Annotated in this window: 63 protein-coding genes and 1 pseudogene (1 of these 64 only partly in view); 39 read left to right on the plus strand and 25 right to left on the minus strand. The window is 51.7% G+C overall.

Annotated features, from left to right (window positions below; translation table 11 throughout):
* The first annotated feature begins 317 nt into the window (after window positions 1-317).
* The 6 genes from ACO0LK_RS24165 to ACO0LK_RS24190 all read left to right on the plus strand — a co-directional run bounded on the left by ACO0LK_RS24165 (window position 318) and on the right by ACO0LK_RS24190 (window position 7,560).
* Window positions 318-1,151 (plus strand): AraC family transcriptional regulator, encoded by an 834-nt coding sequence (locus ACO0LK_RS24165; RefSeq protein WP_422979642.1) that lies wholly within the window; start codon window positions 318-320, stop codon window positions 1,149-1,151.
* Window positions 1,152-1,258: 107 nt separating this feature from the next.
* A complete protein-coding gene (locus tag ACO0LK_RS24170; protein ID WP_422979644.1) occupies window positions 1,259-1,651 on the plus strand; it encodes a cupin domain-containing protein in 393 nt (130 codons plus the stop codon).
* A 325-nt stretch (window positions 1,652-1,976) separates the two neighbouring features.
* Window positions 1,977-3,083: a type IV toxin-antitoxin system AbiEi family antitoxin gene (locus ACO0LK_RS24175; RefSeq protein WP_422979646.1), complete on the plus strand. Its 1,107-nt coding sequence runs from the start codon at window positions 1,977-1,979 to the stop codon at window positions 3,081-3,083.
* On the plus strand, window positions 3,076-3,954 hold the full coding sequence (locus tag ACO0LK_RS24180; RefSeq protein ID WP_422979648.1) for a nucleotidyl transferase AbiEii/AbiGii toxin family protein: 879 nt from the start codon (window positions 3,076-3,078) through the stop codon (window positions 3,952-3,954). Before ACO0LK_RS24175 ends, ACO0LK_RS24180 begins: the two co-directional genes overlap by 8 nt.
* A gap of 422 nt (window positions 3,955-4,376) precedes the next feature.
* Entirely contained in the window at window positions 4,377-7,076 is a 2,700-nt protein-coding gene (locus ACO0LK_RS24185) for a TonB-dependent receptor domain-containing protein (protein WP_422979650.1), read from the plus strand.
* Between the two features lie 259 nt (window positions 7,077-7,335).
* The gene (locus ACO0LK_RS24190; protein ID WP_422979652.1) at window positions 7,336-7,560 is read left to right on the plus strand and encodes a hypothetical protein; all 225 of its coding nucleotides are present in this window, start codon (window positions 7,336-7,338) and stop codon (window positions 7,558-7,560) included.
* Window positions 7,561-7,590: 30 nt separating this feature from the next.
* Here ACO0LK_RS24190 and ACO0LK_RS24195 read toward each other — a convergent pair whose 3' ends face one another.
* Window positions 7,591-8,574: a DUF6138 family protein gene (locus ACO0LK_RS24195; protein WP_422979654.1), complete on the minus strand. Its 984-nt coding sequence runs from the start codon at window positions 8,572-8,574 to the stop codon at window positions 7,591-7,593.
* A 311-nt stretch (window positions 8,575-8,885) separates the two neighbouring features.
* On the opposite strand from ACO0LK_RS24195, the gene ACO0LK_RS24200 reads away from it, so the two are divergent.
* On the plus strand, window positions 8,886-9,404 hold the full coding sequence (locus ACO0LK_RS24200) for a hypothetical protein (RefSeq protein WP_422979656.1): 519 nt from the start codon (window positions 8,886-8,888) through the stop codon (window positions 9,402-9,404).
* 237 nt (window positions 9,405-9,641) lie between these two features.
* On the opposite strand, the gene ACO0LK_RS24205 is transcribed toward ACO0LK_RS24200, so the two are convergent.
* From ACO0LK_RS24205 to ACO0LK_RS24215, 3 genes are read right to left on the minus strand one after another with little or no spacing between them, the layout of a single operon-like run.
* Entirely contained in the window at window positions 9,642-10,844 is a 1,203-nt protein-coding gene (locus ACO0LK_RS24205) for an aminotransferase class V-fold PLP-dependent enzyme (RefSeq protein ID WP_422979658.1), read from the minus strand.
* Window positions 10,841-11,308 carry a RidA family protein gene (locus ACO0LK_RS24210; protein WP_422979840.1) on the minus strand — a complete coding sequence of 156 codons (468 nt, stop codon included), beginning with the start codon at window positions 11,306-11,308 and terminating at the stop codon, window positions 10,841-10,843. The genes ACO0LK_RS24205 and ACO0LK_RS24210 overlap by 4 nt, the downstream gene beginning before the upstream one ends.
* Before the next feature lie 4 nt (window positions 11,309-11,312).
* Window positions 11,313-12,287 (minus strand): quinone oxidoreductase family protein, encoded by a 975-nt coding sequence (locus ACO0LK_RS24215; RefSeq protein ID WP_422979661.1) that lies wholly within the window; start codon window positions 12,285-12,287, stop codon window positions 11,313-11,315.
* A gap of 99 nt (window positions 12,288-12,386) precedes the next feature.
* Here ACO0LK_RS24215 and ACO0LK_RS24220 point away from each other — a divergent pair, with 99 nt between their 5' ends.
* The gene (locus tag ACO0LK_RS24220) at window positions 12,387-13,319 is read left to right on the plus strand and encodes a LysR family transcriptional regulator (RefSeq protein WP_422979663.1); all 933 of its coding nucleotides are present in this window, start codon (window positions 12,387-12,389) and stop codon (window positions 13,317-13,319) included.
* Between the two features lie 29 nt (window positions 13,320-13,348).
* On the opposite strand, the gene ACO0LK_RS24225 is transcribed toward ACO0LK_RS24220, so the two are convergent.
* Together ACO0LK_RS24225 and ACO0LK_RS24230 are read right to left on the minus strand one after the other, a co-directional pair.
* On the minus strand, window positions 13,349-13,567 hold the full coding sequence (locus ACO0LK_RS24225; protein WP_422979665.1) for a cytochrome b/b6 domain-containing protein: 219 nt from the start codon (window positions 13,565-13,567) through the stop codon (window positions 13,349-13,351).
* Between the two features lie 128 nt (window positions 13,568-13,695).
* Window positions 13,696-15,435 (minus strand): insecticidal delta-endotoxin Cry8Ea1 family protein, encoded by a 1,740-nt coding sequence (locus ACO0LK_RS24230; protein WP_422979667.1) that lies wholly within the window; start codon window positions 15,433-15,435, stop codon window positions 13,696-13,698.
* A gap of 438 nt (window positions 15,436-15,873) precedes the next feature.
* Here ACO0LK_RS24230 and ACO0LK_RS24235 point away from each other — a divergent pair, with 438 nt between their 5' ends.
* On the plus strand, window positions 15,874-16,359 hold the full coding sequence (locus ACO0LK_RS24235) for a putative signal transducing protein (RefSeq protein ID WP_422979669.1): 486 nt from the start codon (window positions 15,874-15,876) through the stop codon (window positions 16,357-16,359).
* A 51-nt stretch (window positions 16,360-16,410) separates the two neighbouring features.
* Here the strand turns inward: ACO0LK_RS24235 and ACO0LK_RS24240 are convergent, their stop codons facing one another.
* Both ACO0LK_RS24240 and ACO0LK_RS24245 read right to left on the minus strand, forming a co-directional pair.
* Entirely contained in the window at window positions 16,411-17,085 is a 675-nt protein-coding gene (locus ACO0LK_RS24240) for a hypothetical protein (RefSeq protein ID WP_422979671.1), read from the minus strand.
* 308 nt (window positions 17,086-17,393) lie between these two features.
* Window positions 17,394-17,609: a hypothetical protein gene (locus ACO0LK_RS24245; protein WP_422979673.1), complete on the minus strand. Its 216-nt coding sequence runs from the start codon at window positions 17,607-17,609 to the stop codon at window positions 17,394-17,396.
* A gap of 1,250 nt (window positions 17,610-18,859) precedes the next feature.
* Here ACO0LK_RS24245 and ACO0LK_RS24250 point away from each other — a divergent pair.
* The 7 genes from ACO0LK_RS24250 to ACO0LK_RS24280 all read left to right on the plus strand — a co-directional run bounded on the left by ACO0LK_RS24250 (window position 18,860) and on the right by ACO0LK_RS24280 (window position 25,289).
* Window positions 18,860-19,873: a YdaU family protein gene (locus ACO0LK_RS24250; protein ID WP_422979675.1), complete on the plus strand. Its 1,014-nt coding sequence runs from the start codon at window positions 18,860-18,862 to the stop codon at window positions 19,871-19,873.
* Window positions 19,857-20,651, plus strand: coding sequence for an ATP-binding protein (locus tag ACO0LK_RS24255; RefSeq protein ID WP_422979677.1), 795 nt, complete (start codon window positions 19,857-19,859; stop codon window positions 20,649-20,651). Before ACO0LK_RS24250 ends, ACO0LK_RS24255 begins: the two co-directional genes overlap by 17 nt.
* 365 nt (window positions 20,652-21,016) lie before the next feature.
* On the plus strand, window positions 21,017-21,457 hold the full coding sequence (locus tag ACO0LK_RS24260; RefSeq protein ID WP_422979679.1) for a hypothetical protein: 441 nt from the start codon (window positions 21,017-21,019) through the stop codon (window positions 21,455-21,457).
* On the plus strand, window positions 21,457-21,720 hold the full coding sequence (locus ACO0LK_RS24265) for a hypothetical protein (protein WP_422979681.1): 264 nt from the start codon (window positions 21,457-21,459) through the stop codon (window positions 21,718-21,720). Before ACO0LK_RS24260 ends, ACO0LK_RS24265 begins: the two co-directional genes overlap by 1 nt.
* A complete protein-coding gene (locus ACO0LK_RS24270) occupies window positions 21,717-22,268 on the plus strand; it encodes a hypothetical protein (RefSeq protein WP_422979683.1) in 552 nt (183 codons plus the stop codon). The genes ACO0LK_RS24265 and ACO0LK_RS24270 overlap by 4 nt, the downstream gene beginning before the upstream one ends.
* Before the next feature lie 456 nt (window positions 22,269-22,724).
* Window positions 22,725-24,326, plus strand: coding sequence for a Fic family protein (locus tag ACO0LK_RS24275; protein WP_422979685.1), 1,602 nt, complete (start codon window positions 22,725-22,727; stop codon window positions 24,324-24,326).
* A 180-nt stretch (window positions 24,327-24,506) separates the two neighbouring features.
* Window positions 24,507-25,289, plus strand: coding sequence for an alpha/beta fold hydrolase (locus ACO0LK_RS24280; RefSeq protein WP_422979687.1), 783 nt, complete (start codon window positions 24,507-24,509; stop codon window positions 25,287-25,289).
* A gap of 452 nt (window positions 25,290-25,741) precedes the next feature.
* Here the strand turns inward: ACO0LK_RS24280 and ACO0LK_RS24285 are convergent, their stop codons facing one another.
* The 5 genes from ACO0LK_RS24285 to ACO0LK_RS24305 form a co-directional block, all read right to left on the minus strand.
* The gene (locus ACO0LK_RS24285) at window positions 25,742-25,957 is read right to left on the minus strand and encodes a hypothetical protein (protein ID WP_422979689.1); all 216 of its coding nucleotides are present in this window, start codon (window positions 25,955-25,957) and stop codon (window positions 25,742-25,744) included.
* Window positions 25,958-26,034: 77 nt separating this feature from the next.
* Complete coding sequence (locus ACO0LK_RS24290; protein ID WP_422979691.1) at window positions 26,035-26,403, minus strand: DUF1622 domain-containing protein; 369 nt, start codon at window positions 26,401-26,403, stop codon at window positions 26,035-26,037.
* A 34-nt stretch (window positions 26,404-26,437) separates the two neighbouring features.
* Window positions 26,438-27,307: a pirin family protein gene (locus ACO0LK_RS24295; protein ID WP_422979693.1), complete on the minus strand. Its 870-nt coding sequence runs from the start codon at window positions 27,305-27,307 to the stop codon at window positions 26,438-26,440.
* Window positions 27,308-27,390: 83 nt separating this feature from the next.
* Window positions 27,391-27,972: an antibiotic biosynthesis monooxygenase gene (locus ACO0LK_RS24300; RefSeq protein WP_422979695.1), complete on the minus strand. Its 582-nt coding sequence runs from the start codon at window positions 27,970-27,972 to the stop codon at window positions 27,391-27,393.
* Between the two features lie 110 nt (window positions 27,973-28,082).
* Window positions 28,083-28,715, minus strand: coding sequence for an isochorismatase family protein (locus ACO0LK_RS24305; RefSeq protein ID WP_422979842.1), 633 nt, complete (start codon window positions 28,713-28,715; stop codon window positions 28,083-28,085).
* Between the two features lie 431 nt (window positions 28,716-29,146).
* Here ACO0LK_RS24305 and ACO0LK_RS24310 point away from each other — a divergent pair, with 431 nt between their 5' ends.
* Entirely contained in the window at window positions 29,147-30,070 is a 924-nt protein-coding gene (locus ACO0LK_RS24310; RefSeq protein WP_422979697.1) for a LysR family transcriptional regulator, read from the plus strand.
* Window positions 30,071-30,277: 207 nt separating this feature from the next.
* On the opposite strand, the gene ACO0LK_RS24315 is transcribed toward ACO0LK_RS24310, so the two are convergent.
* From ACO0LK_RS24315 to ACO0LK_RS24350, 8 genes are all read right to left on the minus strand, one after another.
* Window positions 30,278-30,709, minus strand: coding sequence for a hypothetical protein (locus ACO0LK_RS24315; protein WP_422979699.1), 432 nt, complete (start codon window positions 30,707-30,709; stop codon window positions 30,278-30,280).
* Window positions 30,710-30,723: 14 nt separating this feature from the next.
* Window positions 30,724-31,356, minus strand: a complete 633-nt coding sequence (locus ACO0LK_RS24320) for a hypothetical protein (RefSeq protein ID WP_422979701.1) — start codon at window positions 31,354-31,356, stop codon at window positions 30,724-30,726.
* Window positions 31,357-31,420: 64 nt separating this feature from the next.
* Window positions 31,421-31,642, minus strand: a complete 222-nt coding sequence (locus ACO0LK_RS24325) for a hypothetical protein (protein ID WP_422979703.1) — start codon at window positions 31,640-31,642, stop codon at window positions 31,421-31,423.
* Window positions 31,643-31,798: 156 nt separating this feature from the next.
* Window positions 31,799-32,554 (minus strand): hypothetical protein, encoded by a 756-nt coding sequence (locus ACO0LK_RS24330; protein ID WP_422979705.1) that lies wholly within the window; start codon window positions 32,552-32,554, stop codon window positions 31,799-31,801.
* A 91-nt stretch (window positions 32,555-32,645) separates the two neighbouring features.
* A complete protein-coding gene (locus ACO0LK_RS24335; RefSeq protein WP_422979707.1) occupies window positions 32,646-33,995 on the minus strand; it encodes a type II toxin-antitoxin system HipA family toxin in 1,350 nt (449 codons plus the stop codon).
* Between the two features lie 25 nt (window positions 33,996-34,020).
* Complete coding sequence (locus ACO0LK_RS24340; protein ID WP_422979709.1) at window positions 34,021-34,359, minus strand: helix-turn-helix domain-containing protein; 339 nt, start codon at window positions 34,357-34,359, stop codon at window positions 34,021-34,023.
* Window positions 34,360-34,658: 299 nt separating this feature from the next.
* Entirely contained in the window at window positions 34,659-35,027 is a 369-nt protein-coding gene (locus tag ACO0LK_RS24345; RefSeq protein ID WP_422979711.1) for an MmcQ/YjbR family DNA-binding protein, read from the minus strand.
* Window positions 35,028-35,184: 157 nt separating this feature from the next.
* Window positions 35,185-35,625 (minus strand): hypothetical protein, encoded by a 441-nt coding sequence (locus ACO0LK_RS24350; protein WP_422979713.1) that lies wholly within the window; start codon window positions 35,623-35,625, stop codon window positions 35,185-35,187.
* Between the two features lie 131 nt (window positions 35,626-35,756).
* Between ACO0LK_RS24350 and ACO0LK_RS24355 the strand changes: the two genes are divergently transcribed.
* The 3 genes from ACO0LK_RS24355 (at window position 35,757) to ACO0LK_RS24365 (ending at window position 37,980) form a co-directional block, all read left to right on the plus strand.
* On the plus strand, window positions 35,757-36,644 hold the full coding sequence (locus tag ACO0LK_RS24355) for a helix-turn-helix domain-containing protein (RefSeq protein ID WP_422979715.1): 888 nt from the start codon (window positions 35,757-35,759) through the stop codon (window positions 36,642-36,644).
* Window positions 36,645-36,724: 80 nt separating this feature from the next.
* Window positions 36,725-37,366 carry a glutathione S-transferase family protein gene (locus tag ACO0LK_RS24360; RefSeq protein ID WP_422979717.1) on the plus strand — a complete coding sequence of 214 codons (642 nt, stop codon included), beginning with the start codon at window positions 36,725-36,727 and terminating at the stop codon, window positions 37,364-37,366.
* A gap of 53 nt (window positions 37,367-37,419) precedes the next feature.
* Complete coding sequence (locus ACO0LK_RS24365) at window positions 37,420-37,980, plus strand: tetratricopeptide repeat protein (protein ID WP_422979719.1); 561 nt, start codon at window positions 37,420-37,422, stop codon at window positions 37,978-37,980.
* A 119-nt stretch (window positions 37,981-38,099) separates the two neighbouring features.
* On the opposite strand, the gene ACO0LK_RS24370 is transcribed toward ACO0LK_RS24365, so the two are convergent.
* Both ACO0LK_RS24370 and ACO0LK_RS24375 read right to left on the minus strand, forming a co-directional pair.
* Window positions 38,100-38,351, minus strand: coding sequence for a hypothetical protein (locus tag ACO0LK_RS24370; RefSeq protein ID WP_422979721.1), 252 nt, complete (start codon window positions 38,349-38,351; stop codon window positions 38,100-38,102).
* 43 nt (window positions 38,352-38,394) lie between these two features.
* On the minus strand, window positions 38,395-38,880 hold the full coding sequence (locus ACO0LK_RS24375; RefSeq protein ID WP_422979723.1) for a GlcG/HbpS family heme-binding protein: 486 nt from the start codon (window positions 38,878-38,880) through the stop codon (window positions 38,395-38,397).
* Window positions 38,881-39,354: 474 nt separating this feature from the next.
* Between ACO0LK_RS24375 and ACO0LK_RS24380 the strand changes: the two genes are divergently transcribed.
* The 6 genes and pseudogenes from ACO0LK_RS24380 (at window position 39,355) to ACO0LK_RS24405 (ending at window position 44,666) form a co-directional block, all read left to right on the plus strand.
* On the plus strand, window positions 39,355-40,416 hold the full coding sequence (locus tag ACO0LK_RS24380; protein WP_422979725.1) for an MBL fold metallo-hydrolase: 1,062 nt from the start codon (window positions 39,355-39,357) through the stop codon (window positions 40,414-40,416).
* Window positions 40,417-40,505: 89 nt separating this feature from the next.
* On the plus strand, window positions 40,506-41,111 hold the full coding sequence (gstA, locus tag ACO0LK_RS24385) for a glutathione transferase GstA (RefSeq protein WP_422979727.1): 606 nt from the start codon (window positions 40,506-40,508) through the stop codon (window positions 41,109-41,111).
* 456 nt (window positions 41,112-41,567) lie between these two features.
* Window positions 41,568-41,981: a DUF4372 domain-containing protein gene (locus ACO0LK_RS24390; protein WP_422979844.1), complete on the plus strand. Its 414-nt coding sequence runs from the start codon at window positions 41,568-41,570 to the stop codon at window positions 41,979-41,981.
* 21 nt (window positions 41,982-42,002) lie between these two features.
* Window positions 42,003-42,670: pseudogene (locus ACO0LK_RS24395) on the plus strand (IS4 family transposase).
* A gap of 182 nt (window positions 42,671-42,852) precedes the next feature.
* A complete protein-coding gene (locus ACO0LK_RS24400; RefSeq protein WP_422979729.1) occupies window positions 42,853-43,290 on the plus strand; it encodes a winged helix-turn-helix transcriptional regulator in 438 nt (145 codons plus the stop codon).
* Between the two features lie 131 nt (window positions 43,291-43,421).
* The gene (locus ACO0LK_RS24405; RefSeq protein ID WP_422979731.1) at window positions 43,422-44,666 is read left to right on the plus strand and encodes a tetratricopeptide repeat protein; all 1,245 of its coding nucleotides are present in this window, start codon (window positions 43,422-43,424) and stop codon (window positions 44,664-44,666) included.
* A gap of 211 nt (window positions 44,667-44,877) precedes the next feature.
* Here ACO0LK_RS24405 and ACO0LK_RS24410 read toward each other — a convergent pair whose 3' ends face one another.
* The gene (locus ACO0LK_RS24410; RefSeq protein ID WP_186948440.1) at window positions 44,878-45,660 is read right to left on the minus strand and encodes a 3-hydroxybutyrate dehydrogenase; all 783 of its coding nucleotides are present in this window, start codon (window positions 45,658-45,660) and stop codon (window positions 44,878-44,880) included.
* A gap of 175 nt (window positions 45,661-45,835) precedes the next feature.
* Window positions 45,836-46,585, minus strand: coding sequence for an acetoacetate decarboxylase (locus tag ACO0LK_RS24415; protein WP_422979733.1), 750 nt, complete (start codon window positions 46,583-46,585; stop codon window positions 45,836-45,838).
* A 593-nt stretch (window positions 46,586-47,178) separates the two neighbouring features.
* Here ACO0LK_RS24415 and ACO0LK_RS24420 point away from each other — a divergent pair.
* The 13 genes from ACO0LK_RS24420 to ACO0LK_RS24480 form a co-directional block, all read left to right on the plus strand.
* On the plus strand, window positions 47,179-48,324 hold the full coding sequence (locus tag ACO0LK_RS24420) for a hypothetical protein (RefSeq protein WP_422979735.1): 1,146 nt from the start codon (window positions 47,179-47,181) through the stop codon (window positions 48,322-48,324).
* A gap of 265 nt (window positions 48,325-48,589) precedes the next feature.
* A complete protein-coding gene (locus ACO0LK_RS24425; RefSeq protein WP_422979737.1) occupies window positions 48,590-48,913 on the plus strand; it encodes a hypothetical protein in 324 nt (107 codons plus the stop codon).
* Window positions 48,914-48,915: 2 nt separating this feature from the next.
* Window positions 48,916-49,203, plus strand: coding sequence for a hypothetical protein (locus tag ACO0LK_RS24430; RefSeq protein WP_422979739.1), 288 nt, complete (start codon window positions 48,916-48,918; stop codon window positions 49,201-49,203).
* 44 nt (window positions 49,204-49,247) lie between these two features.
* Window positions 49,248-49,919 carry a hypothetical protein gene (locus tag ACO0LK_RS24435; protein ID WP_422979741.1) on the plus strand — a complete coding sequence of 224 codons (672 nt, stop codon included), beginning with the start codon at window positions 49,248-49,250 and terminating at the stop codon, window positions 49,917-49,919.
* Window positions 49,900-50,874: a terminase large subunit domain-containing protein gene (locus ACO0LK_RS24440; protein ID WP_422979743.1), complete on the plus strand. Its 975-nt coding sequence runs from the start codon at window positions 49,900-49,902 to the stop codon at window positions 50,872-50,874. Before ACO0LK_RS24435 ends, ACO0LK_RS24440 begins: the two co-directional genes overlap by 20 nt.
* Window positions 50,875-50,877: 3 nt before the next feature.
* On the plus strand, window positions 50,878-51,384 hold the full coding sequence (locus ACO0LK_RS24445) for a hypothetical protein (protein ID WP_422979745.1): 507 nt from the start codon (window positions 50,878-50,880) through the stop codon (window positions 51,382-51,384).
* 140 nt (window positions 51,385-51,524) lie between these two features.
* Window positions 51,525-52,028, plus strand: a complete 504-nt coding sequence (locus tag ACO0LK_RS24450) for a DUF4376 domain-containing protein (RefSeq protein WP_422979747.1) — start codon at window positions 51,525-51,527, stop codon at window positions 52,026-52,028.
* Between the two features lie 140 nt (window positions 52,029-52,168).
* Window positions 52,169-52,363: a hypothetical protein gene (locus tag ACO0LK_RS24455; protein WP_422979749.1), complete on the plus strand. Its 195-nt coding sequence runs from the start codon at window positions 52,169-52,171 to the stop codon at window positions 52,361-52,363.
* Window positions 52,360-52,842 (plus strand): glycoside hydrolase family 108 protein, encoded by a 483-nt coding sequence (locus ACO0LK_RS24460; protein ID WP_422979751.1) that lies wholly within the window; start codon window positions 52,360-52,362, stop codon window positions 52,840-52,842. The genes ACO0LK_RS24455 and ACO0LK_RS24460 overlap by 4 nt, the downstream gene beginning before the upstream one ends.
* 25 nt (window positions 52,843-52,867) lie before the next feature.
* A complete protein-coding gene (locus ACO0LK_RS24465; RefSeq protein WP_422979753.1) occupies window positions 52,868-53,026 on the plus strand; it encodes a hypothetical protein in 159 nt (52 codons plus the stop codon).
* Window positions 53,011-53,448 (plus strand): hypothetical protein, encoded by a 438-nt coding sequence (locus ACO0LK_RS24470; protein ID WP_422979755.1) that lies wholly within the window; start codon window positions 53,011-53,013, stop codon window positions 53,446-53,448. The genes ACO0LK_RS24465 and ACO0LK_RS24470 overlap by 16 nt, the downstream gene beginning before the upstream one ends.
* A 69-nt stretch (window positions 53,449-53,517) precedes the next feature.
* Entirely contained in the window at window positions 53,518-53,772 is a 255-nt protein-coding gene (locus tag ACO0LK_RS24475) for a hypothetical protein (RefSeq protein ID WP_186948416.1), read from the plus strand.
* 107 nt (window positions 53,773-53,879) lie between these two features.
* A protein-coding gene (locus ACO0LK_RS24480; RefSeq protein ID WP_422979757.1) for a hypothetical protein crosses the window boundary here: on the plus strand, window positions 53,880-55,269 show its 5' portion. 1,244 nt of this gene lie beyond the right edge of the window; the window shows 1,390 of its 2,634 coding nt (coding positions 1-1,390); the start codon lies at window positions 53,880-53,882; the stop codon falls past the right edge of the window.

Here is a 55,269-nt window from a genome sequence, read left to right on the forward strand (position 1 = left end):
GCCAAATCCAATCCAATTACGGTAATCTTTTCCATGACGCTTCCCTTCTGTTAAGTAGTTTGTCGAAACTCTACTTTGGCACATCACGATGCCGTTTGGGAGGGAGGCGTCCATTTCATTACCCTACAAGGTGCGACCTCACGCATAGACATGGATAATAAGTAGGGTGCGCCACGCGCACCACTTCCAAACCACCACATCCAAACCACCACATCCATTGACGAGATATGGTGTGCACGGTGCATACAGCAACGGCTTCAGCACGCGGCACCGCAAAAGCTTAAAATAGTTACAGCCACTGCACTGCACCCAAAGCCATGAGCAAACACCCCAAGGACCGCCGAAGAGACTGGATACACCACGCCCCTGGCACCAACGCCAACCGGCTGGAACGTATCGAAGCCTATTTCGCCGGCAATGCCTATGCCATGCACAGGCACGATACCTATGCCATCGGCACCACCCTGTCGGGCGTACAAAGTTTCCGATATCGCGGCAGTGAATGCCATAGCCTGCCAGGTGGCACCATCGTCTTGCATCCGGACGAAGCGCATGACGGGCAGGCTGGTACTGGTGATGGTTTTCATTACCGCATGATCTACGTGGAACCGGCGCTGATACAGCAAATTCTTGGTGGACAGCCTTTGCCCTTTGTGAAGCATGGCCTCTCGGCAGACCCGCGCCTGCATGCCGCCACCCTGGCCTTGCTGCAACGCATGGATGGTCCCATGGATGCGCTGGAAGAACAGGATGCTCTTTTTGACCTGGCCCACGCAATGCAAGTCGCATCCGGCAAACCCGCCCGCAGCCAGCGCTTTGATTACCTCGCAGCAGAAAGGGCGCGTGAATACATGCACAGTGACATTACGGATAACATTAACCTCGAAGAACTGGCAGCACACAGTGGCCGTGACCGCTGGAGTTTGTCACGCGATTTCCGCCTGCTGTTTGGCACCAGCCCTTATCGCTACCTGACCATGCGTCGCCTGGATCTGGTCAAAAAACTGTTGATGGACGGTTATTCCCTGGTGGATGCCGCACTGACGGCAGGCTTTACCGACCAAAGCCATATGACCAAACACTTCGGCAAAGCCTTTGGTTTGACGCCACTGCACTGGCTGAAAATGCATGGGACCAAGATCAGGCGATAGCGCGCGGTACAGTGTCAAGTGTCAAGTGTCACGCACAATCGTACAATATTTGCTGCTCGACTTTGCTTATGCTGGGTGCTTGTTCACTCTACACAGGATAAGCCAGCATGCAAACCCAACCAGACACCACCACAACAAACTACCAAAGCATTAACTTCGCCAACAAATTCAGCCTGTTCAGCGAACAATGGTCACAAAAAGTCATCGCCGAAATGAACGACTATCAATTCAAAGTCGCCCGCCTGCAAGGCGATTTCATCTGGCATGACCACGCCGATACCGATGAAAGCTTCATCGTCCTGGAAGGCCAGCTACGCATCGATTTTCGTGATGGCCACGTATTGATATCTCAAGGCGAAATGTATGTTGTCCCCAAAGGTATTGAACACAAACCCTACGCCGAACACGAAGTCAAACTCTTGCTGATAGAACCACGGGGTGTGGTGAATACAGGCGAAGAGGGTGGTGACAGAACCAGTGCGCTGGATGTGTGGATTTAAGATTGTTATTGTCTTTTAGTTATCTATGTTGAGCGGATGTTATTAAATTATTCATAAAATCTTTGAGGTATAATTTTCGAAGGGACTTTTATGGAAAATAGAATTGAATAAATAAAAATATTTAAAATCAATCGGTTATGATATTTTTCACAGTCTTTTATTTGGTTTTTAGTAACTTCTTAGGTGCTATCGCGCAAAATTGTTCGATTTTTTTAAATGTTCGCGTAACGCGAACGAAATAAATATTGAACAAATGCAGAAATGTTCGTAATATTGATTTGTTCGCGTTACGTGAATATTTGAAATTAACGAACATTGGACACCTATGTCTTCAATTGCTGAACTAGGCTATGACGAAGCGGAACTGACGCAGGCAGGGCTTGCTGCACTGGAAGCCCAGACGGGGATAAAGGGGAAGATTCTTCGCACCGACATCCCTAACAGTACAGACCGTGGATACGATGCCGTTATTGAATTGTATGCCCATGGTAAACGGTATGAATACTATGTGGAATGCAAACGCCTGCTTGATCGCAAAATAAAAATAAACCAGGTCAAAGAACAATTTAATAAATATGGGTATAAGGGATTGTTGATTGCCCCTTATCTCAGTGCTGAAATGGCTGAGCATTGCCGCTCTATTGATTTGGCTTTTCTGGATACAGCAGGCAATACCTATTTGCATGATGCTGGTTTATATATCTTTGTCAAAGGCTTGAAGTCTGAGGATGTCAAAACCTGGACCGGTACTGACATTGGGAAAATTAATCCCACTGTCATGAAGATGATGTTTGCGGTGCTTTGTAGTCCGAAAATATTGAATTTGAATTTCAGAGACATGGCTCAACAAGCCAGGATTCCTCTAAGCATGGTCGGTGATGCGTTTCAATTCCTGATCAAGCGTGGTTATCTTCTCAATCCACAATCCAAAGAAAATCGACAACTAGTCCACGGCGCATTGTTGGTGGATGAATGGGTGACACTTTTCCCTTCCATCGTGCTTCCCAAATTGCGCCCGCGACGTTTTAGCTGTGCAGATGCTGATTGGTGGCAGGCAGTCAACCTAGATGGTACTAATGCCGTCTGGGGTGGGGAAGTCGCAGCGAAAAAACTGACAAATTACCTGAGACCCGTGACTCAGACTTTATACGTCAATGATAATTTGAAAATATTTTCCAGGGCAGCTAAAACCAAAACCGATATCTGGAAAATACCAAATTTCACACATGATCTGATCAAAACCCACAGGTTACGCCCTGATCCTGAAGGCAGGATTGAAATTCGTGAAAAATTCTGGAATTTTTCGGCTTCAGATCAACATCCCGATATTGCTCCACCGTTGCTGGTGTACGCCGATTTGATGGCATCGCTGGAACCCAGAAATATCGAAGTTGCCCGCAAGATCAAAGATGAGTGGATAGACCATGCTTAAGCTCAAACTTGAAAATCCAATTGATAGCACCACGATCACCATTCTGGAAAGCGTTGCCCGTGTCAGCGCCGATTTGGGTATTGATTATTTTTTGGTCGGCGCCACTGCCAGGGATATTCTGCTGACCCACGTGTACGGCATAGATATGCTGCGCGCTACACTGGATATCGACTTTGCTATCGCGGTCAAAGACTGGTCAGAATTCGATAGATTAAAAAATGGTCTGTTGAAGGTAAAAGGCTTTAGTTCAACAGGGAAAATGAAGCAAAGACTGGAATTTCATCCCGATACAGGCGCGCATAGCGATGCTTACCCTATTGATCTGGTTCCGTTCGGTGGTGTCGCAAGTGCAGCACATATGATTGCCTGGCCACCGGATATGCAAGTCGTGATGAATGTCTGCGGTTACGATGAAGTTTATGCTGCGGCGGAAGAGGTTGAGCTATCTCCGGGCCACAGCATCAGAGTCGCATCACTCGCCGGGCTGGGTTTGCTTAAACTATTTGCCTGGGAAGAGCGTGGCCTGAAAAATCCTAAGGATGCGCAAGACTTGCACACCCTGCTAAAAAATTATTTCGATGCCGGCAATAGAGATCGTATCTATGAAGAAGAATCGGATTTACTAGTCGAAGTGGATTACGACCCGGTTCTCGCAGGGGCCATATTATTGGGAAAAGATATCGCCCGCATCGCAAGTGAAACAACCCGCCAAAAGCTGATCGCCATATTGGAGCAACCGGAATTATGGGAAAGACTGGTTACACATATGGTTGGCCGAAACAATTTTACCGATGGCTCCACAGAGAAAGTCGAGCAGCTTTTATCTCTGTTTCTGAGGGGCTTGTCTGGCGTAAGTACCGACCAGACATAGGATAAAAACTTGATGCCTTGTTCGCGCCATTTTTTCCATTCGACGTAAAAACTGATGCACAAGGTAGGTCTAAAGAATTTAAGTAATATGCATAGTAGCTAATGCGTTCAAACCTGTCACACTATATTCTCTGTATGTGATCATCAATGAGTAGCATGCAAACCTGCCATGCAGGGCATAGTATTCCACAAGCCGGTTTTTTTGCACGCCCTGCAAAAAAATAAAACCATCACACCTGCATACCACTTTACCGACCTGCGCTGTTTTGCACTAATTTTCACTAATAGGGCAAACGCCATCACCAGCCATCACAAGATCACCATACCAGTGGCCGAGTGAATTTCCATATGCGCTTATATTCGTTTGTCTGTTGATATATTCTTGATATTTTCCGGTCTTCACTGTTTTTTTAAAGAAGACCCATGCCTACCAAGAAAATAAAATTAAAGCCTTTATCTGCCTGCGTTGTCAGTGCTCTGACGCTGTTTTATAGCCATGTTGCGATGGCACAGACTGCGCAAAAGGAAGATAAAAAAGAAGAATCCGTGGTCATCACCGGCTCGCGCATACCACGTGCCAGCCTCGAAGGACCGGCGGCGGTGACCATCATCACGGGTGAAGAAATCACACGCCAGGGCTACAAGAATGTCTACGATGCCCTCAACAATGCCGTGCAAAATTCCGGCTTTACGCAGGGCGAAGATTTTGGCAATACCTTTACGCCATCAGCCAATACCATCAGTCTGCGCGGGTTGGGGCCTAACCATACCTTGATCCTGCTGGACGGGCGACGCATGGCGGATTTTCCTATCGCTTATGAAGGTACGGTCAATTTCACCAATCTGGCAAATATCCCTTCAAATATCGTGGAACGCATAGAGATACTGAACGGCGGTGCATCAGCCATTTACGGTTCAGACGCGATTGCCGGTGTGGTCAACATCATTCTCAAAAAGCATACGCAAGGGTATAACATCAATGCCAAAATTGGTGATACCGAACGTGGCGGCGGAGGTAACAAGCGCGTGCAATTTTCCGGCACGGTCAATGTCGATCAGTTGCAAAGCCTGTTCAGCCTTGAATACAGCGAACGTGAGCCACTGCGCGCTACCCAGCGCGATTTCATGGCGTTACGCAGCACACCCAGTGCCACGCTGTACCGCAAGGATATCAAGACCGGTCGCTATATCGACCTGGGGGATGCCTGTAGCCAGTTGAGCGATTTCTTTGACGGCACCCAGATCAGCTATAAAACCAGCAAAGGCAGCTATTGCGCCAGCCCGCGTTTAAGCCCCATGCACTGGACAGTACAAACCAAGAACCAGAGCCTGAATTTTTTCTCCAGCAGCAATCTGACGCTGAATGCTGATACCACCCTGTTCGCCGATATCCTGCTGGGCAAGAACAAGACAGAAAACGATACACGTTCGCCAAGCTGGGTATCGTCATCCACCAACCAGAGTTATTTCTGGAATAAAAACACCAATGCCTATGAAGCCTGGAGCAAGGTATTTGCCCCCGAAGAAATCAATGGCGTGAACCGCTTCAACCGTCGCTGGGACGATACCTCGGCAGGCATCAACCTGGGCATACGCGGTGTGCTGCCGGGCTCGCAGTGGAATTATGAAGCGGCTTATAGCGCATCGGCTTACCGCAGTGAAAACGTGGTGCCACGTACCCTGGCCAATATTGATACTTTCTTCCTTGGCCCCAAACTGGGGCTGGACAGTGCTGGCATTGCCATCTATGCCCCCGACGTGCAACGTCTGACGCGCCGGCTGACACCCGAAGAATTCAACCAGATCACTGCTGCCTCGCGCAGTGCCGACAGTTCACGCACGCAAACCCTGAGCGTGGCGCTGAATGGCGAATTATGGCAACTGCCTGCCGGGGCCATCAAAACCGCAGGCATCGCAGAAATTGGTAACCAGAGTTTTGATAACCTGCCTGATCCGCAGATTAACCAGGGCGTTTTCAATACCGTTACCAAGTCCGATGATGTGCGCGGCTCGCGCAAACGCTATGCGCTTGGGGCCGAAGTGTATGTGCCACTGTTGAAAGAAGTCACTGCCAGCCTGGCTGGGCGCTATGACGATTATCACTTTGCCGGACGCAAGGATGGCAAGCTGACCTATAACGGTGGCCTGGAAATTCGCCCCACGCAAGAACTGCTGTTGCGCGCCAACTATGCCACCAGCTTCCGTGCGCCGGACATGAACTACATCTTCAAGGCACGCGGCACCGGTTATTATTCAAGTACGACTGACTATTATCGCTGCAAGGCCGAAGGGCAGGAACTGAAAGATTGCGACTATGCGAATTACTCGCCAGGCGCCAATTATGTGCAGTTCGGCAGCCCTGACCTTAAATCAGAAAAAGGCAAATCCTTTGGCGTGGGCGTGGTTTGGTCACCCAGCAATCAGTTCGATGTTTCGCTTGATTACTGGAACATCAAGATCAGCGACATGGTCGTCAACCTCAGTGCAGACCAGTTATTGCGCGATGAAGCCGATTGCCGCACTGGTAAGCGCGATATCAAATCCAGCCTGTGTGCCGACACCATCAACCGCATCAAACGTTATCCGACCAATGCGCTCAGCCATGCCGGTGAAATACAGGAGATCTGGGTCAATCCCATCAATGCAGCTTACCAGGCCACCAGCGGCATTGACATCAGCGCCAAATACCTGCTGAAAACAACGACGGCTGGCAGCTTTACCTTCAAGGCCAATTACAGCAAGGTGCTGAGCAAGAAATCCAAGCAGTTTGAAGGCGATGCCCTCTACGACGACCTGGCCGACCTTGGCAATTCAGACTGGCGCGACAAACTGATCGCCAGCGTCAACTGGAACAAAGGCGACTGGTCCAATACACTGACGGTCACCCGTTACGGCAAGATACCGAATGGTTCTGGTGAATATTACCTGTCCCCGACGGGCATCGCCAACTGGAGCACGGTCTATCAGGCCAGCAAGAACCTGTCGGTATCGCTGATCATCAACAATGTGTTCAACAAGATCAAATACGATTACAGCGGCGGCTGGCCGAATTATCCTGTGGGTTCATTCACCCCGTTTGGACGACAAGGATGGCTGGAGGTGAATTATAAATTTGGTGCGTAATCCCCGTCTTTGGCTGTGAAGAAAAACGGTGCGCGACATGACATCCTGCTTATTGTCTATGCGGCAGGGTGTCGCGCGCCAGATTAAAAATCATATTGCACACCGGCGTGAAAGTATTGAAAAATTGAGCATCGCCCGCAGATATCCAAAACTGAATGCATTAATCCGGACCGAGAGCACATCATGAACCAACATACATCGCAGTTCCACATGACCCACAACGCGGCAATCGGGCCGCCCGGGTTCTTGAGGAACTATGATGAAAGATCACTCTCGTGCTGTGCGCAGGCATCATGATGCGCGCTTGAAGAAAAAACGTCAGTATTACTATTCCTACCGTCAGGGCCGTCTGAGTCCACGACAATTGGGCCTGGTATTACATACGCCCGCTTTATGCAGTTGCTATATGTGCGGCAATCCGCGCAAGTATTTTGGCGAACGATCCGTGCAAGAGAAGCGGTGGATGCAGACGGTGGAGGAGTAACTGTAATTACTGCATGTCAACGCCAGGCATTTATTGGCTGTAGGTGTGCAGTAATTCCATTTTGGTGAAATCGCTTTCTTCTATGAGGGAGTTTTCAAGACCAGCGTTCCAATCTTCTTCGCCGTCATTCGAATCACCATTATCGGCATCCATCAGCCAGTGTTCGCGGAATTCGCCAGAGCATTCTTTTTGAAAATCTTCTGCGAATGAAGACAGTCGTTCATCGTTGCGAAGAATATTTAAGACAGTATCGGTTGCTAGGCTATACGCGTTTTGATCCCGGCCTGCATATAGCTGACAAAATTTCTCCAACTGCCAGCCAGCTTCGGGAAAAGTAGATAGTTGAAGCACTGATTTTACAAACCGATTGAAATCAATTTTATCTTTGAAGCCATAACGGTAGAGGGCGCGCCAGACGTTTTCATCGATATGCTGACCATCTGCGCATAATCGTGCAGCAAGCAAGTATTCTGTCGTATCGGTATAGCCGTATAGGTCAAAAAGTTGATCAATCAATTTTTCCTGGTAGGTTTCATGCCCTAAATCCCATATCGCCAAGAGTTTGGCCAGGGAAGGAATATAACTTTCATCGGCCAGTGCCAGCTCTGCGATGGCGAAACTGCCTCTTGGATGGTATTCATCTTGCCAGGTGTCAGGTTCATGATTCACGTTGTCTACGTACTGTGCTATCAGTGGCCGCAGTTCCTTGAACTTTACGGCTTCCTGAAAGAAAGCGCGTTCATGCAAGGTCACGTCATCAACCTGAAAAACGATTTTATAGTGTTCGGATTGATTGCCATCGCCAAGATTGAGAAAATCTTGCATATTGGACGTGGCCGCATTCAACGATTCGCAAGCGGACTTGATACCTTCTTCATCCATTGTCGCGGGTATGGTGAGGACTATCCAGTCGCCCCAATCTTTTTTATCCCCTGAATGACGCCAGCGTTGCATTGTTTTTCCCGTTTGTGATGATGAATAACAATTATGCCAGTTATTTTTTGCATCGTGCATGATTGCTCAGTATGTTGGCTTGCTAAAGACAGTGGCCCTGTCAGTGTATTTGATACCGTCAATATCTCCAGGAGAGACATTGTTGGGATGATTCTGCCTGTAAAGGCCAAAACAAGACAGCACCTATAGTGTCAGTCAGACAGATGAAAAAAATGGCGTGCACTGGAAGTGTTGGGTTATGATTAACGAAAATCGGTATTTGCCGTATATAAATTGAATGCGATTGGACATGACCGTGTCTGGCGCATTCTTTTATTTTCAGGCGCATAGTTTATCGGAAACCCTACACTTCATAACTTACGGTGGATCAGATGGCAAATGGAACGGCTGCAGCAGGTGCGAAATACAAGATAGGTGAACAGCTTGACGGCGGTATCATATTTTATCTCGATAAAAGCGGCGAACATGGCTTGATGGCCGCGCCGGTCGATCCGGTTGAAAGAACAGCTTGGTGCCCTAATAAAAGCCCGAATGTTCTGGCAATGACGGTAAGGGATGGGATCGGTATGGGCCGGTACAATACGGAAAAAATTATCGATAAATATGGCTCCGGCGATTACGCTGCCATACTTTGCGCACGTTACCAGTTGAACGGGATTGGCGACTGGTACCTGCCTTCCCTATACGAGCTGGAACTGATGATTAAAACGATAGGGAATGGTACTAGTGGCCCGAACAGGAACATCGGCAAATTCAGTGAAGGTTATTACTGGAGTTCCAACGAAGAGAGCGACTCTGAAGCCTTTGTTGTTATCAGTAATAATGGTGCAAGGATGGATTTGATGAAACGTTCGGCTGAGGAACGCGTCCGGGCGATCAGGGCGTTTTAGTCCACCGGCCTTTGTTCTAAGCATCGTAAGGCTTGATGTCACAATGCACACCGGGTAGGGTGCGCCACGCGCACCGAATGCCGCCATGCGATTGAAAATATGGTGCGCGCGGCGCACCCTACCTGTTATCCATCCGTCCATCGGGCAAGGTCGAAAAATGGTGCACCATGTGCACCGATTTGCCCGTGCGAATGTATAAAGCCATACACACAGCACGTCACCAACATCCCCGCTACCTCAACCCAACTGCTCCAGCGCCCGCGCCAATTTTTCCACATCATCGACCGTATTCAAATAAGAAAACGACACCCGAGCAATATTGTGCAGACCGCGTGCCTGCATGTCCAGCGGGGTGTAGGGGATGCCATTGGCGCCGATGTAGATGCGCTGCTGCGCCAGTTTGTTTTTTAAGGCCATTGCATCATGCCCACGCAGGTTGAAGGCGACGATGCCTGATTGTGGGCCAATACTCACATCACCCAGGTCATGCAGGCTGATGCCGGGGATGCGTGCCAGGCGTGTACGACAGGCGCTTGCCAGTGCGGCACTGATCTGGCCAAGCTGGGCCACGTCCATTGCCAGCGCGAGTTTGACGGATTCTGCCAGCCCCAGTTGCAGGGCGACGGCGGCTTCGCTGGTTTCAAAACGGCGGGCGTCATCGCGCAGATGGACTTCATTTGCGTTGATGGGGGCGGATGATACATCGACCCAGGCCGGTTCCAATTGCTGCAAGAAAGCACGGCGCACATACAGCAGGGCGGTGCCGCGTGGGCCACGCAGATGCTTGCGGCCTGCGCTTTTCAGTACATCACATTGCAATGCCTGCACATCAACCGGCACTTGCCCCAGTGCCTGCCCGGCATCAATAATGTAGGGCACGCCCGCTGCGGCAGCGACCTTGCCGACGGCAGCGGCGTCGTTGATCAGGCCACTATTTGCCGGTAGCCATGTCAGCGAAATCAGGCGCACGCTCATATCAATCATGTTGGCCAGTGCATGGGCATCGACACTGCCGTTTGCATGGCAGGGGATGACTTCAACGCTGGCACCGGCAGCCTGCGCGGCACGCTGGTAATTGGCCAGGTTGCCGCCCCATTCTTGCCTGCCGACCAGAATGCGCTCACCCTTGTTTAGTCGGGGCATGGCAGCAAACACGCTGCCAAAAGCGCTGGAGCCGGATGTCATGAGGGCGATTTCATCTACCTGTGCATTGATCAACTGCGCGGCGCGCTTGCGTAAGTCTTGCAGCTTGTCTGCCACCAGCAAACCCGCCTCCATGGGGCCGACTTGTGCTTCCAGATCCAGGTGGGCATGGATGGCTTGCAGGGCCGCTTGCGGCAGTAGCGATGCACCTGCGTGGTTGAGGTGCACGCCGCTGTTCAACCCTGGTGTGCGGTCACGTAACTGTGCCAGTTGGTCTGCGCTGATCATATTGCTCATGCCGGATTCAACTGCACAATCGCATCCACTTCCACCGCTGCGCCTGTCGGCAGACTGGCGACGCCGATGGCAGTGCGTGCATGGCGGCCACGTTCGCCCAGAGTGGCGACGACCAGATCAGATGCGCCGTTGGCGATGGCGCTATGACCATCAAAGTCTGGTGTGGCGGCGATGAACACGCCCAGGCGCTGCACCTGGGCGATGCGGCTGATGTCACCGCCAGTGACGGCATCGATAATCGCCAGCACGCCAAGAGCAGCAATTTCTGCCTCTTGTTTTGCGATTTCTGGCGATAGCCCGGCACCGACTACACCTGCTTTGGCAGCGCCAGGGCGGCCAATTTGCCCGGCGATGATGAGTACATTATTTTGTACCGTGTAGCTGACATAGTTGGCCGCCGGTGCTTTGACAGGGGGCAGGGTGTGGCCGAGTTGTTGCAGTTTTTGTGCGATGGTAGACATAATTTCCTTAAGCAATTTGAGAGTTAATCGAGAGTAGTAGCTTGCCTTGTGTCCCGCGGTCTGCGAGCGCACGATGCGCCAAAGCTGCATCGGACAGCGGATAAGTGGCATGAATACGCAACTGCACCGTGCCATCGGCAATGTGGCGGAACACCGCCGCCGCATGGGCTTGCAGGCGGGCAGGGGTGTCCACATAATGCGGCAAGACCGGGCGCGTCAGCGTGATGCTCTTGCGCATCAGTTGCAAGACATCGACCGGGTCTGGCTGGCCACTGGCCGCACCAAACAGGATGACATGACCACGTGTGGCGACCAGTTGCAGGCTATGCGTGAATGTCGATTTGCCGACAGAATCAAACACCACATCTACACCACGCCCACCGGTTTGATCCAGCACGCTTGCAAGCCAGTCGGCATCGCCGTCATACCGTACCGGAACAGCACCAACGCTACTCAACCACGCAGCCTTGGCGGCAGATGAGGCGGTACCAAATACAGTTAAGCCACGCGCCACCAGCAATTGCACCAGCCAGCCGCCAACACCACCGGCAGCAGCATGGACCAGCACAGCCCCAGACACTGGCAGGCGCGCCACGTCATCAGCCAGCATGATGGCGGTCAGGCCATGTTCGATTGCCGCGCAGGCGTCACGCAGGCTGACATCATCTGGCACGCGTATCAGGTTGGCCGCAGGCACGGCCACCTGTTCGGCATAGCTGCCCTGTACGCCGGTGGTATAGGCCACGCGCTCGCCCGCCTTCCACCCGCTGCCAACGGGTGCATGGGTGATGATGCCTGTGCCTTCTATGCCCATGGGCCAGGGTTGTTTCACGCCAGGGTAGCCGCCTTCGCGCTGATAGATATCGACAAAATTGACGCCTGCCCAGGCAGCCTGCACGATGATGTCACCGCCTGGCGCATCCACCTCTTGCAGTCTTAATTGTTCTGGCCCGCCGAATTGATTGATGATGATTGCTTGCATTTCACATCCCACAGGAAGTTACGATGCCCAAATTATTGTCGTACTATGTGAAGATTAAAAAACGATACTTACGCAACATGAAAGTGAGGAAAATTCAACATGCACGGAAAACTGCCGCCCCTGTTCACCCTGCAAGCCTTTGAGGCGGCATCGCGGCTGGGTAGTTTTAGCCGTGCCGCAGAAGAACTCAGCCTGACGCCCGGTGCCATCAGCCGCCAGATCCGCCAGTTGGAAGACTGGAGCGCGCTGACCCTGTTCAAACGCAATGGCCCCAAAGTCAGTCTGACGGATGACGGTGCTGCCTTGCTGGCGCGTCTGGCTGGCCCTTTGTCGGCCCTGCACCAGGCGATTTATCCGCCTGACGATGCGACACAAAAGACCCTGCACATCAGCACCCTGGCATCCATCGCCAAAGAATGGCTGTTGCCGCGCCTGGACAGCTTTGCGCAAGCCCACCCGCATATCCGCCTGATCATTGATACCGACTATGCACTGGTGCGGGCAGCACCACGCGTGGCCATGCTGGCGATACGCCATGGCACCCGGCAAAGCGCCGATCAAATTTGTGAAACCCTGTTTAATGATCGCCTGGTAGCAGTGACCTCGCCAGCACTGGCGGCAACACTGGGCAGCGATGCCCGCCTGTGGCCCGCCAGCGCCATGCTGCAACACCTGTCGCTGGATGCGGGTAGCTGGCAAACCGCTGCCGGCATGGCAGCAGATTTCAGCCCGCAAGGACAGGCTTATAACGATGCCGATGTCTTGCTGGAAGCCGCGGAACTAAGCCAGGGCGTAGCGCTTGGCCGCCTGTCGATCGCCTGGCGACGCTTGCAGGCAGGCAGCCTGGTGCTGGCCAGCGAAGTGGTCTGCGCCACGCCACGCGACAATCTGCTGATCATGCGCGAAGACAGTGCTGGTCTACCCGAAATGCGCGCCTTTACCAACTGGCTGCGCGAGCAGGCACGTCTATGGCAAAGAGAAGTGGATGCCTTTGATCAAAGGCATCCATTTGTGCAGGTAAAGGAGGATTGATGGAGTGAGCAGGCTTGGTTTAAGCTTGGTCAGGCCTGGTCTTTGTTTGGCAACATACGGCGCAACACGCCATCTTTCTTCACCAGACCATGCCACAGCGCCGCAGCCGCATGAAACGTTGCCAGCGCCAGCAAGATATTGGCGAACAAGCCATGCAATTCCACCACGTCGTGTCGCAGCTCTTTATTGGCCGGGTCAAAGGCTGGTACGGTGAATTTCGCTCGTTGCGAAAGCCTCGCAGACCTCAACGACGACGCTTAACCAGGTGGCGTTTGGATCGGCCTCCAAAGGGAACAACCGGGGCCGAACCTATGGTATGAATCAGCTAGACCCTCGGCTGAACCCGCAGCTGCCCCCGGCTATGCCATTCAGGTTTTTATTGCCGCTTGGTGCAGCGCCAGTTAAATCCTATACCAGTGATGACCCCGTTCTTGGTGTAGCCAAACAGGGAGTCTAGCTGGCCCGAGGCGCCTACCGGTGGCTCGCTGCTCCAGCAATTGCCAGTTTGACGTTGGCCGCCGCCCACGTCCTTCCATTTGTTGGTGAACAGGTAAAGGGAATTGAGCGGTGCTTCATTGCCCCAGGCTGAGACGATGGCTTCGTTCTGGTCGAGGGAAAGCTCACGCTTGGTGCCGGTTTCGCTACCGTACAAAACTTCGCCCGAGCCATCGCGTGGTTTGATGCGGATGCCATTGAGCGCCTGACCGTCTTCCCGTACATAAAGCACGATCAGCCAGATTGGCGAGGCCTGTTGAGGTTTGCTGGGCAGCTCGAAGTAGGTGCCCTCGGCCTCGCCATATAGTTTGCTTTTGAGAATGCTGTGTTCAAACTGCGCTTTTTCCTTGACCGCGGGATCGTAATAGCGCCACAAGAGCGCAGCCGAAAGCAGGGTGTCAAGTTCGACGCTGAAATGATCCTTGATCAGGGCAAGGCGGGCATCGCGTTTGGTCACGGCCAGTGCCTCTGCCTGTTGGTAGGTCAGATCACCACCGCCGGAATAACTTTTCCAGCCGTCGAAGCTGTCGGTGGCGACAAAGGCATCATGGTGCGGGTGGCCGTTTTCGTAGATCACTTCGCGATGATAGCCAATCTTGTCCAGACGCCAGCGCAAGGTGTTGGCTCGCGCCTTTTTGCAGCCCTCGACATACAGCGCTACGCGCTTTTGCAAATCCTTTAGCAAATCGGCCGGATTGGCGTGCGGTTTGTCATAGATCTTCTCGTAATTATCGTAGCGTTCACGCAATATACCCAGGTGGAGGGTACCCATGATGACCAGATGCGGCAGCGTTTTTTCGGGCGATGCCTGGTCGAAGAAGTATGGCCGCATCGCTTCCAGACTGGCAACCATGCTCGTCATCCACTGCCCTTTATCGGTGCCAGGTGTGGCCAGCGAATATTGATCCATCTGATTCTTGAAGCCGCTCAGTTTCAGGCCCAGGTCCCTGATATAGGATTCTTCGATCATCTCGCGCGCGATGCTCACGACATAATCTCGCACCTGTTCGATCAGGGACGGCCGGCTATTCGGCCACAGCAGATCTGCCACGAATTTGATGGCTCCGCCCACTTTGGGCACTTCACCGATCAAGGACAACGCGCCCTCCCGGAACTGATCGTTCCCGAGCAGGACAATCTCGCGCAGGCCGCGTGCGGCGACAGGTGGTACAGGTTCGAAGGTAAACTGATAGTCAGCGCCCTTGCCGATGTCTTGCACTAACCTGGCGCCTTTTGGCTTGTCATTGCCGTTGACCATCAGGAATTTTAAGCTGTGGTGGGCGCTGATGAAATACCGGTTGTTCCCGGCAGGGTGGAAGCTGAATTGCTGGTTACCTTGATGGGGGGTGACATCCCACTGGATGACAGCGGCGCCATTGTCCTGCGACAAATTAGTCACATCAAAACTCTTGCCGGACGAACGAGAGCGGATGCTGTAGTACCCTTGCGGATATGAAACCAACTGAAAATGTTGATGATTGCCCTTGCCCTCTTCGGTGACCATCTCGTCCTGCACGATCTCGGCACCGCGATGGCCCGCCTTGTCGCGCACCTGTAGAACCAGACCGCTTTTGACTGATCTGATGAGAAAAAATTGCCCGGGAATTGGATCAAATGCCATGGTGACTCCGCTTGAAGTAATAGAAAGTGGTTGCCGCGCCGTCCTGGACTCAGACGCCTCTGGGGGCGAGGGAAATACTGCTGAGTCAGGACTTGCCAACTGTGTTGCGTGGCTAGTGAATTACTTCGTTAGTATAACGAAGTAATTTGTTAAAAAGGAAAGATATTTTTCCATCGGGAATCAATCCGCTGCACATTTGCGCGCAATTCAGTCGTGCAGGCTGTCCAGCTTGCCGCCTTAGCAGCACACCGACCAGCGGCTGCCAGCCCAACGGCGGTGCCGTGGCTGGCAATGGTCGCCTGGATGATAGTAGGCCAACACATCTAAATGCGGTATCCTCGTATCACGTGTGGACTGATTTATGCCAAACGAAGGCCAAACGAAAGCCCAACGAAGGCCCAGCGAAAGCCCAACAAAAAGACAATTAGCGGATAATCCATGCAGCCAGAACAAGACCTGACCACCGTTGCCACCTACCTCAACCCCTGGGATGCACATGTCATGCGTGGCCTGCTGGAATCAGAGGGCATCGCCGCCAGCCTGGCCGGTGAACACCATGTCTGGGCCAACTGGCAATGGTCGCTGGCACTGGGTGGCGTGCGGCTACAAGTACCAGCGAAAGATGCAGATACAGCGACAGAAATCTTGTCCCGCTACGCCAACGGCGAATTTGAAGCTGCGCTGCAAGATGAACTGAAAGCCAATTCCACAGATTCTGCCGATCTCGCAGAGACCGAAGCAGCCAGGCCCCTCACATGCCCCCATTGCGGCTCTACCCACATTGAACCCGCCGGCAGCGTGACATCCATGGCGGCGGCGCTGAGTATCCTGTTTTTTCTGGGTGTCATCGTGCCGCAGCACCGCGATAAAAAATGCGGGACTTGTGGCAAACCCGTGCCCGAGAATGTGGCACTGACTTCATAAAACAAGAATTGCAGCTACGATCCGCATCATGTGCAAAATCAGTTATTCGCGCTAAGCCCGTAAAACATCCGCAGCCATCTTCGCGACTTGCTGAAGATATGCATCCGCCCATGATGACCATTTATTCCAGGCAGGCAGTGCCAGGCTGGGTATCACAAATACCGTCATTCCATTGACGTTTATTGCTGAGGGCTTGCTTGCCTTGCCCGGCGGTGCTGGCAAGCGAATATCGAGTATCCGGCTTAACTGTTTGGCTGTTCCTGCACCGTGCACGATCAGCACTTTGGGTTGGATGAAATGAAGAAGCACTTCAAAAATTTCTGTGCCATGTTTTGTTCCGCCTTTATGGCCCGGTAGTGCAAGGTCGCTGCTCATGGGGGTGGAGTAACAGATAACATTCGTTTCCAGAATATCGCTGATTCTTTCTTCGTCCAGCATGGCCCGGAAACGGTTGATGTTCTTGCGGGTGGGGGATGGCGCAGCGCCGCTCATCTCGTCATACAATTGTCGGCATGACTCACTGGCACGGTTAAACAAGGCATTCATATGTCGTTGATGCGTGAGCCTATCTTCCGCATAGGCTTTCGCCTGGTTTTTGCCGACGATGAACAGGGGGGCCGACAAAGGGTCTGTTGTATCACTCATCCATGGGCGTGGATATTGACCGTTCAATGGCCGGGTAAGTTCTGCTATGCGGGATTCGAACTGTTGCTGGATGTTTGTCATAGGCAGGGATGTCTGAAGCTTTGCTGAAATGAATTCGTTGATGTGGTCATTGTAATTGATGCCAGCTTCAAGTTCTCAACATGTAAGTGCCAGGGGATCGTGCGGAATTTTGATTTGCATGCAGCTAAACGCTGGCGCAAGGATTCGTGTATGCAGGGTGCATGCAGAAAGTAAAAGTTGCCGGGCGCTGACCCCGGCGTGCGCTTCCTCGGCCTAGAACGATTCAGCCAGCGAAAATTACAGGGCGATGTGTGATGTACTGTCGCCCGGCCTGCCTGGCAACCCAGGCAGGCGTTTATCTTTAGGACTTATTGCGCCCAGTCTTGCATGACCTTCGCCATCATCCTGCCAAAGTTTTCAAAGCGTCCCTGTTCCAGCATGGATGCCATTTTTTCGCATTGTTCCATGCTGCATTCAGAAAACGCATCGATCAGATTTTGTGCATTGATGCCGCTGGCGCTGCCTGCCATGACTGGCTGGGCGTAATAACTGGCTGGTTGGCCGAAATAGGTTTGGGTAGTCATGCATGCCTCCTGAAGAGTGAATACTGATTGTTGCTCCATGAATAGAATTATACGTATTCGTATTATATAAGTCAATACTGAATTGCTTTGAATTGTATGGAAGTGTATTGCCAGAGTTAGATTGAATAGTCATAAGCTTGCATTGAAACACCTGCTTTCTTAATATGCATTTACCTATTGAAATGTGTATTCGACAGACCTCAGGTTGCCGTATTTATTAATTGCAAGTACTTGTATTTATTGGGGAATCGGCTTTAATTCTGTGTTTGATGCAGCTAATGCCTTCGCCACGTGGGCTGTACATGGGGCTACATCCATGCAGGCTGTGGCGCGTCGCCCTGGTTTCATTTCGAAACGTATTAAATTTTAAAAAATTACATCAAAACTGTTTGAATGTAATACGTAATCGTATATAATAGGTTCCATGATGAGGACATGCAGATGTCTTGCTTACGGCAGTGATGCCGGAGTATTTAGAACCTGCTTACGATCTTACTGCGCGAGCGTGATCGGGGCTCATGCGCTGCTCAAAATGCTCATGTACTTGAGTACATTCCGCTTTTTGCGCTGCGCTTAGTTACCCTTACCCCGCTGACGCTCGCTCGCTACAGATCGTAAACAGGTTCTTCGGGTGGGTTTGCCAAGGCAGATTTCGCCCGTAAGCGCAAATGCGCATAGCGGTCCACGCTGGTGAGTGTTGATGAATTTCAATCGGTACCGGTGCAAAAAAATGGACGTGAAGAAGTAATGTGGTCGCCCGGTTTTTCTGGGAGCTAAAGAACACAACTAATTAAAGTAAGTAATTAACGCACGCAACTTAAACAAGTAACACGAAGTATCTATCCAGCCCAAAGTAGCCTTCGCTTCTTTGGTGGGCGAAGTGTTGTCTGTCACTTTTTCTAAGAACCTGTTCTCGATCTGTAGCGAGCGGGCGTCAGCGGGGTGAAGAGCAGCGCAAAAAGCGGAATGTACTTAAGTACATGAGCATTTTGAGCAGCACATGAACCCCGATCACGTCCGCGCAGTAAGATCGTGAACAGGTTCTAAAGTGACGACAGCGGGACGGCTTACGTCTGGACGATGCAAGGGACTCATCAATCAACCAAACAGAATTCCATGTCAGATAAATACCAGCATATAACAAGCAGGATAAGCAGCATAAGGGCCGATGCGGCAGGCATGTGTACGCTTGCGCCTGTCTGTTTGTGTGTACTGACCAATCTGGCTTGTTGCACAGTGACGGTGACAGCATGAATTATTACAGCCATCACATCGGTGATTTTAATAATGCCACGCGTCATTTGAACCGTCTTGAAAGAGCGATTTATCGCGACATGCTGGATTTGTATTACGACACCGAATCGCCCCTGATGCTGGATCTGGGTTTGCTGTGCCGTCGCCTGGTGGCGCGCAGTGAAGATGAAACGGTGGCAGTAGAACAGTTGCTGAAAGAATTTTTTGTCTTGACTGATGCTGGCTGGTTTCACGCACGCTGTGATCAGGCTATACGTGAATACCAAAAAAATACCAACGCCAAATCACTGGCAGGCAAGGCCAGTGCGGCCAAACGGGCAGCAGAAAAACATGGTCGGGTGGATGAATTAAACACGTCTTCAACAACTGTTGAACAGCAAGACAACACAGCTATCAGCCATGTTCAACTAACCAATAACCATAAACCAATAACCAAGAACCAACAACCAGTAAACCAAAACAAGCTTCAGCCCGCGCTAGCTGAACCTGCGCCAATTTCGGCGGAAGTGGTGGCGAAAGCGGTCACGGAAAAAAACGCAGAAACGCCTATTGCTGCGCCTGAGGTTTCGTCCGAGGTTTCATCCACAGTTTCATCCACAGTTTCATCCACAGCAGATCAGGGCAGCACCACAGCGCTGGACCTGTGCCTGACGTTCCGTCAGGCTGGGGTAAAGGCCCAGGCGGCTGATCCGCGTTTGCTGGCCTTGGTGGCGCAAGGGGCAACGGTGGAGGTGGTGCAGGCAGCCTGTGCCGAAGCCAAAAGTTCCAGGCCGGATGAAGTTATCGGCCTTGCCTATGTGCTGAAAATTTTGGAACGCTGGGGCAAGCAGGCTGCCAGTATGCAGGCCGGTGGCGCTGTCCTGCCCAGGGGCGACCCCGGGATTGCTGGAAGGGGCGGCGGTACCAGTGGCAATAATCGTGGCCGCAGCCAACCCGCAAGCCAGTCGCGACACAATAATTTCGAGCAGATCAACTACAACGAGGGCATAGAAAATGGACGTATCATCTAAAGCTGCCAGCTACATCAGCACTACCCAGCGCAACGCGCAGTGCGATAGCCATGGCGCTTACGACAGCACGGCAATTTTGCTGGGAACCAAGGTCATGCACTGGTCTGCCTGCCCGCATTGTGTGCGACAGGCCAACGTGGCAAGCCGTGCCCGTGCCGCACAGCAAGCGGTGGAAGAACGTCAGCGCCGCCTCGAAACACGCCTTAACCAGGCTGGCATACCCTTGCGTTTTCGTGAAAAAGATTTCGCCAGCTTTGTTGCCGATACCGACGATAAAGAAAAAGCCCTCAGCACCGCGATGGAATTTGCCCACAATTTTGCACGCCATCGCGCTACCGGCACCACCGTGGTGTTTTCTGGCATGCCAGGTACCGGCAAAAGCCACCTGGCAACCGCCATCGCCCGCCATGTCATGGGCAGCCACACGGTCATGTATACATCTGCCATGGATGCCGTACGCATGATACGCGACACCTGGCGGCGTGATGCACCACAAAGCGAAACCCAGATCTTGCAGGTGCTGGCCGACATTGATCTGCTGATTCTGGATGAAGTGGGCATGCAATACGGTTCAGAAGCAGAACAGATCAGCCTCTTCGACATCATCGACAAGCGCTACCGCAACGTCATGCCGACCATACTGATCACCAACCAGAACCGCCACGGCCTGCGCCAGTTTCTGGGCGACCGCAGCTTTGATCGCCTGCGAGAGAACAGCGTCTGGCAAAGCTTTAACTGGGCATCACAACGTGGGCAAGTCATGAACCTGACCATTTGACAGCCCTGATGACGCCGCAGGAAATGTAGCCGCGTCATCGGCAAACCACCACCAGAAATTCACAACGCCAGTCTGCAAAACAGCCTGGATGGGACAGTTTTTGTCCAAATTTTTAAGCCTTAACAAAAACCCGCATCTTCCCGCATGCCCTGAGCCGGAAGCCATGCCTGAAAAACACAGGGTCAACAGCAACCCCGCATGCCATCGCGGATGACACACCAGACAGCCATAGACCAGCGTGGAGTGACAGGCACGCTCAGACAAACAGGGGCATCGCGCATACGACATGCCGTACCCGGACAGGATTGATGCAAATCGAATGTAGTCGATTCAGCGCAATTCATATCGATAAGGATGCAGAAAAAATGAAAAAAATTAGTGCTCAAAAAAATGCCGTTCGCAATACCGTTCTATTCAATCAGGACAACCTGCTGCAATACATACGCAACAAGCGTGGCCTGAAGTTTCAGAATGCCCACCTGGCCGCCACCTTTGGCGTGCCATCGGGCGACATGCGCAACATGCTCGACAAGCTGCTGGAAGAAGAGCAGATACAGACCTGCGTCATCGGCAATAACCGCCGCTTTTACATTCCCTTGCCGGTGCAAGGCAAGCCATTGAACAGCATGCAAGGTGTACAAGCAAAGCCACGCGTCTTCAAAGAATACAACAGCAAAGCCAATCCACAGATGCAGGCCATCAAGGAAAGAGTCAAGGAAATGTATCCCGATGGCCGTGGCTTCATCAGTATCCACACCGGCCTGGGCCGCCTGGAAGATTACCGCGTCTTTGGAGACCAATACTGATGCGCCGCCACGAATATTGCCGCGACCCGCTGGCCATCTTGCTACAGCGCGAAGAAAAAACCTGCAAAGGGTGTCGCTACCAGGGCTGGGTAGAAATCGGCGAAAAACGCCAGCACATCTGCAAGCTTAAAGACAACCGTCGCACGGTGCGCCTGCTGGTCAAAGACAACACGCCGGCCACCGCAGCCGTCGAAGTCGATGGCCTGACAGCGGCACTGCAATTACACGGACAACGTTGCAAATCCTACGAGGAGAGAGAATGACTACCTTATTCAACAACACCCACGACGCACTGACATTTGCCTTCAATTATTCCAGTCAGCAGTATGCGATTTCACCCATGGCCAAACTGGCCCTGCAAGGCGCAGGCGCGGGCGCAAACGGCAACGGCAAAGGTCTGGTGGCACTCGATGGTGCCGCACAAGCGGGCATGATACTGGCAGAAATTGAACGCCTGCCTTCAGTCCAACGCGCCTGCATCACCGCCCGTTACGTCATCAAGACAGCAGAATGCAAATGCTGTGGCTCAGAAGGCTTAAGCGAAGATTACCGCAACGCCATCGGCAACCTGCGCGAGTTGTGCAGCAGCCAGGTCACCGGCATGTCGCTACGCATCATGCGCGAAACCATCATCCGCGCATTTTACGAACGCCGCATTTCCATCCTTAAAAAAGCCGAAGAACTACGCATCGCCAAATCCACCGTCTACGACCAAAAACGTTTGATCTGGGGTTGGCTGAGCAAGGTCGATGCCGAAGCACAAAACCTGATCGCAGATAAACTGCAAGGGATGGTCGAATCGCTGGTGTAAATCTGCGGTGATTTTGAGGTGATTGGCTGTAACAAAAAACGCACTCTCAGGAGTGCGTTTTTTGTTGCCGGTATGTGTGAAGTGCCTCAATCTGTGGCTGTACAGAAGCTATCAGGACGTATCTGGGAGGTCGTTCTGTTTGACTATCAAATGAGCTGCTGTGGTCAATAAGGGGTATCTGCGTCTTGTTTTGGTGTTGATATCTTTTGCATCTCTTTTCGATTTTGTAATCGTTTTTTGGAAAAAGTACGTAAAAATAATGATTTTTTTAGGTTTGTAATCATTTTTTGCACGACATCTGGGGATTTTTCTCTCCGCAAAAAGCGGACAAATATGAACTTTTATAATTGTTTTTTTAAAAAAATCATGATTTGTAATAGTATTTTTTGTTTTTTAATCGTTTTTTGTGTATTGTGAAGCATGGACGTGTTGATATTTGAGTAATTGGAGATTTCTATGGATTGGGTCGGTGGAAAATGGTTGGTAGAGAAATACCAGATCAAATTAGCCCAACGCCTGCGGGTGGAAAGCCTCATCAGAAAAAGTCGCAAAACGAGTTCTTCTGAGGGATTTACCGCTCAAGAATTTCCAGAAGGGTTTCGGCCAGCAGAAACCCTGGCCGGTCAACTGACCTTCATGTTCAAACATGAAGAAATGCATTTCGAGTTGCTATCGCGATTGTTCGATGCAATTGATCACACTGAGCTTGAAGAATGGATTAAAAGCGAATCAACGGGTGCGTATGCACGCCGTGCCGGATTTTTTTTCGAATGGTTTACTGATCGCCATCTGAATGTCGATGATCTGAGTCAGGGAAACTACATCGACGCCATCGATAGCAGCGCGTATTTCTCTGCACCGCATCCGGCATCGGTAAAAAGATGGAGAGTCCGCAACAATTTGCCCGGTACCCGGTACTTCTGCCCCTTGATCAACATCACCGATAAAGTCCAGGCAGCACAAGATTATGATTGTGCTGCCGCATTGACCGGCTTGGAGACGCAATTCGGGGCGGAGCTTCTCTTGAAAAGCAGCGTGTGGCTAACGATTAAGGAAAGCCGCGCCAGCTTCGAGATTGAACATGAAGAAAATCGCGAAGACAGAATAAAGCGTTTCGCGGTGGTGATGGAAAGCCGCTGCGGCGAACTGGCAAATCCACTGTCTCTGCTTGATTTAGAAAGCCTGCAGGCAGAAATATTAGGTGAAAATGCGCTGGCATATGGTGTACGCCAATCGCCAGTATTTGTCGGGCATTCAGTTGGTTATCGCGAGGTGCTGGACTACATCGCACCGCATTGGGAAAACGCACCAGCGATGCTAGGTGGGCTCAGTGACACACTGTCCATAACACAAGGCGCCTCACCCATTGTGCGTGCAACGATTGCTTCTTTCGGGTTTGTTTATATTCATCCGATGGCAGATGGTAACGGGCGGATTTCCCGATTTTTAGTGAATGATATCTTGCGCAGAGACGGGGCAGTGCCCAAGCCCTTCATATTGCCCATTTCAGCAACGATCACGCATTCAACAACTGCCAGAGTAGGGTATGACCAGAGCCTGGAGGCATTTTCCAAAGATCTGATGAAGGCTTACGCCGAACATTTCAGCTTTGGCAAATCGGAAACCTATGGCGATGGCATCGAATCCAACTTCCATTTCAGCGCCTACGACCATGCCTTAGCAGCCTGGCGTTACCCAAACCTGACGTCCCAAGTGGAATACATGGGAAATGTGATCCGGCAAACCATTGAAGAAGAAATGCTGAATGAAGCATTGTATATGCGAAATATTCACCGGGCCAGGCGTGCAGTTAAAAGAATTATCGAAGGCCCGGATGCAACGATAGACCGGATAATTAGCAGCATTTGGACCAATAAAGCAGTGTCCAACAAACTGCGCAAACAGTTCAGCATATTTGAGGATGAAGAAAAATCCAGCAAGATAGTTCAGGTGGTATTACAGGCTTTTCGTACCGACCCTGAGGAAGGTCTATTTGACGATGAAGATGGTGACGAAGATAGTGACAAAGATAATGAGTCCCTTGTTTATCGGCGATGACAATGGTTGGATTTTTATCAGGTATAAAAAGATTGATCGCTCAAAAGCTCGCCACCAAACTATTTTCAGTACAATTCTGGATATCGGGATAAGCCATATATCCCCGACCTATGCAGAAATTATCTCCTGATAAAAAACCAGGCCATTGTTCACCTTCCTGCCTATTTGAGATACCCACCCATGACGACCTATGCCCCCAAACAGACTGCCACTCGCGGGCATGTCGTGCAGATTAACAATTTGGAGCTTTACTATGAAGAGTATGGAGCCGGGCAGCCGCTGGTACTCTTGCATGGGTTTGGTGGTTGTGTACAGAACTGGCATCCTTTTATTGACGCGCTTGCAGAACACTACCGGCTGATCCTGGTGGACTTGCCTGGCCATGGTCACTCTACCAATCCCGATAACAAGTTCACCCACCGGCAAGCGGCCAGCGACGTTTTTCTCTTACTGGATAAATTGGGGATTTATCGCTTTTCGGCAATGGGGATGAGCACTGGCGCGATGACGCTGCTGCACATGGCAAGCAGCCAGGCCAGCCGCATCCACGCCATGGTATTGATCAGTGCAACGACCCATTTCCCCGATCAGGCACGGGCCATTATGCGCAGAGCTTCGTTTGGCACCATGCCCCAGCCAGTGCGGGACATGTACAGTGAATGCGCGAAACGCGGTGACGAACAAATTCGCCAACTGATTACCCAGTTCAACGCCTTCCACCAGGACTACGACGATATGAACTTCACCGCACAAAGCTTGTCCGGCATCACCGCACGCACGCTCATCGTACACGGTGACCGCGACGCTTTCTTCCCCGTTGAAATCCCGGTGAACATCTACCGTTCCATACCGGATGCCGCCTTGTGGATTATTCCAGGCGGCGACCACGTGCCTGTGTTTGATCCCAACGTCCCATTCGTAGCAACTGCCTTGCGATTTCTTGTCGGGGCAAACGGCAAGTAGCAATAGACGGTCAGGTCGTCGGTACTTGCGGTGCATAGAAGTTAAAGTTACCGTATAGCGCATGTCATTCATAACGCCAAGGAAAATTTCATCTGTTGCGCGATCCGTGCCGGGGTGATGTGAAGTTCGTATGAACGCCGATTGCCTGAGTCCGTACAAATCACAGAAAAAGATCACGAGGACTCAAGGTTGGATGTCCGGCGCACAAACCGCCAGAACCTGAGTGCCCGAGCGGTAGCGAGGTACTCGTGGACCAACGGCGTTAAGTCCACGGTGTCGGTATTCGATTGGACCTCGCTCTGGGACGGATTTCCATTATTGGCTTCACGCATTTCAGGGATTTCTTCGACAGTGTGGACTTGCGACATTGACGCGCTCCTAAATAAATAACTTCTGCCGTGTGTATTTCACACATAAAGAAGACGGCCGACACGCCGACGCCTTCGCAGTCTTTAGCGGAACTTGCATAGCGCACTCCGCAATTCACGTACGAACTGCGCCGGTTGCTCCATTGCAGCGACATGGTCACCTTCCGGGATCTCGCTCCAGTAATAGAGATTTTTATAGGTACGTTCGGCCCAAACCTCGGGTTGCGTAAAGGTCTCGCCCTTGAAGCTAATGACCCCTACCGGCAGCTCAAGGTCCATGCTGTCCATGCTTAGCCGCATAGAACGCCAACAGGTGAGGAAGCAGGACACAGGACTCTGGATGACACGGTTGACCCTGCACGATGAGGAACGCCAGTTTATTCATGCCCCTGTGCTTTTTCCTCTTGCTCCATTTCACGCGTCAGAAAATAGTTCAACGCTGTTCGAAGGATGGCGACAGCGCCTAGCTTTCCAAGCATGTCCCAACTGGGTGCGACGGACGTTGCGAGAATGTCGGCGCCCAACTGAAATTCCAACGCGAGCGCCATGTATCGCGCCAGTGTCTGCCTCACCGAGTTGTTGTCACGAATCTGATGCGCGACATAGGTCCGTGCGAACTCAACGAAAGAGGCCACCATCCCGATTCCGATAACGAGCGCACCCACACTCTCGACAACAAGCTTGAGCCACAAGACGCAATTGACGATAATGGCCTCAGCGCTAACGTCGAAAGGGGAAGGAACCATGATGATGCTTTTGCCCTTTTATGTAATCAGAAATTTACGCTAAGCGCCCACGATGGAAATCGCTGACGGCCTGGTTAATCTCTTCCTGGGTATTCATGACGAATGGTCCGTGTTGCACGATCGGTTGATGTAGCGGACGTCCGGCGATCAGCAGTGCACGGCAGGGTTCGGATGCCTGCAACACGATGCCATCACAATCTGCATCATTTCCGAATACCGCCATATGGCGCAAAGGTACGGTTTTCTCGCCTGTCGACAATTCGCCACGGTAGGTGAAAACAAATGCGTTAAATTCCGGCGAAAGTGCCTGGGTAAAGCGGGCGCCAGCGGGCAGATGCAGGTCAAGATACAGTGGCTGCGTTGTGTCGCGCTGAATTGCGCTTGATACGCCGTGGCTGGCACCGGCGATGACGCGGACTTTCACACCTTCTGCGGTAACAAATTCCGGAATATCAGTACTCTTGAAATCGCGGTACCACGGCACGAGCATTTTGTCTTTGGCGGGCAGATTTAGCCAGAGCTGAAAACCTTCCATGCGCCCTTCCTGTTGCTCCGGCATTTCGGAGTGAACCACGCCACGACCGGCGGTCATCCACTGCATACCTCCGCTTTCAAGCAGGCCTTCGTTCCCGGCACTGTCGCGGTGGCGCATACGCCCAGCGATCATATAGGTGGCAATTTCAAAGCCGCGATGCGGATGATCGGGAAAGCCGCCAACGTAATCTCCCGGATCATTGGAGGCAATGGCGTCGAGCATCAGGAAAGGGTCCAGTCGGTGCTGCCAATTATGGGTCAGCACTCGCGTCAACTGCACGCCGGCGCCATCGGAAGTCAACTCACCTGTCACCAGATGCTCGACAGGGCGCGGCATACGGACTATTTCCAAGTTGGGGGTAGTTTGCATGGTCACATCTCTTTAAAAAATATTAATCGCTTATAGTTAACCTGGTAACAGGTTCCGCAGATCAGCAGTGCACTTTGGATCACTCAGGCAAACAGCCATCGCTTCAAGAGCTTCGTATAGTGCGGCATAATGACGTAGATCATGAGCACAACGGTGGTTCCCGTAACAACAAAAGTAGTGAACAATCGATGGTCGGGTATGCCCAGGAGCCGCAGTGCCGGTGAGACGATCATGGGAACACCGAGGACCAGAGGATAAATCACAGACCAAGTCACCAAACTCTGCCGCCAGCGGGCGGGTACCTGAGTCTTGGCTTCCATCGGGGTAAACCAGAAATCCAGACCGCTGCGAATAAAGAAGTCGTCGTCACTGGCAAGAAGCGGTTTGACTCTTTCGATGAGCTGACTGCGAATTGGTGACTCAGTCCAGGCCCGCAGATGCGCTATGGTGTCAAACCGAACGATGACCGTGTAGGTCGAAGAGAAACCTGGAACGGGTCGGATCATCTGCCAGTCAAGACTGCCAACCGCTGAACGGCAGAGCGGCCCGATTTCTTTCATCCACTTTTCGTAGTCAGCTTGCCTGTCGTCACGCACCCGATGGGTGATGACCACCGTTGCTCCCAAGGTCTCGCCAGTGCTGGAAAATTTCGCGTTTTGGTCCATGGCGTCACTCGCGTAATGAGGCATCTAGCTTTTCTGCAACTTCCCCCTACGTTGGAGACTGAGGGGCCACCTGTCGCCAGGTGGCTCAAGTCCAGTTTTTTTGTCTGAACTTATTTCACGGCTTTCTGTGCCGCGTAATAGCTTTCAAACAACGCCCCATATGCGGGTTCGACGTGGTCGACAAAGACTTTGGCGAATTCCATTGCGTCTGGGCGATTCCAAGTGTGCATCACCTCAGTAATAGCCGCGAATGTGTCGATTGGCATTGCGCCCGCCTGCGTGACCCGGGCAATGGAGATGTCGGTTGCCATCTTCGTCCAATTACCCGAAGCATCCACGATGCAGAACACTTTGTATCCTTCTGCGAGGGCGCTCAGTGCAGGAAATACCATGCAAATGCTCGTGAGCGTGCCTGCGATGAGCAGTGTCTTCCGCTTGGTCTTCTCGACGGCTTCGACAAATGGGCGGTGATCCCACGCGTTGATCGGGCCGTTGCGCGGAACGTACACCGCGTCGGGATTGCTCTGAAGGATTTCGGGAATGCTCGGACCATTAGCACCGTCGGGAACTGATGCCGTTACAACGGTCGGGATCTTCGCGATCTTCGCTACCTTCGCAAGAGCAATTACGTTGTTACGGAGTTCCCTGTACTCCATATCACGAACCAGCTGGAACAAGCCGCTCTGATGATCAATCAGCAGCAATACAGCATCGTTGGGGTCAATCATCCACTTGTTTGTCATGTCATTTCCTTTGGTTTTAGAACTTTGTACTCCGCCTGCAGCAGCGGCGGCTTTGTTTGCCGCTGTCGCGGACGTGGTCAGCAATGTTGCTGCGCCGACTGCAGCGCCGCTAACAAGCATCTCTCTACGCTTCATGTCCGTCATGTGATTCTCCGATTGGTTGATACTTTAAAATATGCTCTATCAAGCTGCAAAGGCGCGCGCTCGACCACGACTACTAGGAATGCATTGAGGATGCCCACCGCGGTTACGGCGCTCTACCCAAGGCATGCCGGAAAAAATTGCGGCCGGAGTCCTTGCCTATGCACCCTGAAGATTGTGCTTGACCTGAATCAGAGCCAATCCCGTATGCGATGGCTGTATTTAATCAGTTGCACAATGGAAGATAAACCTACAAAATATCAATTAATTATTTGATTTTTTAAAACAATATGACCATCGACGTCGTAGTGAGCATGCGGGTCTTTACCGCAGTGGTGGATGCCGGGAGCTTTACCGGTGCAGCGGACAAACTCGATCTGTCGCGAGGCATGGCCACGCGTTATGTGGCGCAACTCGAAGAGCATTTGGGCGTTCGGCTGCTCCAGCGGACCACGCGCAAGCTCTCGCTCACGGAGGCTGGCGTTGACTATTACGAGCGTGCGATCCAGGTACTGACCATGATCGCAGAGGCCGAGAGTTCGGTAGCACAGGAAGCATCTGTTCCGCGTGGAATTTTGAGGGTCAGTTCCTCGAATGCGTTTGGTGCCCGTCATTTGGGCTTGGCGATCACAGAATACCTGCGGCAATATCCGGGTGTTCAAGTCGATGTCACACTCAACGACCGGGTGGTCGACTTGGTTGAAGAAGGTTTTGATGTCGCGATACGCGTCGCAACAAAAATTGATCCAGGACTGGTTGCTCGCAAGCTCGCGAGCTCGCGCCTCGTGGTTTGTGCCTCGCCTGGTTATTTGAAAAAGTATGGAACCCCCAAAGTGCCTGAGGACCTCGTCAACCACCACTGTCTTACCTACGCCTATGTGAGCTCACCAAACGAGTGGCGCTTCAGACGCGAAGGGGTGGAGCAAAAGATTCTGGTTTCCGGTAGTCTATCCGGCAATAGTGGCGACATCCTGCGCAGTGCCGCTGTCGAAGGTCTTGGCGTTACTCTGCAACCAGACTTTCTGATCTATGAGACGCTACGTGAACGGAAGCTGGTGCGCGTTCTCTCGGACTGGGAAACCGACGATCTCGCTGTATTTGCCGTTTATCCTAATCGCAAGTTTCTGCCACCCAAGGTGCGAAGCTTCATCGATTTTCTTGTTGAGCGTTTCGGTCCCGAGCCCTATTGGAACATTGAGTCGGGTTCCAGCTAAGTCATCGAAGCCATCGCTTGGATCTGCGAACAGCAACACAGGTTATTAACCGCAGAGGGGGAGGGCAGTCAGTTACACGCCCGATCAATCGTTCACAGGAACCCGCTGGAAGGTAGGCACCTGCAATCGCAAGCGGAACTTCTGCCACTAAGGCTGCTCCGATCCAAAAATTTCCGGGCTGCTTCCAAATACTTTTTTTCTGTTTTCTCATGAAATGGGCATCCCAGGAAATGTAATCACTTCAGACAACATATGTGTAACGTGTTTGCGTTCAGACGAATTTTCGTGGTGACTTTCCAGCACGGCGGCACATCGATGTGCTACATATTGTGCATATACTCGGCATGCCGACTCAATGTCTACAGGGGACAGGGTATCAAGATTTTCGCGGACAAAATTGGGGAGTAGCGCCATGCAAAATGTGACCACCTTAGAGTAATTATCCATTTTCACAAGCGTATTTTTTCCTGGGTTTTCCTGTAAGGATCGACGAAAACAATCATACACGCCTACATCATTTGGGTCGTAATCGTCGGGCCAATTATCACCACAAATTGCACCAATCGCGTTCAGTCGTGCAATTTCTTTAGTCAACCCAGAAATCATCAACTTTGAAATGTTGGGCGGGATGATAAACATGTAAAAGCCTCCATCTAAAATCCGATTAATTCAAAGACCTCATCCGTACCAAAAATATGCGGTGTTAACTGCATAGCCGATTCATCTATTTTCAACAGTGTCACAACTTTTTCAGACAACAAAAACAAATGTGCTTGATTTGAAAATTTTTCTTTGGAGTGCAACATTAATTTTCTTGAATATTCCACTGCAAAGCCGCGTAGCTGAAACTGCCTTTGCGGGCCATAAAAGTCTCCAAAGATACCGCCGAAAGACAGAGCAATACGTACGCTGACCGGCGGCGAATATAGTTTCATGATATTCAACGCAGTGGAAAACGCCAACTTAATTTCAGAATGCGCTGATGCAGAATCCAAGTTCTGCCAATAAGCGAGAACCTCCGCGCCAACGTGACCAGCGATAAGTCCATTCGATTTGGCAATTAAATCTATCGTGGCATATTGCTTTTCAGACAGAAATTCGACTAGTTCGGCAGGGGGCATGGTAGAGGCAAGCGTACCAAGATTTTGTATGCTAATTGATAAAACTGTACCGGAGCCATTAAATGGTTCAGTAGCAAGCCCATCGATAACACGACGGGAAGTGCCTGCCTTGAAATTAGTGAGCATGCCCATTAATCTTGGCAGCACATTTTTTGTATTTCGCATAGAAAATTCGCTTCATTCCAGCGAAATATAGTCAGTCACGTTAATCGGCCGGAAAACAGGTTCATCAGAAATCAGCAGACATTCTTAATAAGTCCAAAACAATGACAGCAAGACACAGGAGAGTATACATACCTGCTCGTTTTACCCACGCTGAAGCATTAGATTCATATTTTATCCAGCGTGCTTTTTCGCCAGAGCCAACAGGGATAGCAGGTGTTTTAAGCCATAAATAGCCAATTCCAAAAACAAAAAAACCAATAAAAATCCAGTTTGAGAAAAGACTCAACGTTGCTCCTATAAAAAAATGCAGGCTGGGCGGAAGATATTCGGTTAAACCTGGCTTTATTTTTATGCATTCGATCTACGAAAAAAATGTAGTTCGAATGGCTCGCTGTCAGTTGCGGCAGTCGTTCTTTTATCTTGAATGCACACGTGCATTATCTCAATCCAGTTTCACATAAATATATTTTTGGCCGTCATCCAGGCTGGCTGAATAGCCCTGGTCTTGTTCTATGCGGCCTACCTGTTTAAATACTTTGGCGCGCATGTCTGGGGCCAGGGGTAATTCAACGACCAGATGGCCGGTGTTTTCGTGGGGGCTGTCTGAGCGGTCGATGTCGCAGGCGAACACGCTGCCACATTGTGCGTTTTTGAAGGCGGTCAGCAAACGCCTGCTCTTGGTTCTGTCCATGATACCCAATGTCGCTTTGGGATTATCAAACCAGGCATAGGCATCTTCACCGTCTTTCTCGGCGATCAGCTTGCCGCACCATTCATCATTGGCTTTTCCTTTTGCCAAATCTGGAACGTGGGTTGATGCCTGGCGTTGTTCTTGTTTTCTTTCTTCTTCGACTGCGGCCAACAGGTCGGCATTGTCATCTGGAATACTCAGATTTGCCGGGGGCATGTCAGGATAATTAAGTCTGGCTTTTTCATATTTTTCTCTTGTCGCCAAACCCTGCTTGACCATGTAGGTTTCGGTATTTTTTGAGCCGCTATACACAATTTCCAGGTAAATATCCATCATTCCGTAGACATGTCTTTCTTTTTGCAATTCTCCGTTTCCATTGAATTCTTTTTGGATGGTTTTGCCTGATTCCAGTGTTTCAAAATGCCCTTCTCTAACCAATACGTCATTTTCATAACGGCGGACGATATTTACACCGTTGATTTCTGTTTTATCTATTCTGACTTGCATGGCTGCTTTCTAAAGTTCAATAATGGATAGTTCTGCTTGGTATCAAGTGTCTCATTGCCTAAGCTGATTCACAAGTCCGTACAAAAATTTTCTACAACTCCGGCACCCACAACAGCGCGCCTATCTTGCTGATCTGCGTTTCTGACACGCCGGCTTGCCTGGCGAAATCGGGCCAGGCTTTGAATACGGTGGCGCATTGGCGGATGATGGATTTGATTTCGCCTATGCCGTAGCGGTCTGCTTCTTGCAGCAGGTCGCTGACTTCAAAGTTGCGGAACTTGCCGTTGATGCTCATGAGGTGCTGGTGGGTCCATTCGCCGGTGGGGTTGTACGCAAAGCTGATGTCGTAGGCGGGGGCCAGTTCCCATTCGCCATGCTGGCGCAGCAGGAAAGACGTGTTCTTGGTATGGTCGTCGCAATTGCGGCCCATGGCGTTGAAGACCATGCGGCGGAAGGCTTCTACCATGGCGGTGCGTGGCAGCTTTAGAGCGAGGATGGTGATGAATAACTGGGCGTAGCTGTTGGCGGATTTCTTTTTGTAATCGAGATGGGCCATGGCGCACAGGGTTTGTATGTGGTGTTTGATGTCGTTACTCTCATTGCCCTCATTGCCCTCATTGCCTTCATTGCCTGCGCGGTCAAAGCGCTGTGTCATGAAATGGGCACGGCCATTTTCTTGCAAGAGGTGGCAATCCATCATGTGTATACCTGCCTGTTTTGCCATCAGCGAATAGGCATATTCGATGCGGCCATAGTCGGCACCGCTGCCTAGTTCATGGTCTTCGCCCATGCCATCAAATTTGAGCAGCCAGTGTTCAAAGCCGGGTGGGGCGCTGGCCTGGCCAGAGCGGATTTCGTTGGTGTCGCGGTTCCAGGCGATGACGGCTTTGGCCCGTGCGCCACCGGCAGAGGTGCCGACTTCGATAATGCTGCGCAGGGCGGCATTGCTGTGGGCGTCGTCATCGATGTGGCCGTTGACGATTTTGCGTGCTTCTTCCACCAGGTGCGACATTTCTATGGCAGAGGGTTTGATGCTGCGTGGGCCGTGGCGCGGTTTGAATTCCAGCGCGCCCATGGATCGCTTGCCCATATAGGCGAGCCGGTCCAGTGGTGTGACCTGGGCTGGGTCTATACCTTTGTCGGCCATGTAGCGGTTGATGAGGGCATTGCCAAAATCATCGGGCAAGGCATCGGCCAGCATGGCAGGCAGGCGCTTGTAGGTGGCTTCTGGCAGGTCCATGAAGATGGATACATCAGACGCACTATGTAAAGGCATGTGCAGCGGCGCCAGCTCTACACCCTTGCGGCGGAAGGCCGGGTCATACGCAAAGGCGTAATAGCCATAGGCCGGGTCCAGCGCGACTGCACCGACATACTGGCCCCAAATATGCACCTGGATGACGTCGGTTTTTTGGAAGCTGCCGTTTTTCTTGGTGGCCATGGACTGTTGTCAGGGGAACGTAAATTCAGGGTTTGCCAGCATTGGCATGGCTTGCTGGCTGTGTGCTGACACGGTGGCGGCTGGCTCTTTGCCTTGCGCTTTTGGTGTTGACCATGAGCAGTGGGTTGATGCTGGCGACCGGGGCCAGGCTTTGTATCCAGTCTATGCGACCCAGCGCCCGCAATACCTTCAGCAGGGTTTTGACGGTCGCACCTTTGCCGCCTTCCAGGTTCTTGATGGCAGTCAGACTGATGCCGGCCTGGCTGGACAGGGTTTCTCTGTCCATATTCTTTTGCAGGCGCAATTGCCGCACATGCTCACCCAGGGTGATCTCGTATTCTTCAGTATTGCTGATGATGTTCATAATAGTCTTAAATAAGTCTTTTAATATGAAATTGAAGATTAAAAGTTCTTTTTGAGTCTATTATAGATTCTTTGTACCTTATTTCAATGAAATATTATAAAGGTCTTAAATAAGACTTTTGTGATGAAATATGTAAATAAAAGACTTAAATAAGTCTTTTGTATATTATTGATATTAATTTGTCACGACTTACGCAAACTCGTCCCAGCAAGGCGCGGCGACGAAGACAGTACTTCAGTACGGCATGGAGCTGCAACGCAGCTGGGGCGAGTTTGCGTAAGTCCTGTTTATAAAAAGCATCACTCTGCCGCTACCTGCAACAGTGCTTTACGCTTTTTCTTGCTCAGGCCAGACAGGGCTTTTTGGTAGGAATAGCTGATCAGTTCACGCAAATATGCTTCGGGAAAATGCTCCACCTTGACGATGGTGACCCAGTGGAATCGCCCCATATAGCGCGCCGGTTTGACGCCGGGTGTGTCGGTCAATTCCAGGAAACGATCAGGCGACACCCGCACGCTGAAGCGCCATTGCTCTGGCTCGCTGGTCTTGAAATAGGCAAAGCTTTTGCCTTCCACGTTATACACCAGGATATTGCTGGGGGCGCCATGCAGTTTTTCTTGCGCGCCGGTGAAGGCGGCGCAATGTTTTTTCAGGGCGGCTAGTTTCATGGGGGTTTTGATTGAATTGGTGTTGTGGAATGATAAACTGCTTCTGGTTTTTTGACCGCGTGCCACACAATTTGGGTTTGCCTGTGTTTGAATAAGCAGGCAGGGGAACGCAATTGCTGTTCCCCTGACTGTGCCATACATAGCTGCTCAAAACAATTTATGCCCGGCGCAGGCTACGGTACTCCAGCGCTGCCAGCACCACAACCACCACTGCCTGGGCCAGGATGAACAAGATGCCCAGGGTGGTGGGGCTGAACCATAATTCCATCGTCAGCATACTGGCGATGACCCAGCCTGTATTGCCGGTGATAACCAGCCAGACCAATGCTGCCGGTGGCTTAGCCTGCTGGCCTATGCGGCTGGTCAGCAGCATTAATGCCGCGCAGGGAAAGAGGGCGACGCCGGCCAGTAGCACAAAATCCCTGGGCAGGCCCAATAGCTCAGACAGCAAGCCAGACGTGCTGATCAGCAACAAGCCCATGGCGACACAGGTGATGGCATCAAACATGAGGATTTTTCGTAAAGAGATACCGGCAGCGGCAGCTTGACTGGCGGTCGCATTGGTGGAGGATGTTGCGTTTGACATGGTGCTGGACATGATGGATCTCCAATTTCAGTTGTGGGGATTGCAGTGTCCCTCTGCCAGCGCAGCAAGTCGATTACCTCAGAGGTAATGGAATTCAATTGATTGCGGGCGCATAATTTGACCATCGCCAACAGGAGACAGCCGTGACCATCGCCACCAGTGCAAGCAATTCCATCACCCGCACAAGCGCCGCCACCCGCACAGGCACCGCCAATACCAGCCGTCATGACGGCAGCATCGGAGGCGTCGGATCATTGATCCGTGAATGGCGCACGCTGCGTAAATTAAGCCAGATGGATCTGGCGCTGGATATCAACATCTCGCCACGGCATTTAAGCTTTGTGGAAACCGGGCGTTCCATACCCAGTGCCGATTTGCTGATGCAGATTGCCGTACAACTTGATGTGCCCCTGCGTACCCGCAATACCTGGCTGCTGGCTGCCGGATTTGCGCCGCGCTACAGCGAACAGGGCCTGGATTCGGCACGCCTGGCGCAAGCCAGGGCAGCGGTGCAGCGCCTGCTGGATACGCATGACCCTTACCCCGGCGTGGCGTTGGACAGGCACTGGAATGTGGTCTTACATAACCAGGCAGCCGCTGGGTTGATGGGCTTGCTGCCAGATGCATTACGTACCCAGCCCATGAACATGTTCCGCGCCAGCCTGCATCCGCAAGGTTTTGCCGCTTACACTCAAAATTTTGATGAGTGGGGCAGCTACCTGCTACAGGTCTTGCAAAGGCTGATGCTGAACGCACGCGATGAAAGCATTGTCGCCCTGGTGGAAGAAATCAATACCTATCCAAACGTGCAGGCCCTGAAGCAGTCAGCACCCGGCAATGCGACGGCTGCGGCCACAGAGCCTGCCTTGCTGGTACCCTGTGTGCTGAATCTGCACGGGCAGCAATTGTCCCTGTTCACGACTCTGACCACCTTCGGCAGCCCGCGCGACATTACCCTGCATGAATTATGCGTGGAATTGTTTTATCCGTCTGACCCGCAGACGGAGGCGTTTTTGAAGGGGCGGGTTTGACAATATCGCTTGCATGGTCTGGTGCGGTAAAAACTTTGTTATGATGCTTTTTCTGACTTCATTTGTGAGGAAAAACCATCATGTATAAACTGTACGGTCTGTGCCAGTCCGGCAATGCCTATAAAGTCGCTTTGTTGCTGCAAGCCCTGAATCAGCCGTGGCAGCCTGAATTTGTGGATTTCATGAATGGTGTCTCGCGTGAAGAAACATGGCGTGAAAACAGCAATGAAATGGGCGAGGTGCCGATACTGGAAGATGGCGATTTGCGTCTGACACAATCTGGCGTCATCCTGACTTATCTGGCCGATAAACATGGCACCTATGGCGGCACGACAGCAGAAGAAAAGCGCGACATCCTGCGCTGGATCTTGTTTGATAACCACAAGTTCACCAGCTATTTTGCCAGCTACCGCTTCATGAAAGCCTTTGGTCCGGTGGCACCAGATGCGAATGTCATGGCCTGGTTGCGCCCGCGTATCGACAATGCCTTCCATATTGTTGACAAACATTTGGCCAGCCGACCCTATATGGTTGGTGACAGCCCGACGATTGCGGACATGTCCCTGTGTGCTTATTTGTTCTTCCCGGAGGAAGAGTCTGGTTACCCTGTTGCCGGTCGTTTTAATCACATTAGCGCCTGGCTGGACAGGCTGCGCGGCTTGCCGGGCTGGGCTGACCCATACGCCTTACTGCCGGGTGAACGCATTCTGCCTAAATGGTAAATTGTTGATGTCGGTGGCGTGCAGATTAAGTGATGCGCCACCAGTTTTGCTTCATGACTAAAATGATTACAACACGTGGTTACAAACATCTGACAATTAAAGCAGGGCTGCTTGCATCCCTGCTGGTATGTACCCGCGCTTTGCTGATGGCAAACCCGGCGGAATCAGCCAGTGCGCCTGGCAAGGATGCGCCGCCGAAAGAGGTGCGAATGGTGCCGAACGTCAAGCCAGTCAGTTCTTTCAATTTTCTGGAAGTGAAAGAACTGGCGGCACGCGGTTATCTGAGCGAACAACTGATGATGGCAGAGATGTACGAAACCGGGCGTGGCGTCAGGCAAGACGATGCCGAAGCCTTCAAATGGATACTGAAAGCCGCCCAGCAACGCCATGCGCCATCGCAGAATACCGTCGGCGTGAAATATGCAATGGGCACCGGCACAGCGCAAGACATGGTCAGAGCTTATATGTGGTTCACCCTGGGTGCTATGGGCGGTGAGATGTCTTCAATTGAAAATCGTTTTATTGCAGGCAGGCTGTTAAAGCAAGAACAGAAGACACAGGCTGAAGCCATGGCGGTGACGTGCTGGAACAGCAGTTTCAAGAATTGCCCCTGACTGCCAGGCGGAAAAACCGCACTGGCAGGTGGATAGGTTTGTTGACGTTGTTGGAAATCCTTCGTAGCGCCATATCGGCCTTACAGCAGTTGAGTAACGCGACCATGAAGATGAGCAGATTACGCCTGCTCATTGGTATTTTTTAAGGCTGAGACAAAGTATTCCAGTTCTTCATCGAGCGTCCCCCTGCTACGAAAAGGCCGGGCGGCCTTGCCATACCAATATTCGGCATCTTCCAGATCGCCTTCTTGAATATGCAAGATCCCGTGTAGCCACGCGCCTAGCAGAGTGCCGTCGCTTTGTACGAGATTATGCGCATCGTTCCATTTTCCTTCTTGCATATAAGCAAGGACGGTTTTCAATGTGCTCATGAAACGCTCCTGTCAGTCTGATATACATGAACCTATTCTACCTTTACGGCAGCAGGCTTTTCGCTCCTTCGTTGGCGACGACACCGTCTTCAACTGGCGACGCACCACTGGCTCCGATAGCTCCGACGATTTGCTTGTTAATTATTAATGGTACGCCACCTTCCACTGGGAACGCGCCGGGTATGCCAAGGAGGTTGAGTTTATTGTTACCTAGAATCTGATCTTCCAGAACCTTGGTCGCCGCTTTAATTCCGTTGGCTGCTCTTGCTTTTCCAATTGCTGCATCGACGGTGCCGAGGGGCGCTTGATTAGCACGTTCTAGGTAAATCAGATTTCCCCCGGAATCTACAATGGCAATAGTTAATTCTAGCTGTCTGTTATGCATTTCAGCCGAAGCAGCAAGCGCAACTTTTTTGGCAAGTTCCAAGCTTATAGGAGGGCCGTAACGATTGGCTTCGGCACCAGCACTGCCGCAAATTATGAATGCAGCCAAGCTCAAGTGAATCAATGTGTTTTTCATCGGTTTCATAGGTTTTACTTGTAAAAAAAGAGAATAAACGGCCCGAAAGAATACTTTGTGCTTCTGCCGTAGCCAGCAGGCTGGCAATAGTTAAGAAACATCATCCTGAATTCTTGTTGGGTGCCAGAAAGAAGCGCCGTGCGGCGGTGAAGTAACTATAGTTGCTAATAGCGGTCATATAAATAGTATTTTATCCGCATTATTGTTTCTAAAATCGAACAAGTGTATGGTCGATTCATGGTTTTGGGGTGACCAGCCCGAGGATTTGGCGATGTTTAAACTTGTCTTTCTGGATTTGTCTTTGGGTAATTTGAGACCCGTTGACGAACATTTTTGTGCGTATCCAACATATTTGTGCCTTCTTGTGGCAAAAAAAATTGTGACTATCATTGCGTAACGAACAAAATGTTCGTAAAGAAATAAGGGTGTGCAAAAGTACTTTCGTATGTGCCACCCGTTTCCCACATTTTCGCAGGAGTTTCAATGAGTAATTTATTCAAGAAGGAAGGCAAGAAGCCTGTTATTGCAACAAATTTGACCGGTACTTACAGGGACTTGGTTTCTGCTTTGGTGTTGCGAGTGGCGAAGGCTGTCGGGGTTGCTTCGCTAACGCTTTTTTCAGTAGCATCGCTTGCCGCTGCACCACAGATCAAGACGCAGGTTCCAGGCTGGTATCGGACCATGGTTGGTGACTTTGAGGTAACTGCGCTGTATGACGGTTATACCGATATGAAGCCCAAAGAAATGCTGAAGAATACACAGCCAGGTGAGATTGAACGCGGAATGGCACGCGCATTTCAGCAGGGGGCGGAAATTCAGACATCAGTCAACGCATTTTTGGTCAACACAGGAAAGCAATTGATCCTCGTTGACACAGGTGCCCGTGGCTTGTTCCCCGCTGCCGGTCATATTCAAGAGAATTTGAAGATGGCGGGATACGATGCGTCGCAAGTCGATCTGGTATTGATAACCCATATGCATGTTGATCACATCATGGGTCTTGTCGATGCAGAAGGAAAGCTTGCTTTCCCAAACGCGCAGGTCATGGTTGCCATGCCGGAAGCTGGATTTTGGCTCGACGACGCAGTTAAAGAAAAATTTCCAAAAGAAATGCAGCCTTTCTTCGATATGGCAAAGTCAACGGCGGCACCTTTGCAGGCCGCGGGCCGCTGGAAAATTTTTGAACCCAATTCCGACATCGCGCTTGGCGTGAAGGCGGTTGCTACTGGACACACACCAGGCCACAGCAGTTTTATGTTTGAATCCAGAGGGCAAAAATTGCTGGTAATGGGTGACATGATACACGTGGGTTCGATTCAGTTTTCCCACCCAGAGGTGGGGTTTGCCTACGATACCGATAGCGCACCAGCCATTGCTTCTCGCAAGGAATGGTTTGCTCGTGCAGCCGATGAAAAGTTCCTGCTTGCCGGCGCTCACATTGCATTTCCCGGTCTGGGCCATGTAAGAACAGAAGGCAAAGGCTACGCGGGTTACGAATGGGTGCCGCTTGAGTATTCACCTATACGCAGCGACAGATCGAAATAAAGATCAATCCTGAATCGATCTTCAGATTCGCGAGACGGCATGTCATTTCAAGACTGTATCCAAATCATCCACACAAAGAAAGAAAAGTTATGAAGCTTTATTATTCTCCCGCTGCCTGTTCACTCGCCCCGCACATTGCATTGCGTGAAGCAGGTTTAGATTTTGACCTGATAAAAGTTGATCTTGCCACCCATACGCTGGAAGACGGTACGGATTATTATGGGATCAACCCTAAGGGACCAGTACCCTTGCTGGCACTTGAAAATGGTGATGTTATTGGCGAAGTCGCTGTCATCCTGCAGTATATTGCGGATCAGGTTCCGGAAAAAAAGCTGGCACCCATCAATGGAAGTATGGAGCGCGTCCAGCTTCAGGAAGCACTGAATTTCATTGCAACGGAAATTCATAAAGGGAGCGGGCTATTCTTTAATCCGCATGCAAATGATGAAATAAAGAACTTCTATCGCAGTAAATTGCGTAACTATTACACCATTATCGATAAACAGTTAACGCCAACAGGCTGGCTGATTGGCGAGCAGTTCAGCGTTGCAGATGCTTACTTGTTCGTCATGCTTAACTTGTCCCGGTTCTTCCAGTTGAATCTTGGCGGTCTGGAGGCGATAGCGGCTTTCATGCATCGCATGCAAGGACGTCCTGGTGTTCAGGCTGCAATCAAGGCTGAGGGCTTGGCGTGATAGCTTGTTGATCCGCGGCTCGAGCATGTAGTCCTTGGCAGACTTTACCAAGGAGGATAGATATTCAAACCTCTACGGGGCGGGATGCTGAAGCATTTCCGCCCATCTGTTTTTCAGAAGTCAGTGCCTGAACACGACGCCCCCAAACAGCCTCTGTCTGTACGAAGTTTTTTTGACGGGCTATATGGAGGTCGCCTATCCGCCTTTTAATCTTGTTGTTAATTACGACACGATACTTGTCTGGTATCTACCGATGCGCTACATAAAATTTGTTTGTAGATGATCACTAGTGTCCTAACGGTTTCACATCAGGGGTTTGTAAGTCAATGATTTGTTTGCATAAAATGATGTTTTTGTCTGGTCTCGATTTGAACTTCGAGGCGCAGAATTGGAGCTTTTTGCGGATACCCGCCAAAGGCTACTATGCATCAGGGCAAACTCGTTTTCTCGCAGGTCATGACGTATTTGCCGCTGCCCACCTTTCGACGATGCGTAGCAGCCCACGGGGGCGAGTACAAGGTCAAGGTTTTTTCCTGTCTGGATCAATTCTTCGCCATGGCGTTTGCGCAGTTGACCTATCGGGAATCGTTACGTGATATCGAAGTCAAGTTGCGTGCCCAAGCCCATCGGCTGTGCCACATGGAATTTCGTTGCGCGACGATTTCCCGCAATCCGCTGGCGAATGCAAATGCCACGCGCCCCTGGCAAATCTACGCCGATCTGGCGCAACATCTGATTGCGATGGCGCGCCCGTTGTACGCCAGCGAGCCGTCTGGCGTGGACCTCTATGCAACGGTCTATGCGTTCGATGCCACTACTATCGATCTGTGTTTGTCGGTGTATCCGTGGGCAGCTTTCCGGTCTGCCTAGGCGGCCATCAAATTGCATACGTTGCTGGACCTGCGCGGCTCTATTCCCAGTTTCATTCACATCACCGACGGCAAGACCCACGAGGTCAATATTCTCGACGATCTTGTCATCGAGCCAGGGGCGTTTTACCTGATGGATCGCGGTTATCTGGACTTCGCCCGATTGCACAGGCTGCATGCGACGGGCGCCTTCTTTGTCACCAGAGCAAAAAGCAATACCAAGTTCAAGCGACGGTATTCGCAGCCAGTCGACCGGGTGACGAGCAACGTTATCTGCGATCAAACGGGCGTACTCCCGCTTTTCTATGCAAGCAAGGACTACCCGGCAACTTTGCGTCGTGTCGTCGTCAAAGACGACGCTGGGGAACGCATCATTTTTTGACCAACAATTTCGCTCTCAAACCCGAGATGATTGCAGCGCTTTACAAGCAGCGTTGGCAGGTCGAATTGTTCTTCAAGTGGATCAAGCAACATTTGCGTATCAAAACCTTTCTGGGCACCAGCGAGAATGCCGTGAAGACAAAAATATGGATAGCGGTCTGTACTTGCGTACTCATCGCCAAAAAACGTCTGCATCTGCCTCACAGCCTTTACGAAATTCTACAAATCCTGAGTCTCACCATGTTTGAAATAACACCAATAAATCAACTGCTTACGCCGTCATCGGGAAATCTCAATGACGAAAATTAACCAAAACAGATGTCTCTCCTATGAGAAACGTGGGGACACTAGTGGTAGATGATATGATTTAACCGTCGCGTTGATGCAAAGGTGTTTTAATTCGGTACTATTTTGTTTTTGTTCACCTTGTTTCTTTGCGACTGTTTTGCGAGAACCTTGACTAATTCTTGATACCACTGGCAGATACGATGATGGGTAAAGCGAAAACGGCTGTATGCAGCACTGGCGCCACTGATTGCACCTATGATAAGCGTCGGGCTGTTGCCGACACACTGGCGCTGATCGGCGATAAGTGGACGGTGCTGGTCGTTGCTGCACTATCCTACAATGGTGTGATGCGTTATAACGAGATCAACCGGCAAATTGAAGGAATTTCGCAACGCATGTTGACGCTGACGCTCAAGGGTATGGAGCAAAATGGATTGGTTACCCGAACAATGTATTCCACTATACCTCCGCGCGTTGAATACGCGCTGACGGATCTTGGATTAAAGCTTGTGGCACCTCTTCGCGCTCTTTATGACTGGGCCGAAGAATACCGCCCCATGATGTTGGAAGCAAGAGACGCCTATGAAGAGCGGGAACGGATAGAGGCACCACGCCGGGCAGAGTTTTATGCTGCAAAATAGATATGGCGCTCGCACGCGTATGCATGTCCGGTAGTTTTAGTTAACTACAAAAAACCATGGCAGCGACAAATTAGCGTTACCACCCATACTTATATCGATTCGGGAAGCTATGGCGGTGTGTCGGAGACGTAATGAATACGATAATCAAAACAGGCTCCATACTCTTACTTTCCTTGCTGGCATGGGTGATCCAGCCTGCCAGCGTTTGCGCTGCCGGTAATGATGCCGCCGCACAAAAACAGGATACCTGGACCCTGGCCGAACTGAGGGCAGAGGCAGCCAAAGGGCATGCCTGGGCGCAAACTGATCTGGGGTACCGCTATTCTGTGGGGGATGGGCTGAAAAAGGATGATGTCGAAGCACTCAAATGGTATCAAAAGGCGGCGTTGCAAGGATATGTCGCCGCGCAGTTTAATATTGGCACCATGTTTGAAAAAGGGCGTGGTGTGCCGCAGGATTATCAGCAGGCTGTCAAATGGTATCGCCTTGCCGCATCGCAGGGGCATGCAGGTGCCGAGACCAATCTTGGTGTCATGTTTGTGAATGGTACAGGGGTGTCGAAAGACTATGCCGAAGGTGTCAAATGGTATCGTCTGGCTGCCGCCAAGGGGCAGCCACTTGCAATGTACAACCTGGCGACTCTGTATGAACGCGGCAAAGGCACCCCGCAGGATTTGAAAGAGGCTTTTAACCTGTACTTGCAGGTCGCTGAAAAAGGTGATGATGACGCCCAGTTTTCTGTTGGACTGATGCTGGACAGAGGCCGTGGCGTGAACCGTGACGATGCCGCCGCAGTAAAATGGTACCAACTGGCGGCGGATCAGGGCAACGCCAATGCCCAGACCAATCTGGGTGCCATGTATGAAGATGGCCGCAGCGTAAAGAAAGATTATGCAATAGCCATGAGCTGGTATGCAAAATCAGCTGCACAAGGTGCTGCCAGTGGCCAGGTTGCCGTGGGGTGGGTGCATGAACACGGTTTTGGTGTACCGCAGAATTACGCCGAAGCCATCAAGTGGTACAGGCTGGCTGTGGCCCAGGGCTATTCGGGTGGGCAGACGAATCTGGGTTATATGTATTCGACCGGCAAAGGGCTGCCGCAGGATGCTGTAGAAGCGGTCAGGCTGTACCGCATGGCGGCCGAGCAGAACGATGCGTATGGGCAGAACAACCTGGGTTCCAAATACGATAAAGGTGAGGGCGTGGAACAGGACGATATGCGCGCCTACATGTGGTTCAAACTGGCAAAGGATGCCGGTAATGACGATGCTGCCAAGAACCTGCCCATTGTGCTGAAAAGGATGACATCGGCCCAGGTGATACAGGCAAACGCCATGGCGGAGGGTTGCCGCAAGCGTGAATTTAAGGGGTGCTGAGATGGGACGGTTGGGCTGGACATAGGTTCAGGCCGCGTGGCGACTGATGCGCCAAATCATTCGCCAAGCGACTCATGAAAAGCAAAATAAGCCATTGTTTTTAAATGAATTTTAATTATATTAAATGCGAATAATTATTCGCCAAATCATTCGCCATGGCCGTGAATTGCTGCTTGTCAACAAGGCGCATGGCGAAGACGGCGAACAGGCTTTAACTCATATGCCAGCCGTGGCTGACGGTAATGGATTGCCCTGTCAGCGCGTTGGAACCGAATGATGCCAGGAACAGCGCTGTCTGTGCCACGTCTTGCACGGTGGTGAATTCGCCATCGACGGTTTCTTTCAGCATGACGTTTTTGATGACTTCGGCTTCTGATATGCCCAGTTCTTTTGCCTGTTCCGGGATTTGCTTGTCCACCAGCGGGGTACGGACAAAGCCGGGGCATATGACGTTGGCGCGGATGTTGTCTTTGGCACCTTCTTTGGCGACCACTTTGGCCAGGCCGATCAAGCCGTGTTTAGCGGTGACGTAAGGGGCTTTCAACGGCGATGCTTCGTGTGAATGCACCGAACCCATGTAGATAATGGCACCGCCCTTGCCGCCCGCTATCATCGCACGCATGCAGGCGCGGGTGGTGAGGAAGGCACCGTCAAGGTGGATGGCGGTGAGTTTTTTCCAGTTATCCAGGCTTAAATCGACGATGGGGCTGATGATCTGTATGCCGGCATTGCTGATGAGTATATCCACGCTGCCATAGGCGGCAACAGCGTCGGCGACACCTTTGTCGACCTGGGCTTCGTCGGTGACATTCATGGCTACGGCCATGGCAGTGCCGCCTGATTGTTCAATTTCTTTTGCGGTGGCGGTGGCTGCTTCCAGCGCCATGTCGGCGATCACGATTTTGGCGCCTTGCTTGGCGTATTCAATAGCGATTTCTTTGCCAATGCCGCTGGCGGCACCGGTGATCAGGGCAACTTTGTCTTTGAGTAACATGATGTTTCCTTTATTGAGGGAGGTTATTTTTTAACGGTGGACTGTAAGAGCTGAAACAGAAGTGAAAGACGCTTGCCCGGCGATCAGGGCAAGGCGCAAAGCACAGCGATAGTGAACTATCGCGAGCATTTGCAACGCAGTCATGATCGTCGCGCAAGTGTAAGGCACTCCTGTTTTAGCTCTTACGGTTCACCAGATAGTCGTACACAACGCTGCCATAAGGCAATGTCAGGTCGGCCAGAATATGAACTGCAGAAAGTACTTCACGCACCGGCAAGGCTGACACCGGGGCCAGTGCATGGGGGAAAAGATCGAGTGCGCCGGGGCCGCCCCAGGCACCCTTGATGGTGATGTCGGTCAGGTTGTATTGCACCAGCTCGCAGATGCGCGGTGTGCCATCTACATGCGGGATAATTTTAAGCAGGAAACTGGGTGTGGCCATGCTGGCTTTGACCTTATCTGTATCAAGCGTGGTATGTTTAAAGCCCATGGTGCCGGTTGCTACGCGGATGTCGCTGTAATCCAGGCTGCCCACCAGCGTGTCTTTGTGTACCCGCAATTCGGGTTCGCCCAGTTTTTTAGGAAAACCCCACAACTCGCGCCCGGCTGCAATCGGTGGGTGATCATTCAGGTACATGCTGTGTACATAACCACCGGCAATCCCATCCAGGGTGACAGGTATCACCTGGCCTGATTCGCAATAATGGCCAAAGCCGGTCGAGTCAGGCATGTTGATGAATTCAAACTTGACGACCGGTTCTGTCATTTGCAGCGGTGCGGGAATGACTTTTCTTAATAAATCGGGGTCGGTGCGGTAGGTGATGATCAGGTATTCGCGATCAGTGAAACGATAGGGCCCGGGTGGAAAAGCGGAACTCGTATAGGGCATGGCAAAGGCATTGTTGCGGATATCATCTTCTGTCATAACTCGTCCTGTTCTGCTGGAGGTTTGTGAATAACTGATGGGTGGCAATCATTGTTGCTGGGGTTTGCCGGTGTTGGCTGATATTGGCTCGGGCTTGCCGCACGGCATGTTGGCTGGGCATGCAACTGCCAAACTGCGTTCCAACCTGCGAGTCAGCCTGCATGCCATTTTTCCGTCTGGTTTGCCTTGTGAGGTAAGGTTTGACATCATGATCGTCTGGCTGTGCCTTCGCTCAATGTGCATATAGAAAAAGACATAGTAACTGAAGCTTGACTTATATGTATTTCAGCTTTGTTACAAGATATGTGAATAGCCTTGGGTAACAGGGTCAAATCAGGTGTGTACAGGCGCTTGACCACCAAAATATTCCGGCTTACACTGGTTTCTGATACACGTCACCCTTGCGTCTTATTTTGTTATGGATGCGAAAAAAACCCGCCGGTTGCCGGCGGGTTTTTTATTTTCTGCTTCTGTTTTTTCTTTCTGCTTTTCTTCCGCACTTTCTGCATTGTCCTTCTTGTTTCTCTACCGCCTAGCCATCGTTGGTAATGCGGTTTTTTCACGCGGTTTTCACATTTCTTTAAGGATTAAAAATGAAACACAATCAATTTTGGACTGCCCTGAGCAGTGTCCTCTTAATGGCTGCCAGTTTGATGGTAGCGCCGCAAGCCAGTGCGGCCGGTTGGCGTTTGACGGATCTGGGCGCTTTTGCTGGTGGCACCAGCAATGCCCGTGGTCTGACGCCGGATGGGCGCGTGGTTGGTTATTCAGCGGAAGCGGATGGTCAGCCTTATCCGTTCTTGAGCAACGGTGGGCAGATTGTCAAGGTGGGCAGTGGCATGGGCGCACCTTTGGTGGTGAATGCGCAGGGGCAATCAGCGGGTGCGCTGTTGGGTGCGGATGGCAGTATGCACGTTGGTTTGTTTGTCGGCCAGACATCTGCCGATCTGGGTAGTATTGATGGCGGCATTAACCAGGTAAATGGCATCAACAACAGTGCGCAAGTTGTGGGCTATACCATACTGGCGAATTATGATGAACGTGCTTTTGTTGCCAGTACCAGTGGCATGGTGAATCTGGGTACGCTGGGTGGCCGTTTTGGTAGAGCGGTGGCTGTCAATGCGTCTGGCGTCATCACCGGCTATTCCACCACCAGCATGACAAATAACCTGAACCGCTGTTTTGTATCGTATGGCAATGGTCTGGTGAATATCGGTTCGCTGGCTACCACGGGTAGTTGCATGCCGTCTGCTATTAATGATGCTGGCCAGATAGTTGGCACAGCCTATAACGGTACCGCATCACATGCGTTTTTGTATGATGGCAACCAGTTTCATGACCTGGGTACCTTGGGCGGGAAAACCAGTGCAGCCAATGGCATCAATCAACTGGGTCAGGTCGTAGGGCAAGCGCAAACGATCAATGGCGATATACGCGCTTTTCTCTACACGGCAGGTCAAATGACTAACCTGGGTTCGCCACGCGCAACAGGTGGTGCCAGTTCGGCCTATTCCGTCAACGCCAGTGGACAGGCAATTGGTTATTACACGGTGCCAGGTGACAGCACGCGCAGGCCCATCCTGTTTAGCAATGGCACTATCATCGATATCAATACCTTGCTGCCAGAACTGACAGAAGTGGATGGTAGTGTCATTTACCTCAACGATGCAGGGCAGATTGCTGGCACGGGTAAAATCAACGGTGTACGTCATGCATTTTTGTTGACGCCAGTGCCTTGAAGTGAGTTGTTCGCAGGTCGAAATTTTGAAAAATAATGCGGACAAAAATTTTTTAAATAATTGTTTATAAAATGCTTGCCCGTCAAAATATTCCGACTTACACTGAATTCTGATACACGTAATAGCTGCGCCTGATTTAGATTATAACTTGAGCCTGCCGAATTTTTTTCGGCGGGCTTTTTTTGTGTCTATCTTTAATTTGACGCAGACACATATTCAAACCCCCGTTGTTAGCGCAACGGGGGTTTCTCTTTTTAGGACAATCATGGCAACTCCGGTTTCGGTTTGTATAGCAATAGATGAAGACGGCAATATCAGCGTTGGCACGCAGGATTCGGCTGCTACAACATCTTCACCAGCTATGGGTATGGGAACAGATGCAGCATCTGCTGATAATGATGCTGATGACACATCCGGCATGCAGCCGGCAGACAATATAGACCAGGCACTGGCGGTGGCGCGTGAGTTGTTGCGCAGGGCCGCGCAAGTGGGTGCTGCCACCATTGGTGGTGAGCCTGGTGGTGAAGGCGCGCAGGATGCGGCGGATGCAGCATTCAAATCACGCCGTGGCGACAAGGCGGGATTTTGATGATGACAGAAGATGTTGAAACAATGAATGAAAAGACCACCCTGCCATCGGGCGCAGATGTTATTGACATGTCGGGTGACCTGATGGGGGCTGTGGCGCTGGCCTATGGTTCACCAGTGGATTTTGATGGCGTCACCATCAGTGTCTTGCGTGAACCTGGCAGCAACCGCTTGCTGGCCTTGATTGTCAGCCCGGTGGATATGCATGGTGATGAGCCGTTTGCCAGGTATCAGGTGCATCCTGATCATGTGGCGAAGGCACGCCAGCGTTCACTGATTGTGCCGTCCTGATTTTAAGCATGACTGTAAGCATGACAAAGGGGGAGAGTACGAAGATGACTATGCCCGATGAAGAAAATAAGGCCACCAAAAAACGCAGTATCGATTGGGAATCCGTCGAGCGTGATTACCGGGCCGGTGTGTTGTCCATACGCGAAATCGCCAGACTGAACGGTATTTCTGATGGCGCCATCCGCAAGAAAGCTACGGCCCAGTTGTGGGAACGTGACCTGACACAAAAAGTGCAGGAGCAGGCCAGGGCAGAACTGGTGCGGGGCGAGCTTGGATACGGTGAAGAGCACATACCAACTGCGCCCAGCGAAAGGCAGATCGTTGAAACAGCGGCTGCCACGGTGGTGCAGGTGGTGCGTGAACACCGTGCCCGCATACGGCAGGGCCATGCGCTGGTGGAATTGCTGACGCAACAGTTGCTGGATGTGGCTGGGCGGCGCGATGAATTTGAGCAGGACATCGAAGCCGATTGCGCCGACGACAAAACCGGCACCCGCCAGAGCCGTTTGCTTAAGGCGGTGTCTTTATCGACCCATGCGGCCCTGGCAGTCAGCCTGGCGACTGCCACCAAAACCTGGATAGGGCTGGAACGTCAGGCATTCAATTTGCGCGAGCTGGCACCGGCAGAAGATGAAATACCGGCAATGACGGACGCGCAACGCCGTGCCCGCCTGGCAGCTTTGCAGGAAAAATTATATGGCCTTGAGCAAGGATGAAGAACTGGAATTGATCGCGCTGCTGGAGCAGGAACAGGCAGCGCGGGCTGTAGATGACCTGGCGGTATATGCCACCATGACGCTGGATGTGACACCAGCACGTCATCATGCCTTGTTGATCGCAGAACTGGAAGCGGTGGAACGCGGCGAACTCGATATGCTGATCGTGACCATGCCGCCCGGTTCTGCCAAATCGACGTATGGCAGTGTGGTATTTCCCGCCTGGTATCTCGGGCGGCACCCGGAACGCTGTGTGATTGCTGCGTCGCATACGGTAGAACTGGCCGAACGTTTTGGCCGGCGTGTGCGCAATCTGTTTGGCAGCAACGCCCATGCACGGGCTTTTCCCAAGAGTGGTTTATCGGCACATAGTACCGCTGCCGGGCGCTGGGACACGGCGCAGGGCGGTGAGTATTTTGCGGCAGGCGTGGGCGGATCAGTGAATGGTCGCCGCGCTGACCTGGCGATCATTGATGATCCGGTCAAGAGCCGCGAAGATGCAGATAGTCCGACCATACGGGAAAAGCAGTGGGCATGGTGGCGTGATGACATGAGCACACGCTTGAAGCCGGGTGCCGCCACGGTACTGATCATGACGCGCTGGCATGAAGATGATCTGGCTGGCCGCATGATCGCTGATTTGAAACAGGCAGGGCAGCGGGTGAAAGTGCTGTCCTTGCCGATGGAAGCGCGGGAAGACGATGCGCTGGGCCGCGCCGTTGGCGAACCCCTGTGGCCAGAATGGTTCACACCGCAGATGCTGGAAAACGCCAAGCGTGAACCCCGCACCTGGTCGGCCCTGTACCAGCAGGAACCGCGTCCGGTCGGTGGTGGAGAATTCAAGAATGAATGGCTGCTGTATTACCAGCGCCAGCCCGCCACCAGCAACAAGGTGATACTTGTGGACCCGGCCAGCGGCAAAAGCCGTACACGTGGTGATTTTACGTCGATGTAGGTAGTGGGGCGTGGTGCCGATGGCAATGATTATGTGCTGGATGGTGTGCGTGACCGCCTCAATCTGACGGAACGCACCGAAGCATTGTTCACGCTGGTACGCCGCCATCGCCCCGCTGCGGTCGGCTATGAACAATACGGCCTGCAATCGGATATCGAACATATCCGCATCGAGCAGGAAAGACAGCAATACCGTTTTCGTATCCTGGAACTGGGTGGTGCGACAAAAAAGGAAGACCGCATACGACGCCTGATACCATCTTTTCAGCAAGGCCGCCTATGGCTACCCGCCAGCATGAAACGCCAGATGGCCAACGGCCAGCTGCGCGACATCATGGATGATTTTCGCAATGAATATGCCGCCTTCCCGGTCGGTGCCCACGACGATGCCCTGGATTGCCTGGCCCGCAAGGAAGAACCAGCCATACGCAAATTTTTACTCGCCCCGCGCGAGGAAGATGAATTCGAGGATGAGGCTTTTGTGCCTCTGGATGCGGAGTTTAATTATTGAGGGGCCCAATTTTAATGGAAATAATCAAGCCAATTCCAATGGCGGTTTCCCGGCTGGTGGTGGTGGTGCGGTGAGTCAACCCAATATACTTTCCGGCAAAGGCGGCGATGGCCTGGTCATTATTTACTGGTGGTAATTTTATGAAATCAGCAGAAATTCAAAACGGAAAAGTCATCAACATCATATTGGGTCGCATGGACGGCCATGTTCCTGTCGATGACGGTATCGTGATCGGTGACTGTTATGACGGGCATTGTTTTTACAAACAGCCTCCGGACATCCCCGGTCTGAAGGCCAGCAAGAATGAACGGATCAATCGCGACTGGAAAAATGCCAATAAGGGGACTTTTGCTTATGGCGGCCAAAAAATTGCCTGTGACGATGATAGCCGTGCGGCGATGGATGTACTGGCAGGCGTGATTGCCATGACAGGTGATTTCCCCGTGGCGTTTTCGCGGATGTGGAAAACCCAGAACAACACGCAGATCAGCATGCCCGATATTGCAAGTTTCCAGACCATGTACGCTGCCATGGCAGAACATGTCAGCAATAATTTCAAACAGGCACAAACCCTGAAAGCAGGACTGGAACTGGCAGAAAGTGTCACTGAAATAGAAGCCATCAATTGGCCCAGGCCCGCATAGGTGTGGTGTCATCTCCAGACCTGGCAAGACATGGTAGCCATAACATAACGGGCTGCAACTCCAAACACTTCAATACCGCACCACCCAAACAACAACCCGCGCAAGCGGGTTTTTTATTGCCTGACGAAAGATAAACCTGCATGCAACATCCACAATTTACCCACTGGCTTGATGCCCTGTCCATAGGCACGATGCTGGCCACGCTGGCAGGCTGGCTGCCCTCCTTGGCGGCGCTGGCTTCGCTGATCTGGTCATGCATACGCATTCTTGAAACAAGAACCGTGCAGGACTGGATTGCCAGGCTGCACAAGCTCAACCGAGAAAGAAAAAAATGAATCACTTTGAATTATGCATCGCCCCCCTGCTGGCGAATGAAGGCGGCGTCTCCAATCATCCGCTGGACCATGGTCGTCTGACCAAATATGGCATCAGCCAGCGCAGCTATCCCAATCTGGACATCGCCGCCTTGACTATCGATCAGGCCAAAGCCCTGTACCGGCGCGACTTTTGGGATGCCAATCAGCTCGATCGCTTTCCACTGATTGTCGCATTTGAATTCTTTGATTGTGCCGTCAATTGCGGTGCCGGCACGGCAGCCAGAATCCTGCAACGCGCTCTTGACGTTGCCGACGACGGCATTGTCGGTCCGGTAACGCTGGAGACCATGGGCAAGGCAGATCCAGAAAAACTGGCAAAACGCATGGTCGCGCATCGTATCCGGTTTTATACCAAATTATCCGGCTGGACCAGTTTCGGTGCCGGCTGGTCGAACCGCCTTGCCAACAACATGCTGTGGGAATCACAGCATGCCTAGCCCGCTCATATCATTTAGCCGAAATATGGATGGCGATGCCCTGGTCCTACTTGATGGGAAAGTACATGCCATGGCAAAAAATTGCGATGGCTGGCAGGAAACGATTGCCATCGCATCATTCAACGCTATCACGGCCGTAGAAGCTCAGATGGCACAGGAGGAAGAATCATGTTTGAAAAAATAGGTGCTGTAATCAATCTGTTTCGCAAGGGAAGCGAGGTATCCAATGTCGAAGCCTGGAAAACCGGAGGCATTTCCATTGGCGTCCTGGCCGCCTTCTTTGGCGCACTGCTCAGCTTTGGGGATGCTTTTGGCCTGCATCTGGCGGTTACGCCTGAACAGATCAATGGCATTGCTACTGGGATTATTGCCCTGGTTGGCGTCGTGCTCCCCCTTATTACTTCAAAACGAGCCGGCATATTGCCGGCAAGGGCAGAACCAGCTCCAATTGAAGATCATTCAGTCATCAGCAGCGTGCCAGAAGCACCAGCGGTTGTGGCATCAGAACCAGTGCAGCCTGACCCTCACACCGCTGCGCGCGTCGGCGAACAATTCGTTGACTCAGACAATCCCCTTGCCGGACTCGATACCACTTATCGCGGCTGATTATATCCGGCATATCAATGGCATCAGTCTTTCCGCTACCTGTACTCATTAAATATTAAAGGAATCATCATGCTACAAATCGCCGCAAGTATCTTGCAGATCATTAACTTCCTGGCGCAAAACAAAGACCAGATCAGGCAATTGATCGTCACCATACAAAATCTGATCCCTGATGCACCCGGCAGTGAAAAAGCCCTGCAAGTTCGCCACTTCATCGCCGCCAGCCTCAACCTGGAAGAGCATATCGAACAGGTCTGGCCATTGGTCACACCCCTGTTCAATGCCCTGGTCGCCAATGTCAAGAAAGTGCCTGAGCATCAATAAGTAAGCCGATAGTCTGCGGAGTGCATTTAAAAAAATCGAAATGCGCCCGCACTACCTGCCCCGGCATTGAGTTAATCAATTACTTCATCACTCGACAGAGGAAAAACATGGGTTGGAAAATCAAAGATGGCATCTCTTACTATGAAGCAGATACGCCCACCATCTCCCAAATTGGCCAGAACGGCCTGACCAGCGACAGCAACGGCATCATCAACACACCAGGCACAACGGCAGCTACCAGCAATACCACAGGTACAGCGCCACCGCCACCAGATGTGACGCAAACGGCAGGCAGCAGCGCAGCCAACAAGAGCAATGTCAATGTCGCTGACTGGTATACCAGCACCCTGGGCCGTGTTGGTGACGCTGCCGGTATCAACTACTGGCAGGGGCAATTGGCCAATGCAGCCAATCCGGATGATGTGTATAAAAGCTTCCTGGCAGGGGCGAAGCAGAATAATGAAGCCATACATTTGCCAGCTTCGCAAAATTCCGCCGGTTGGTACAAGGAACTGGGTCACACCGGCGACGCCGCTGGCATGGCTTACTGGGATGACCAGATTCTGTCCAAAGGCTATGATGCCGCGCATCAGGCCTTTACCGGATCAGCCAAACAAAACATTGCCAGCGGCGCGGCAGTCGGCCTCAGCGCCACGGCACTGCCATCCACTTACGCCAAGCTGAATGATCCCAATGACATCTATGGCACAGCGCACTACAACGAAGCCATGGGGCTGACACCGCTGACTGATGCAAATGGTATCGCCAAATCCAATACACTGGGCACGTTTTCCGGCAACAGCATCATGCCCACCATGGATGCCTTTACGGCCGGTGTCGACCCTCTTGCCGTCTACAAGGCCGCAGGTCTGGCCGGTCCTACCGGCTCGTATAGCGGGCCGAATAATTCCTGGGTACCGACCGGTGCAGCACGCAATGACACCATCGAGGCCAGAAACGCCCGCATCAAGGCACTGAAGGCAGCAGGCTTATCCGAATTAGCTGCCCAACTGGAAGCTGACAATGGCTTCTGGCAAGGTGGTGGCGGCAGCGGACAGGCTATCACGCCTGGCATGTCAAGCTATCAGGTCAACGGTCAACAGATTGATTCGCCCATCTATGCGAGCGGTTACAACACCGCCTTTGATTACGGCGGCGCGCAATATGGCAGCTTCGGCTCTACCGTGACGGCCAAAGATGCATTGAAAAATTATGAACAAACACATGCAGCATTGAAGATCAGCGACCCGGCCCGCTATAACCTGGAAAGTTCGCGCGTCTATGAAGCTGCCCAGATGGCAGCCATGACACCGCAGCAAAGGGCAGATTGGGATTTCAGCCAGAATAATCAACCCGACCAGGCCTACATCAACCAGAACGGCGCCTGGGTAGCCAATCCCAACTACAACCCCTATTATGAATTGCGCTACAACTCGGCACCATCGCTGGCTGCCAAGTATGTACCTGGTCAGACATTCAATCCCGATGGCACACTGC

It is taken from the genome of Undibacterium sp. Ji49W, from assembly GCF_049340205.1.
In the GTDB taxonomy this organism is placed as follows: Bacteria; Pseudomonadota; Gammaproteobacteria; order Burkholderiales; family Burkholderiaceae_D; genus Undibacterium.

Excerpts from the sequence above, each read along its gene's own strand:
- ACO0LK_RS24165 (WP_422979642.1), top strand. The coding sequence starts at position 318 with ATGAGCAAACACCCCAAGGACCGCCGAAGAGACTGGATACACCACGCC.
- ACO0LK_RS24170 (WP_422979644.1), top strand. The coding sequence starts at position 1,259 with ATGCAAACCCAACCAGACACCACCACAACAAACTACCAAAGCATTAAC.
- ACO0LK_RS24175 (WP_422979646.1), top strand. The coding sequence starts at position 1,977 with ATGTCTTCAATTGCTGAACTAGGCTATGACGAAGCGGAACTGACGCAG.
- ACO0LK_RS24180 (WP_422979648.1), top strand. The coding sequence starts at position 3,076 with ATGCTTAAGCTCAAACTTGAAAATCCAATTGATAGCACCACGATCACC.
- ACO0LK_RS24185 (WP_422979650.1), top strand. The coding sequence starts at position 4,377 with ATGCCTACCAAGAAAATAAAATTAAAGCCTTTATCTGCCTGCGTTGTC.
- ACO0LK_RS24190 (WP_422979652.1), top strand. The coding sequence starts at position 7,336 with ATGAAAGATCACTCTCGTGCTGTGCGCAGGCATCATGATGCGCGCTTG.
- ACO0LK_RS24195 (WP_422979654.1), bottom strand. The coding sequence starts at position 8,574 with ATGCACGATGCAAAAAATAACTGGCATAATTGTTATTCATCATCACAA.
- ACO0LK_RS24200 (WP_422979656.1), top strand. The coding sequence starts at position 8,886 with ATGGCAAATGGAACGGCTGCAGCAGGTGCGAAATACAAGATAGGTGAA.
- ACO0LK_RS24205 (WP_422979658.1), bottom strand. The coding sequence starts at position 10,844 with ATGAGCAATATGATCAGCGCAGACCAACTGGCACAGTTACGTGACCGC.
- ACO0LK_RS24215 (WP_422979661.1), bottom strand. The coding sequence starts at position 12,287 with ATGCAAGCAATCATCATCAATCAATTCGGCGGGCCAGAACAATTAAGA.
- ACO0LK_RS24220 (WP_422979663.1), top strand. The coding sequence starts at position 12,387 with ATGCACGGAAAACTGCCGCCCCTGTTCACCCTGCAAGCCTTTGAGGCG.
- ACO0LK_RS24230 (WP_422979667.1), bottom strand. The coding sequence starts at position 15,435 with ATGGCATTTGATCCAATTCCCGGGCAATTTTTTCTCATCAGATCAGTC.
- ACO0LK_RS24235 (WP_422979669.1), top strand. The coding sequence starts at position 15,874 with ATGCAGCCAGAACAAGACCTGACCACCGTTGCCACCTACCTCAACCCC.
- ACO0LK_RS24240 (WP_422979671.1), bottom strand. The coding sequence starts at position 17,085 with ATGACAAACATCCAGCAACAGTTCGAATCCCGCATAGCAGAACTTACC.
- ACO0LK_RS24245 (WP_422979673.1), bottom strand. The coding sequence starts at position 17,609 with ATGACTACCCAAACCTATTTCGGCCAACCAGCCAGTTATTACGCCCAG.
- ACO0LK_RS24250 (WP_422979675.1), top strand. The coding sequence starts at position 18,860 with ATGAATTATTACAGCCATCACATCGGTGATTTTAATAATGCCACGCGT.
- ACO0LK_RS24255 (WP_422979677.1), top strand. The coding sequence starts at position 19,857 with ATGGACGTATCATCTAAAGCTGCCAGCTACATCAGCACTACCCAGCGC.
- ACO0LK_RS24260 (WP_422979679.1), top strand. The coding sequence starts at position 21,017 with ATGAAAAAAATTAGTGCTCAAAAAAATGCCGTTCGCAATACCGTTCTA.
- ACO0LK_RS24265 (WP_422979681.1), top strand. The coding sequence starts at position 21,457 with ATGCGCCGCCACGAATATTGCCGCGACCCGCTGGCCATCTTGCTACAG.
- ACO0LK_RS24270 (WP_422979683.1), top strand. The coding sequence starts at position 21,717 with ATGACTACCTTATTCAACAACACCCACGACGCACTGACATTTGCCTTC.
- ACO0LK_RS24275 (WP_422979685.1), top strand. The coding sequence starts at position 22,725 with ATGGATTGGGTCGGTGGAAAATGGTTGGTAGAGAAATACCAGATCAAA.
- ACO0LK_RS24280 (WP_422979687.1), top strand. The coding sequence starts at position 24,507 with ATGACGACCTATGCCCCCAAACAGACTGCCACTCGCGGGCATGTCGTG.
- ACO0LK_RS24285 (WP_422979689.1), bottom strand. The coding sequence starts at position 25,957 with ATGCGGCTAAGCATGGACAGCATGGACCTTGAGCTGCCGGTAGGGGTC.
- ACO0LK_RS24290 (WP_422979691.1), bottom strand. The coding sequence starts at position 26,403 with ATGGTTCCTTCCCCTTTCGACGTTAGCGCTGAGGCCATTATCGTCAAT.
- ACO0LK_RS24295 (WP_422979693.1), bottom strand. The coding sequence starts at position 27,307 with ATGCAAACTACCCCCAACTTGGAAATAGTCCGTATGCCGCGCCCTGTC.
- ACO0LK_RS24300 (WP_422979695.1), bottom strand. The coding sequence starts at position 27,972 with ATGGACCAAAACGCGAAATTTTCCAGCACTGGCGAGACCTTGGGAGCA.
- ACO0LK_RS24305 (WP_422979842.1), bottom strand. The coding sequence starts at position 28,715 with ATGACAAACAAGTGGATGATTGACCCCAACGATGCTGTATTGCTGCTG.
- ACO0LK_RS24310 (WP_422979697.1), top strand. The coding sequence starts at position 29,147 with ATGACCATCGACGTCGTAGTGAGCATGCGGGTCTTTACCGCAGTGGTG.
- ACO0LK_RS24315 (WP_422979699.1), bottom strand. The coding sequence starts at position 30,709 with ATGTTTATCATCCCGCCCAACATTTCAAAGTTGATGATTTCTGGGTTG.
- ACO0LK_RS24320 (WP_422979701.1), bottom strand. The coding sequence starts at position 31,356 with ATGCGAAATACAAAAAATGTGCTGCCAAGATTAATGGGCATGCTCACT.
- ACO0LK_RS24330 (WP_422979705.1), bottom strand. The coding sequence starts at position 32,554 with ATGCAAGTCAGAATAGATAAAACAGAAATCAACGGTGTAAATATCGTC.
- ACO0LK_RS24335 (WP_422979707.1), bottom strand. The coding sequence starts at position 33,995 with ATGGCCACCAAGAAAAACGGCAGCTTCCAAAAAACCGACGTCATCCAG.
- ACO0LK_RS24340 (WP_422979709.1), bottom strand. The coding sequence starts at position 34,359 with ATGAACATCATCAGCAATACTGAAGAATACGAGATCACCCTGGGTGAG.
- ACO0LK_RS24345 (WP_422979711.1), bottom strand. The coding sequence starts at position 35,027 with ATGAAACTAGCCGCCCTGAAAAAACATTGCGCCGCCTTCACCGGCGCG.
- ACO0LK_RS24350 (WP_422979713.1), bottom strand. The coding sequence starts at position 35,625 with ATGTCCAGCACCATGTCAAACGCAACATCCTCCACCAATGCGACCGCC.
- ACO0LK_RS24360 (WP_422979717.1), top strand. The coding sequence starts at position 36,725 with ATGTATAAACTGTACGGTCTGTGCCAGTCCGGCAATGCCTATAAAGTC.
- ACO0LK_RS24365 (WP_422979719.1), top strand. The coding sequence starts at position 37,420 with ATGACTAAAATGATTACAACACGTGGTTACAAACATCTGACAATTAAA.
- ACO0LK_RS24370 (WP_422979721.1), bottom strand. The coding sequence starts at position 38,351 with ATGAGCACATTGAAAACCGTCCTTGCTTATATGCAAGAAGGAAAATGG.
- ACO0LK_RS24375 (WP_422979723.1), bottom strand. The coding sequence starts at position 38,880 with ATGAAACCGATGAAAAACACATTGATTCACTTGAGCTTGGCTGCATTC.
- ACO0LK_RS24380 (WP_422979725.1), top strand. The coding sequence starts at position 39,355 with ATGAGTAATTTATTCAAGAAGGAAGGCAAGAAGCCTGTTATTGCAACA.
- gstA (WP_422979727.1), top strand. The coding sequence starts at position 40,506 with ATGAAGCTTTATTATTCTCCCGCTGCCTGTTCACTCGCCCCGCACATT.
- ACO0LK_RS24390 (WP_422979844.1), top strand. The coding sequence starts at position 41,568 with ATGACGTATTTGCCGCTGCCCACCTTTCGACGATGCGTAGCAGCCCAC.
- ACO0LK_RS24400 (WP_422979729.1), top strand. The coding sequence starts at position 42,853 with ATGGGTAAAGCGAAAACGGCTGTATGCAGCACTGGCGCCACTGATTGC.
- ACO0LK_RS24405 (WP_422979731.1), top strand. The coding sequence starts at position 43,422 with ATGAATACGATAATCAAAACAGGCTCCATACTCTTACTTTCCTTGCTG.
- ACO0LK_RS24410 (WP_186948440.1), bottom strand. The coding sequence starts at position 45,660 with ATGTTACTCAAAGACAAAGTTGCCCTGATCACCGGTGCCGCCAGCGGC.
- ACO0LK_RS24415 (WP_422979733.1), bottom strand. The coding sequence starts at position 46,585 with ATGACAGAAGATGATATCCGCAACAATGCCTTTGCCATGCCCTATACG.
- ACO0LK_RS24420 (WP_422979735.1), top strand. The coding sequence starts at position 47,179 with ATGAAACACAATCAATTTTGGACTGCCCTGAGCAGTGTCCTCTTAATG.
- ACO0LK_RS24425 (WP_422979737.1), top strand. The coding sequence starts at position 48,590 with ATGGCAACTCCGGTTTCGGTTTGTATAGCAATAGATGAAGACGGCAAT.
- ACO0LK_RS24430 (WP_422979739.1), top strand. The coding sequence starts at position 48,916 with ATGACAGAAGATGTTGAAACAATGAATGAAAAGACCACCCTGCCATCG.
- ACO0LK_RS24435 (WP_422979741.1), top strand. The coding sequence starts at position 49,248 with ATGACTATGCCCGATGAAGAAAATAAGGCCACCAAAAAACGCAGTATC.
- ACO0LK_RS24440 (WP_422979743.1), top strand. The coding sequence starts at position 49,900 with ATGGCCTTGAGCAAGGATGAAGAACTGGAATTGATCGCGCTGCTGGAG.
- ACO0LK_RS24450 (WP_422979747.1), top strand. The coding sequence starts at position 51,525 with ATGAAATCAGCAGAAATTCAAAACGGAAAAGTCATCAACATCATATTG.
- ACO0LK_RS24455 (WP_422979749.1), top strand. The coding sequence starts at position 52,169 with ATGCAACATCCACAATTTACCCACTGGCTTGATGCCCTGTCCATAGGC.
- ACO0LK_RS24460 (WP_422979751.1), top strand. The coding sequence starts at position 52,360 with ATGAATCACTTTGAATTATGCATCGCCCCCCTGCTGGCGAATGAAGGC.
- ACO0LK_RS24465 (WP_422979753.1), top strand. The coding sequence starts at position 52,868 with ATGGATGGCGATGCCCTGGTCCTACTTGATGGGAAAGTACATGCCATG.
- ACO0LK_RS24470 (WP_422979755.1), top strand. The coding sequence starts at position 53,011 with ATGTTTGAAAAAATAGGTGCTGTAATCAATCTGTTTCGCAAGGGAAGC.
- ACO0LK_RS24475 (WP_186948416.1), top strand. The coding sequence starts at position 53,518 with ATGCTACAAATCGCCGCAAGTATCTTGCAGATCATTAACTTCCTGGCG.